Source organism: Kitasatospora sp. NPDC093806, assembly GCF_040683335.1.
GTDB lineage: Bacteria > Actinomycetota > Actinomycetes > Streptomycetales > Streptomycetaceae > Kitasatospora.
Map to the genome: position 1 here is coordinate 1 of NZ_JBFBDO010000026.1, position 56,091 is coordinate 56,091.

General features: G+C 73.3%; 53 protein-coding genes, 1 tRNA gene and 1 other RNA gene (1 of these 55 only partly in view). 30 read left to right on the forward strand and 25 right to left on the reverse strand.

Features of this window, described 5'->3' with window-relative positions; genetic code table 11:
- Positions 1–66: 66 nt before the first annotated feature.
- The gene (locus tag AB0N76_RS15660; RefSeq protein WP_363557281.1) at positions 67–270 is read right to left on the reverse strand and encodes a DUF397 domain-containing protein; all 204 of its coding nucleotides are present in this window, start codon (positions 268–270) and stop codon (positions 67–69) included.
- Positions 267–1,094, reverse strand: coding sequence for a helix-turn-helix transcriptional regulator (locus AB0N76_RS15665; protein ID WP_363557283.1), 828 nt, complete (start codon positions 1,092–1,094; stop codon positions 267–269). Before AB0N76_RS15665 ends, AB0N76_RS15660 begins: the two co-directional genes overlap by 4 nt.
- A 112-nt stretch (positions 1,095–1,206) precedes the next feature.
- Here AB0N76_RS15665 and AB0N76_RS15670 point away from each other — a divergent pair, with 112 nt between their 5' ends.
- The 3 genes from AB0N76_RS15670 (at position 1,207) to AB0N76_RS15680 (ending at position 2,232) form a co-directional block, all read left to right on the forward strand.
- Positions 1,207–1,461: a hypothetical protein gene (locus tag AB0N76_RS15670; protein WP_363557285.1), complete on the forward strand. Its 255-nt coding sequence runs from the start codon at positions 1,207–1,209 to the stop codon at positions 1,459–1,461.
- Positions 1,458–1,673: a hypothetical protein gene (locus tag AB0N76_RS15675; RefSeq protein ID WP_363557287.1), complete on the forward strand. Its 216-nt coding sequence runs from the start codon at positions 1,458–1,460 to the stop codon at positions 1,671–1,673. Before AB0N76_RS15670 ends, AB0N76_RS15675 begins: the two co-directional genes overlap by 4 nt.
- Before the next feature lie 70 nt (positions 1,674–1,743).
- Positions 1,744–2,232 (forward strand): NUDIX domain-containing protein, encoded by a 489-nt coding sequence (locus AB0N76_RS15680; protein WP_363557289.1) that lies wholly within the window; start codon positions 1,744–1,746, stop codon positions 2,230–2,232.
- A 13-nt stretch (positions 2,233–2,245) separates the two neighbouring features.
- On the opposite strand, the gene AB0N76_RS15685 is transcribed toward AB0N76_RS15680, so the two are convergent.
- Positions 2,246–4,984 (reverse strand): AAA family ATPase, encoded by a 2,739-nt coding sequence (locus AB0N76_RS15685; protein WP_363557291.1) that lies wholly within the window; start codon positions 4,982–4,984, stop codon positions 2,246–2,248.
- Between the two features lie 135 nt (positions 4,985–5,119).
- Here AB0N76_RS15685 and AB0N76_RS15690 point away from each other — a divergent pair, with 135 nt between their 5' ends.
- From AB0N76_RS15690 to AB0N76_RS15700, 3 genes are all read left to right on the forward strand, one after another.
- Positions 5,120–5,488 carry a nuclear transport factor 2 family protein gene (locus tag AB0N76_RS15690; RefSeq protein ID WP_363557293.1) on the forward strand — a complete coding sequence of 123 codons (369 nt, stop codon included), beginning with the start codon at positions 5,120–5,122 and terminating at the stop codon, positions 5,486–5,488.
- 77 nt (positions 5,489–5,565) lie between these two features.
- Positions 5,566–7,038 (forward strand): MFS transporter, encoded by a 1,473-nt coding sequence (locus AB0N76_RS15695; RefSeq protein ID WP_363557295.1) that lies wholly within the window; start codon positions 5,566–5,568, stop codon positions 7,036–7,038.
- A gap of 131 nt (positions 7,039–7,169) precedes the next feature.
- Positions 7,170–9,089, forward strand: coding sequence for a prolyl oligopeptidase family serine peptidase (locus AB0N76_RS15700; RefSeq protein ID WP_363557297.1), 1,920 nt, complete (start codon positions 7,170–7,172; stop codon positions 9,087–9,089).
- A 143-nt stretch (positions 9,090–9,232) separates the two neighbouring features.
- Here the strand turns inward: AB0N76_RS15700 and AB0N76_RS15705 are convergent, their stop codons facing one another.
- Positions 9,233–9,469, reverse strand: a complete 237-nt coding sequence (locus AB0N76_RS15705) for a hypothetical protein (RefSeq protein WP_363557299.1) — start codon at positions 9,467–9,469, stop codon at positions 9,233–9,235.
- A 13-nt stretch (positions 9,470–9,482) separates the two neighbouring features.
- Between AB0N76_RS15705 and AB0N76_RS15710 the strand changes: the two genes are divergently transcribed.
- A complete protein-coding gene (locus AB0N76_RS15710; protein WP_363557301.1) occupies positions 9,483–9,794 on the forward strand; it encodes a hypothetical protein in 312 nt (103 codons plus the stop codon).
- Between the two features lie 12 nt (positions 9,795–9,806).
- On the opposite strand, the gene AB0N76_RS15715 is transcribed toward AB0N76_RS15710, so the two are convergent.
- The 10 genes from AB0N76_RS15715 to ffs all read right to left on the reverse strand — a co-directional run bounded on the left by AB0N76_RS15715 (position 9,807) and on the right by ffs (position 20,579).
- The gene (locus AB0N76_RS15715) at positions 9,807–10,616 is read right to left on the reverse strand and encodes an SURF1 family protein (protein WP_363557303.1); all 810 of its coding nucleotides are present in this window, start codon (positions 10,614–10,616) and stop codon (positions 9,807–9,809) included.
- Positions 10,617–11,044: 428 nt separating this feature from the next.
- Positions 11,045–12,601 carry a hypothetical protein gene (locus AB0N76_RS15720; protein ID WP_363557305.1) on the reverse strand — a complete coding sequence of 519 codons (1,557 nt, stop codon included), beginning with the start codon at positions 12,599–12,601 and terminating at the stop codon, positions 11,045–11,047.
- Between the two features lie 160 nt (positions 12,602–12,761).
- A complete protein-coding gene (locus AB0N76_RS15725; protein WP_363557428.1) occupies positions 12,762–13,319 on the reverse strand; it encodes a SigE family RNA polymerase sigma factor in 558 nt (185 codons plus the stop codon).
- 310 nt (positions 13,320–13,629) lie between these two features.
- Positions 13,630–14,685, reverse strand: a complete 1,056-nt coding sequence (locus tag AB0N76_RS15730) for an aspartate-semialdehyde dehydrogenase (protein WP_363557307.1) — start codon at positions 14,683–14,685, stop codon at positions 13,630–13,632.
- Positions 14,682–15,962 carry an aspartate kinase gene (locus AB0N76_RS15735; RefSeq protein ID WP_363557309.1) on the reverse strand — a complete coding sequence of 427 codons (1,281 nt, stop codon included), beginning with the start codon at positions 15,960–15,962 and terminating at the stop codon, positions 14,682–14,684. Before AB0N76_RS15735 ends, AB0N76_RS15730 begins: the two co-directional genes overlap by 4 nt.
- A gap of 332 nt (positions 15,963–16,294) precedes the next feature.
- Positions 16,295–16,987, reverse strand: a complete 693-nt coding sequence (locus AB0N76_RS15740; RefSeq protein WP_363557311.1) for a DUF5063 domain-containing protein — start codon at positions 16,985–16,987, stop codon at positions 16,295–16,297.
- A complete protein-coding gene (gene recR / locus AB0N76_RS15745) occupies positions 16,980–17,579 on the reverse strand; it encodes a recombination mediator RecR (RefSeq protein ID WP_030392621.1) in 600 nt (199 codons plus the stop codon). Before recR ends, AB0N76_RS15740 begins: the two co-directional genes overlap by 8 nt.
- A 209-nt stretch (positions 17,580–17,788) precedes the next feature.
- Complete coding sequence (locus AB0N76_RS15750; protein WP_363557313.1) at positions 17,789–18,127, reverse strand: YbaB/EbfC family nucleoid-associated protein; 339 nt, start codon at positions 18,125–18,127, stop codon at positions 17,789–17,791.
- Between the two features lie 99 nt (positions 18,128–18,226).
- Positions 18,227–20,413 carry a DNA polymerase III subunit gamma and tau gene (locus tag AB0N76_RS15755; RefSeq protein WP_363557315.1) on the reverse strand — a complete coding sequence of 729 codons (2,187 nt, stop codon included), beginning with the start codon at positions 20,411–20,413 and terminating at the stop codon, positions 18,227–18,229.
- Between the two features lie 75 nt (positions 20,414–20,488).
- Positions 20,489–20,579: signal recognition particle sRNA small type (gene ffs, locus AB0N76_RS15760), an RNA gene on the reverse strand.
- 133 nt (positions 20,580–20,712) lie between these two features.
- Here ffs and AB0N76_RS15765 point away from each other — a divergent pair.
- The 8 genes from AB0N76_RS15765 (at position 20,713) to AB0N76_RS15800 (ending at position 29,481) form a co-directional block, all read left to right on the forward strand.
- Positions 20,713–20,797: transfer RNA gene (locus AB0N76_RS15765), tRNA-Ser, on the forward strand.
- A 149-nt stretch (positions 20,798–20,946) separates the two neighbouring features.
- On the forward strand, positions 20,947–22,188 hold the full coding sequence (locus tag AB0N76_RS15770; protein ID WP_363557317.1) for a DUF4365 domain-containing protein: 1,242 nt from the start codon (positions 20,947–20,949) through the stop codon (positions 22,186–22,188).
- 78 nt (positions 22,189–22,266) lie between these two features.
- Positions 22,267–23,430, forward strand: a complete 1,164-nt coding sequence (locus AB0N76_RS15775) for a hypothetical protein (protein WP_363557319.1) — start codon at positions 22,267–22,269, stop codon at positions 23,428–23,430.
- Between the two features lie 952 nt (positions 23,431–24,382).
- On the forward strand, positions 24,383–25,420 hold the full coding sequence (locus tag AB0N76_RS15780) for a hypothetical protein (RefSeq protein WP_363557321.1): 1,038 nt from the start codon (positions 24,383–24,385) through the stop codon (positions 25,418–25,420).
- A gap of 363 nt (positions 25,421–25,783) precedes the next feature.
- Positions 25,784–26,455, forward strand: a complete 672-nt coding sequence (locus AB0N76_RS15785; RefSeq protein WP_363557323.1) for a DUF6009 family protein — start codon at positions 25,784–25,786, stop codon at positions 26,453–26,455.
- Positions 26,456–26,831: 376 nt separating this feature from the next.
- Complete coding sequence (locus AB0N76_RS15790) at positions 26,832–27,617, forward strand: hypothetical protein (RefSeq protein ID WP_363557325.1); 786 nt, start codon at positions 26,832–26,834, stop codon at positions 27,615–27,617.
- A gap of 17 nt (positions 27,618–27,634) precedes the next feature.
- The gene (locus AB0N76_RS15795; protein ID WP_363557327.1) at positions 27,635–28,804 is read left to right on the forward strand and encodes a histidine kinase; all 1,170 of its coding nucleotides are present in this window, start codon (positions 27,635–27,637) and stop codon (positions 28,802–28,804) included.
- Entirely contained in the window at positions 28,801–29,481 is a 681-nt protein-coding gene (locus tag AB0N76_RS15800; protein ID WP_363557329.1) for a response regulator transcription factor, read from the forward strand. The genes AB0N76_RS15795 and AB0N76_RS15800 overlap by 4 nt, the downstream gene beginning before the upstream one ends.
- A gap of 82 nt (positions 29,482–29,563) precedes the next feature.
- Here the strand turns inward: AB0N76_RS15800 and AB0N76_RS15805 are convergent, their stop codons facing one another.
- Complete coding sequence (locus tag AB0N76_RS15805; protein ID WP_363557331.1) at positions 29,564–30,541, reverse strand: helix-turn-helix domain-containing protein; 978 nt, start codon at positions 30,539–30,541, stop codon at positions 29,564–29,566.
- 103 nt (positions 30,542–30,644) lie between these two features.
- Here AB0N76_RS15805 and AB0N76_RS15810 point away from each other — a divergent pair, with 103 nt between their 5' ends.
- The 6 genes from AB0N76_RS15810 to AB0N76_RS15835 all read left to right on the forward strand — a co-directional run bounded on the left by AB0N76_RS15810 (position 30,645) and on the right by AB0N76_RS15835 (position 36,285).
- The gene (locus tag AB0N76_RS15810; RefSeq protein WP_363557333.1) at positions 30,645–31,895 is read left to right on the forward strand and encodes an alpha/beta hydrolase; all 1,251 of its coding nucleotides are present in this window, start codon (positions 30,645–30,647) and stop codon (positions 31,893–31,895) included.
- 80 nt (positions 31,896–31,975) lie between these two features.
- Positions 31,976–32,446, forward strand: coding sequence for a DUF6882 domain-containing protein (locus AB0N76_RS15815; protein ID WP_363557335.1), 471 nt, complete (start codon positions 31,976–31,978; stop codon positions 32,444–32,446).
- On the forward strand, positions 32,443–32,598 hold the full coding sequence (locus AB0N76_RS15820) for a hypothetical protein (protein ID WP_363557337.1): 156 nt from the start codon (positions 32,443–32,445) through the stop codon (positions 32,596–32,598). The genes AB0N76_RS15815 and AB0N76_RS15820 overlap by 4 nt, the downstream gene beginning before the upstream one ends.
- Positions 32,599–32,981: 383 nt before the next feature.
- On the forward strand, positions 32,982–34,817 hold the full coding sequence (locus AB0N76_RS15825; protein WP_363557339.1) for a protein kinase: 1,836 nt from the start codon (positions 32,982–32,984) through the stop codon (positions 34,815–34,817).
- Between the two features lie 158 nt (positions 34,818–34,975).
- Positions 34,976–35,815, forward strand: a complete 840-nt coding sequence (locus AB0N76_RS15830) for a hypothetical protein (RefSeq protein WP_363557341.1) — start codon at positions 34,976–34,978, stop codon at positions 35,813–35,815.
- 77 nt (positions 35,816–35,892) lie between these two features.
- Positions 35,893–36,285 carry a VOC family protein gene (locus AB0N76_RS15835; RefSeq protein WP_363557343.1) on the forward strand — a complete coding sequence of 131 codons (393 nt, stop codon included), beginning with the start codon at positions 35,893–35,895 and terminating at the stop codon, positions 36,283–36,285.
- On the opposite strand, the gene AB0N76_RS15840 is transcribed toward AB0N76_RS15835, so the two are convergent.
- Both AB0N76_RS15840 and sigJ read right to left on the reverse strand, forming a co-directional pair.
- Positions 36,269–36,949, reverse strand: a complete 681-nt coding sequence (locus AB0N76_RS15840) for a helix-turn-helix transcriptional regulator (protein ID WP_363557345.1) — start codon at positions 36,947–36,949, stop codon at positions 36,269–36,271. The genes AB0N76_RS15835 and AB0N76_RS15840 overlap by 17 nt on opposite strands.
- Positions 36,949–37,947: an RNA polymerase sigma factor SigJ gene (sigJ, locus tag AB0N76_RS15845; RefSeq protein ID WP_363557347.1), complete on the reverse strand. Its 999-nt coding sequence runs from the start codon at positions 37,945–37,947 to the stop codon at positions 36,949–36,951. The genes AB0N76_RS15840 and sigJ overlap by 1 nt, the downstream gene beginning before the upstream one ends.
- Before the next feature lie 138 nt (positions 37,948–38,085).
- Between sigJ and AB0N76_RS15850 the strand changes: the two genes are divergently transcribed.
- Positions 38,086–38,466 carry a hypothetical protein gene (locus AB0N76_RS15850; RefSeq protein ID WP_363557349.1) on the forward strand — a complete coding sequence of 127 codons (381 nt, stop codon included), beginning with the start codon at positions 38,086–38,088 and terminating at the stop codon, positions 38,464–38,466.
- Positions 38,467–38,505: 39 nt separating this feature from the next.
- Here the strand turns inward: AB0N76_RS15850 and AB0N76_RS15855 are convergent, their stop codons facing one another.
- Positions 38,506–40,161: a histidine decarboxylase gene (locus tag AB0N76_RS15855; RefSeq protein ID WP_363557351.1), complete on the reverse strand. Its 1,656-nt coding sequence runs from the start codon at positions 40,159–40,161 to the stop codon at positions 38,506–38,508.
- A 110-nt stretch (positions 40,162–40,271) separates the two neighbouring features.
- Here AB0N76_RS15855 and AB0N76_RS15860 point away from each other — a divergent pair, with 110 nt between their 5' ends.
- Positions 40,272–40,763, forward strand: coding sequence for an Lrp/AsnC family transcriptional regulator (locus AB0N76_RS15860; RefSeq protein ID WP_363557353.1), 492 nt, complete (start codon positions 40,272–40,274; stop codon positions 40,761–40,763).
- Between the two features lie 237 nt (positions 40,764–41,000).
- On the opposite strand, the gene AB0N76_RS15865 is transcribed toward AB0N76_RS15860, so the two are convergent.
- Positions 41,001–43,217 (reverse strand): BTAD domain-containing putative transcriptional regulator, encoded by a 2,217-nt coding sequence (locus AB0N76_RS15865; RefSeq protein WP_363557355.1) that lies wholly within the window; start codon positions 43,215–43,217, stop codon positions 41,001–41,003.
- 175 nt (positions 43,218–43,392) lie between these two features.
- On the opposite strand from AB0N76_RS15865, the gene AB0N76_RS15870 reads away from it, so the two are divergent.
- Entirely contained in the window at positions 43,393–44,331 is a 939-nt protein-coding gene (locus AB0N76_RS15870; protein ID WP_363557357.1) for an alpha/beta hydrolase, read from the forward strand.
- Positions 44,332–44,513: 182 nt separating this feature from the next.
- On the opposite strand, the gene AB0N76_RS15875 is transcribed toward AB0N76_RS15870, so the two are convergent.
- Together AB0N76_RS15875 and AB0N76_RS15880 are read right to left on the reverse strand one after the other, a co-directional pair.
- Positions 44,514–45,347: an isocitrate lyase/phosphoenolpyruvate mutase family protein gene (locus tag AB0N76_RS15875; RefSeq protein WP_363557359.1), complete on the reverse strand. Its 834-nt coding sequence runs from the start codon at positions 45,345–45,347 to the stop codon at positions 44,514–44,516.
- The gene (locus tag AB0N76_RS15880; RefSeq protein WP_363557361.1) at positions 45,344–46,846 is read right to left on the reverse strand and encodes a hypothetical protein; all 1,503 of its coding nucleotides are present in this window, start codon (positions 46,844–46,846) and stop codon (positions 45,344–45,346) included. Before AB0N76_RS15880 ends, AB0N76_RS15875 begins: the two co-directional genes overlap by 4 nt.
- Before the next feature lie 65 nt (positions 46,847–46,911).
- Here AB0N76_RS15880 and AB0N76_RS15885 point away from each other — a divergent pair, with 65 nt between their 5' ends.
- Positions 46,912–47,724: a winged helix-turn-helix domain-containing protein gene (locus AB0N76_RS15885; RefSeq protein ID WP_363557363.1), complete on the forward strand. Its 813-nt coding sequence runs from the start codon at positions 46,912–46,914 to the stop codon at positions 47,722–47,724.
- Between the two features lie 35 nt (positions 47,725–47,759).
- On the opposite strand, the gene AB0N76_RS15890 is transcribed toward AB0N76_RS15885, so the two are convergent.
- The 3 genes from AB0N76_RS15890 to AB0N76_RS15900 form a co-directional block, all read right to left on the reverse strand.
- Positions 47,760–48,566 (reverse strand): VOC family protein, encoded by an 807-nt coding sequence (locus AB0N76_RS15890; RefSeq protein WP_363557365.1) that lies wholly within the window; start codon positions 48,564–48,566, stop codon positions 47,760–47,762.
- Between the two features lie 160 nt (positions 48,567–48,726).
- Positions 48,727–51,273, reverse strand: a complete 2,547-nt coding sequence (locus AB0N76_RS15895; protein ID WP_363557367.1) for a terpene synthase family protein — start codon at positions 51,271–51,273, stop codon at positions 48,727–48,729.
- Positions 51,274–51,422: 149 nt separating this feature from the next.
- Complete coding sequence (locus AB0N76_RS15900; RefSeq protein WP_363557369.1) at positions 51,423–51,986, reverse strand: TIR domain-containing protein; 564 nt, start codon at positions 51,984–51,986, stop codon at positions 51,423–51,425.
- Positions 51,987–52,679: 693 nt separating this feature from the next.
- On the opposite strand from AB0N76_RS15900, the gene AB0N76_RS15905 reads away from it, so the two are divergent.
- The 5 genes from AB0N76_RS15905 (at position 52,680) to AB0N76_RS15925 (ending at position 55,551) form a co-directional block, all read left to right on the forward strand.
- Positions 52,680–53,615 (forward strand): helix-turn-helix transcriptional regulator, encoded by a 936-nt coding sequence (locus tag AB0N76_RS15905; RefSeq protein ID WP_363557371.1) that lies wholly within the window; start codon positions 52,680–52,682, stop codon positions 53,613–53,615.
- Positions 53,578–53,709: a DUF397 domain-containing protein gene (locus AB0N76_RS15910; protein WP_363557373.1), complete on the forward strand. Its 132-nt coding sequence runs from the start codon at positions 53,578–53,580 to the stop codon at positions 53,707–53,709. The genes AB0N76_RS15905 and AB0N76_RS15910 overlap by 38 nt, the downstream gene beginning before the upstream one ends.
- A 105-nt stretch (positions 53,710–53,814) precedes the next feature.
- Positions 53,815–54,369, forward strand: coding sequence for a class IV adenylate cyclase (gene cyaB, locus AB0N76_RS15915; protein ID WP_363557375.1), 555 nt, complete (start codon positions 53,815–53,817; stop codon positions 54,367–54,369).
- Positions 54,370–54,554: 185 nt separating this feature from the next.
- Positions 54,555–55,175, forward strand: a complete 621-nt coding sequence (locus tag AB0N76_RS15920; protein ID WP_363557377.1) for an HhH-GPD-type base excision DNA repair protein — start codon at positions 54,555–54,557, stop codon at positions 55,173–55,175.
- A 100-nt stretch (positions 55,176–55,275) separates the two neighbouring features.
- On the forward strand, positions 55,276–55,551 hold the full coding sequence (locus AB0N76_RS15925) for a DUF2087 domain-containing protein (RefSeq protein WP_363557379.1): 276 nt from the start codon (positions 55,276–55,278) through the stop codon (positions 55,549–55,551).
- Between the two features lie 163 nt (positions 55,552–55,714).
- On the opposite strand, the gene AB0N76_RS15930 is transcribed toward AB0N76_RS15925, so the two are convergent.
- Positions 55,715–56,091, reverse strand: the 3' portion of a protein-coding gene (locus AB0N76_RS15930; RefSeq protein WP_363557381.1) for an MFS transporter. The gene runs 1,135 nt beyond the window's last position; the window shows 377 of its 1,512 coding nt (coding positions 1,136–1,512); the start codon falls outside the window, past its right edge — the gene reads right to left on this strand; it ends in the stop codon at positions 55,715–55,717.

Consider the following 56,091-nt stretch of genomic DNA (forward strand, 5'->3'; position numbering starts at 1 on the left):
CGGGCGGGGGTGTGGCACGGGGGCCGGCCCCCCGTCCCACTCCGCGGGCTCATGGGCGGGGTGCGGTCAGACGGTGTCGAACTCGCCGGCCTGGACGGCGGTGATGAAGGAGGCGAAGGCGGCGGCCGGGAAGGCGAGCGCGGGCCCGTGGGGGTCCTTGGAGTCACGGACGGGGACGAGGCCAGCGGCGACGAGGTTCCGCGCGACCTCGACGCAGTCGCCGCCGTTGCTGCTGTACGAGGACTTGAACCACTGGGGCTCGGCGATCACGGCAGTTCCTTTCTCAGCTGGCGAATCACGGCCACGGACTCCGCCTGGGAGAGCGCGAGGGCCTGCATCTGATAGTAGGCCGTCAACACCGGCAGCACCGCGTCGTTGTCCCGCTCCAGGTGCCCCTGCTGGGCGGATTCCGCATAGGACATGAGGGAGCGGTCGGGAAGCGTCAACACGTTCACCGGCAGGTCGAACGCGCGGTCCTCCCCTATGGCGTACGGGGCCAGCTGAAGCACGGTGTGCGGCAGTTCGGCGAAGGCGATCAGGTGGTCCAACTGCCCGGCCATGACCGACGGACCTCCGACCGGCCTTCGGATGCAGCTCTCGTCCATGACCACGTGGACCAGCGGCGAGGGCTCGCGGCGCAGTTGCTTCTGCCGACTGGCGAGCACCTTCACCCGCTCCTCGGCCTGCTCCGGCGTGATACTCCCTCGGCGCACCGCCCCGGTGGCGATGGCCGCCGCGTACTCCTTGGTCTGGAGCAGGCCCGGCACGATCCCAAGCACGAAGAGCCTGAGCTCGACGGCGCGGCGCTCGTGGAAGACGTACTCCGGGAAACCTTCCAACAGCGCCGTGTACTTCACCTCGCCGGCCCGGCGCTTGAACACGCCATCGGTTCCGAAGACCACGTCAAGTTTCAGGGCAAACGGGCGCGTTGGCGGGCGTCGACCAGTTTCCACGGCCGACACGTGCGTCGCCGAGTAGCCCACTGCCTTCGAGAGATCGTCCTGAGTCCACCCTCGGGCCTCGCGCGAGGTGCGGAGAAAGGCACCGAACGCAGCTGCGGGCGACGAATCCGGGTCCAGCTCAACCTTGTTCACGGACCAGCGTCCTTACTCTCCGAGCACGCCTGACACGTTGAGGGCGGCTTCGACTGTACGCCACAGTGGGTTGCCCCGGGTAGTGAACCGACTACACAAGGGAGCGATCGCCATGGTGCGAAAGAACCCCACCCCCACCCATCGGCCCCAGGTCGGCGAGGTCGTCCGCGACCTCGCGCACCGCAACCCCTCCGGCCAGCCCACCGAGGCCGTCTTCATGGACAACCTCGCCGGGCTCGCCTACCTCCGCCACGAGAACGGCGGCTGCGAGTGGACGACCAAGCCCGAGCACGTCCAGCCCCTGCCCCAGCCCCGCTTCGTCACCGTCCAGAAGCCCAGCCGGCCGCGCGCCGGCGACGCGGCGTGAGCCGTCCGCTCTCGCTCGTCATCACGGCGCTCGCCGTCCCGGCACTCAGTGCTCTCGCCGCCGGCCTCGTCTGCTGGCCGATCCACGACGGACCACTCGGGCCCCAACTCCTCATCTTCGGCCTCATCCTGGCCGCCGGAATCTCGGCCGGGCTCCCGGCCTGCTTCGCCCGGCTCTCGCCGCCTCATGACCCCGGCGGCGAGAACCACTGACTCCTCCCTGCCCGGCTCGCGACCCCCGCGCGAGCCGGGCAGGGACCACCTCCTCGACCTTGGAGCCTCCATGCTGCACAACCTGCCGTCGATCCTCACCAACCCGCCCGGCCGCCGCCTCGGCCACCAGGCCCTCATCCTCAACCGCGACGGCGCGATCCTGCTCGTCGGGACCGCGTACAAGTCGGGGCTGATGATGCCCGGCGGCAGCGCCGAGCAGAACGAACTCCCCCACCTCGCCGCGCGCCGGCACATCGAGACCGAGACGGGCCTCGTCCTCCCGCTCCGCAGAATCCTCGCGACGGACTACGTCGACGCCCAACTCCTCCCGGAAGGAGTCAACTTCGTCTACTGGGGAGGACGACTCACCCCCGCCCAGGAGACCACCGTCGCGCGCCATCGCCCGCCGCACACCATCACCGGCGTCCACTGGCTCCACCAGGCCCAACTGCGCGACGCCATGGACACCGAGCAGCACCGCCGCACCGTCGAGGCCCTGGACGCCCTCGCCCGCGGCGCCCACCTGCCCTTCCTCCTCCGCGGCATCCCCGCCGAGTAGGGGCCCGCCGCCGTCAGAACAGCGCTGCCAGCTCCGTCCGTGAGGCGATCCCGAGCTTCGGATAGGCCTTGTAGAGATGGTGGCCCACCGTCCTCGGGCTGAGGAACAGCTGAGCCGCGATATCCCGGTTGGTCAGGCCCTGGGCGGCCAACCGGGCGATCTGCAGCTCCTGTGGGGTCAGTGAGGTGAGCGCGCCCGGTGGGGTGTCCGCCGGGGCTGCGGTGCCGGTGGCGGTGAGCTCCGTCCGTGCCCGGTCCGCCCAGGGGCGGGCGCCCACCCGTTCGAAGGTCTCCAAGGCGGCGCTCAGGTGCGGACGGGCGTCCGTTCGCCGCCGTTCGCGGCGCAGCCACTCGCCGTACAGCAGCGCCGTACGGGCCTGTTCGAACGGGCGGTGGGTGCCTTCGTGCAGGTCCAGTGCACCTCGGTACGCGGACTCCGCCAGCTCGTCCGGACCGAGCAGCGCCTGGCAGCGCAGCCGCAGCGCCTCCGCCCACGGCGTCCCCGCCGCGCCCGCCCAGCGGGCGAACCGCTCGTACGGTTCCGCCGCCCGCCCCGGCTCACCGACCCGCACGGCCGCCTCGACCAGGTCCGGCACCGCCCGCGTCGCGCCGACGTGGTGCCGGTACGGCCCGGTGGTGAGCGTGTGCAACCGGTCGGCGGCCGCCCCGGCCCGGCCCCGCCCCAGGTCCAGCAGCCCGAGCGCCCACTGCGCCCAGGGCTCGCCCGCCGCCGGGGCGGAGGAGCCGGACGCGAGCGCCTCGGCGGCCAGCTCGACGCACCGCTCGTCCGACCCGCCCAGTGCTGCCGAGCAGGCCAGGATCGCCGCGAGTTGGCTGGTCCACTGGCCCTGCCCGGTGTCCCGGGCGAGCGCGTACGCCTCGCTCGCGGTGACCTCGGCGTCCCGGTGCCGCCCGTGGAAGAGTTCGGCCTCGGCGAGGAAGAACTGGAGGGTCGGCAGCACCCCGACGGCCCCCTTGGCCCGGGCCTCGGCGACGAGTTCACCGGCCAGCTCCAGCGTCTCGGCGTCCCGCCCGAGGACGAGCGTCGCCCCGCACAGCTGCACCAGGTCGACCGGGCTCTCCGCACCCGCCTTCCGCGCCGCCTCGACGGTGGCGCGGACGTCCGGCGCCGGTTCGGCCGTCCGCCCCAGCGCGGGCAGCACGGCCGCCGGCAGGTGCCGGGCCAACGGGGCGAGCGGCCCCCGCGGCCCGAGCGGCAGCGCCGCCAGCCGGTCCAGCACGGTCGCCACCGCGTCCTCGCCGACGTACCAGGCGGCGTGGAAGGCCTGGAGCAGCATCCGGGCGGCGTGCGCGGGCTCGATGTCGGTCCCGGCCGCGTCCAGCAGCAGCCGGTAGGCGGCCGGGTACGCGCCGCGCCAGAAGTGCGCGACCGCCCGGACCTGGTCGAGCAGGGCGTGCACGAAGACGTCGTCGGTCCGCGCTCCGGCCCGTTCGGCCAGCGCCTCCGCCTGCGCCAACTTCCCCTCCTCGGTGGCCGCTTCGGCGGCGAGCACCAGCCGCCGGGTCGCGCCGTCGCGGTCCGGGGTGAGCCCGGCGGCGCGCTCGTACGCGGCCGCGGCGCCGCCGTGGGCGCCGCGCGACTCGGCCCGCAGGGCTGCTCGCTCCAGCGCGTCGGCCAGCTCGGCGTCCGGTGCGGTCGCGGCCAGTGCCAGGTGCCAGGTGCGCCGGTCGCCGTCCTCCAGCGCCTCGCCGATCGCCCGGTGGGCCGCCAACCGCTGCTGGAGCGGCGCCCGTTGGAGCACGGCGGCGCGCAGCAGCGGGTGGCGGAAGGCGAGCCGGCGGTCGGTGCCGACGGTGACCAGGCCAGCCTGCTCGGCGGGCGTCAGGGCCTCCGCGCCGGGCGCCCCGAGGTGGGCGGCGGCCGCCAGGACGACGTCCAGTTCGCCGTTCTCCTCGGCGGCGGCGAGCAGCAGCAGCGTCTGGGTGGCCGGGGGCAGGCCGGTGACCTGGCCGTGGAAGGCGATCTGCAGCCGGCTGGTGAGGGCCAGCCCGCCGGGGGTGGATTCCCCTTCAGGGATGGGGAGTTCGACGAGCGCCAGCGGGTTGCCGGCGGCTTCGGCGAGCAGTCGGCGGCGAGTGGGTTCGGCCAAACCCGCGCCGGAACGGGCGTCGAGCAGGCGGGCGTCGAGCAGGCGGGTCGCGTCCGATTCGGCGAGCCCGGACAGCCGGAGCTCGGGCAGCCCGGCGAGCGGCAACCCGTCCGCGCCCGCCGGACCGCCGTCCCGGGCGGCGAGCAGCAGGGCGACGCCCTCCACCTGGAGCCGCCGGGCCGCGATCAGCAGGGCGTCCAGCGAGGAACGGTCCAGCCACTGCACGTCGTCGACGACGCACAACAGTGGCCGCTCGGCTGCCAGTTCGGCGAGCAGTCCGAGCGTGGCCAGCCCGGTGAGCAGCCGGTCGCCGGGCCCGCCGCCCCCCTCTCCGAGTCCGAACGCGCCCTCCAGCGACCGCCGTTGCGGCCCCGGCAGCGCCGCCAACCCGTCCAGTCCGGGTGCCAGCAGCAAACTCAGCCCCGCGAAAGGGAGTTCGGCCTCGTACTCGACCCCCGCCGCCCGCACCACCCGGAACGCCCCGGCGGCCGCCGCCACCGCGTACTCCAGCAGCGCCGTCTTCCCGATGCCCGGCTCACCGCGCAGCACCAGCACCCCGCTGCGGCCGTCCCGCGCCCCGTCGAGCAGCGCGTCGACGGCGGCCTGCTCCCGCTCCCGCCCGTACAGCGTCCCCGTCCCCATGCTCCCGACCCTACTGGCGGGACCTACGTACACCCCTACCTATCCATGACGGATTCGCCCGCCGCCCGCCGTCCGTACCTTCATGACCAGCGGAAACGAACCGCCCAACGAACCTTCGGGACAAGGGAGAAGACCATGGCCGACAACCTCCGGCACCTCGTCGAGCGCTACCTCGCCGCCTGGAACGAGACCGACCCGGCCGCCCGCCGGAAGCTGATCGACGAGGCGTGGGCCGAGGACGGCCGCTACACCGACCCGCTGGCCTCGGTCACCGGCCGGGCGGGCGTCGACGCGCTGATCGGCGCGGCCCAGGCGCAGTTCGCCGGGATGGAGTTCACCCTCGGACCGGTCGACGCGCACCACGACATCGCCCGGTTCACCTGGCACCTGGGCCCGGCCGGGGCGCCCGAGCCGCTGGTGATCGGGTTCGACGTGCTGGTCGCCGACGCGGACGGCCGGATCGCCTCGGTGTTCGGCTTCCTGGACCGCGTCCCCGGCGCCTGAACCCCACCCGGACCGGGCGGGCGTCACCCCCTCGGCGCCCGCCCGGCCGTCCTCAACTCATCGAAGGAGACGCAGAGTTGTCCACCATCCTGCGCCGACCCGCCCTGACCCCGACCACGACCCCGGCCGCGGCACCCGTCGCCCCCGCTCCCCGGGGCCTGCTGGCGGTCGTGCTGACCGCCACCTTCATGACCGCCCTCGACGTCTTCGTCGTCAACGTCGCCATTCCCTCCCTCCAGACCGACCTGAGAGCCGGACCGGCCGCCGTCCAATGGGTGGTCGCCGGCTTCGGCCTGGCCCTCGCCGTCGGGCTGATCACCGCCGGACGCCTCGGCGACCGGTACGGCCGGCGCCGGGTGTTCGGGCTCGGCCTGGCCCTGTTCACGCTGGCCTCGGCGGCCTGCGGGCTGGCCCCGACGGCGGGCGCGCTGGTCGGCGCCCGGGTCGCGCAGGGGCTGGCGGCGGCGCTGATGGGCCCGCAGGTGCTGGCGATCCTGCGGACCGCGTTCGCCGGCGCGGCGCAGGCCCGGGCGTTCGCGATGTACGGGCTGACCATGGGCCTCGGCGCGGTGTTCGGCCAGCTGATCGGCGGGGTGCTGATCCGCGCCGACCTGTTCGGCCTGGAGTGGCGCAGCTGCTTCCTGCTCAACCTGCCGGTCGGCCTGGCCGCGCTCGCCCTGGTCCGCCGCTGCCTGCCGGAGTCGCGCGCGCCGCGGCGGCCCGGGCTGGACCCGGTGGGCGTCGGCCTGGTCACCCTCGCGCTGACCGGCCTCGTCCTGCCGCTGATCCAGGGCCGGGAGGCGGGCTGGCCGCTGTGGACGTGGCTCTGCCTGGGCGGCTCGGCCGCGCTGCTCGCGCTCTTCGCCGTCCACCAGCGCCGCGCCGCCCGGGCGGGCGGTTCGCCGCTGGTCGACACCCGGCTGTTCGGCAGCCGCGCGTTCACCGCCGGTCTGGTCGCCCAGCTGGCCTTCTGGCTCGGCCAGGCCTCGTTCTTCCTGGTCCTCGCGCTCTACCTGCAGCCCGGCCGCGGCCTGGACGCGCTCGGCGCCGGCCTGGTGTTCACCGCGATCGGCCTCGGCTACCTCGTCACCTCCACCACCGCGCACCGCGTCGCCGCCCGGCTCGGCCGGCAGGCGATCGCGCTGGGCGGGCTGCTGATGGCCGCCGGGCTGGGCCTGCTGGAACTCGCCGTGCACGCCGCCGGGCCGACCGGCAGCGTGTGGTGGCTGGCGCCCGGCCTGTTCGTGGACGGCCTCGGGATGGGGCTGGTGATCGCGCCGGTGACCTCGGTCGTCCTGGCCGGGGTCGAACCGCGGCTGGCCGGCTCGGCCGCAGGGGTGCTGGCCACCGTCCAGCAGGTGGCGGGGGCGCTCGGGGTCGCGCTGATCGGGCTCCTGTACTACGGCGCGGGCGGCGCCCAGGCCGTGGGCGCGACCGTCTCCCCGGCAGTCGACCCGGCGGCCGCGTTCGGGCGCTGCCTCGGGGCGCTGGCGGTGCTGGAACTGCTGCTGGCGGCGCTGGTACAGCTGCTGCCGCGCCGGACGACCTGAGCGGGACGCACCGGTCCGGGAGGACAGACGGGGCGGGCCGCCGGCGGACGGCCGGGCCACTTCGGCGGGGTCTCCCGCTCCGTTTCGCCCTTCCGTTCCGTTTCCTCCCCCCGATCGGGTTGGATGGGTGGATGAGCGAGGAGAAGAGCGCCGTACCGGCGTGGGAGCAGCGCTTCAGGGCGGCCCGGGTTTCCCTGCCGGACTGGGCGGACGACGCCCCCGACCGGGCGCTGTACGTGTCCAACGCGAGCGGCACCTACGAGATCTACGCCTGGGACCGCGCCACCGACACCCACCGGCGGGCCACCGACCGTCCGAACGGCACCACCGACGCCGAGCTGTCCCCCGACGGGGAGTGGATCTGGTGGTTCGACGACAGCGACGGCGACGAGTTCGGCATCTGGCGCCGCCAGCCGTTCGCCGGCCGTCCCGAGGGCGCCGAGGGCCCCGACGAGGAGGCCGTCCCCGGCCTCGCCCCCTCCTACGAGGCGGGCCTCGCGCTGGGCCGGGACGGCACCGTCGTGGTCGGCCGGTCCACCGACGAGGACGGCACCACCCTGCACCTGCGCCGCCCCGGCGCGCCCGAGGCCGTCGAGATCTACCGGCACGCCGAGTACGGCGGCGTCGGCGACCTCAGCCACGACAGCAGCCTGCTGGCCATCGACCACACCGAGCACGGCGACGCCATGCACGGCGCGATCCGGGTGATCCGCCTCGCCGACGGCGCGACCGTCGCCGAACTGGACGAGGTCACCGGCCACGACGAGCCGCGCGGCGTGTCCTGCCTCGGCTTCGCCCCGCTCGACGGCGACACCCGGCTGCTCGTCGCCCACCAGCGCACCGGCCGCTGGGAACCGGTGATCTGGGACGTCGCCGCCGGCACCGAGACCGCGCTGGAGCTCCGCGACGAACAGGGCCGCGAACTGCCCGGCGACCTCTCCGCGCAGTGGCGGCCCGACGGCCGTTCGCTGCTGATCGACCACGAGTACGAGGCGCGCAGCGAGCTGTTCTCGTACCGGCTGGACGACGCGGTGCTCACCCGCCTGGACACCCCGCGCGGCACCGTCGGCGGCGCGACCGCCCGCCCGGACGGTACCGTCGAGTTCCTCTGGTCCTCCGCCGCCGAGCCGTCCGCCGTCCGCTCCACCGCCGGCACCGTGGTGCTGCGCGCGCCCGGCGCCGTCCCGCCCGGCTCGGTGCCGGTCGAGGACGTCTGGGTGGACGGGCCCGGCGGCCGGGTGCACGCGCTGGTGCAGCGGCCGGCCGGGGCGGGGCTGGGCGACGGCCCGTTCCCGACCGTCTTCGAGATCCACGGCGGACCGACCCACCACGACAGCGACTCCTTCGCCGCCGGTCCGGCCGCCTGGCTGGACCACGGCTTCGCGGTGGTCCGGGTCAACTACCGCGGCTCCACCGGCTACGGCCAGGCCTGGACCGACGCGCTGCGCGAGCGGGTCGGCCTGATCGAGCTGGAGGACATCGCCGCCGTCCGCGCCTGGGCGGTCGACAGCGGGCTCGCCGACCCGGACCGGCTGGTGCTGTCCGGCGGCTCCTGGGGCGGCTACCTCACCCTGCTCGGCCTCGGCGCGCAGCCCGAACTGTGGAGCCTCGGCGTCGCCGCCGTCCCGGTCGCGGACTACCTGACCGCGTACGACGACGAGATGGAGGCGCTGAAGGCGATCGACCGCACGCTGTTCGGCGGCACGCCCGAGGAGGTGCCCGAGCGCTGGACGGCCTCCTCGCCGCTGACCTACGTCGAGCAGGTGCGGGTGCCGGTCTACATCAGCGCCGGGGTGAACGACCCGCGCTGCCCGATCCGGCAGATCGACAACTACGTGGAGCGGCTCGCGGCGCTCGGCAAGCCGCACGAGGTGTACCGGTACGACGCCGGGCACGGCTCGCTGGTCGTCGACGAGCGGATCAAGCAGCTGCGGCTGGAGATCGACTTCGTGCGGCGGCACCTCGGGGCGGGGGTGGCCGGGGCCGCTGAGGCTGCCGGGGCCGCAGGGGCTTCCGGGGCCGCAGGGGCTGCCGGGGCCGCTGGGCAGTAGGCGACAATCGGGCGGACACGGAAGCGTAGGGACACCGAAGCGCAGGGACACCGAGGCGCAGGGACTGGGGGACGCGTGAGACGCCTGCTGGCGATCATGGGGGCGGGGGTGGCCGGCGCGCTGCTGCTCACCGGCTGCTCGGGTCAGGACGGCGACGACGACGGCTGGGACGCGGCCTGCCCGCCGCCCGTGTCGTCGCCGTCGTCGCCGTCGTCGGTGCCTTCATCGGTGCCGTCGACGGTGCCCTCGCCGCCGGTGGCCTCCACCGCGGTGAAGGCGGCGTTCCGGACGTCGGCGGGCGTGACGTCGACCGGCGTTACCTCAGCGGGCGTGACTTCGGCGGGCGTGACTTCGGCGGGCGTGACTTCGGCGGGCAGCACTGCGGAACAGGGTGTGGTGCTGCTCGCCAAGTCCGGCTCGAAGGGATCCAGCGGCTCCAGCGGTTCCAAGGGTTCCAAGAGCTCGAAGAGCGGCCGCAAGACTCGCCACCACACCGACACCTACGACTCGGACAACAACGGCAGCGGGAACGGCAACGGCAACAACAGCAGCCGCCGGTGCGACAACCCGCCACCGACCGGCTCACCGTCCGCGACGGTCGCGCCTACGCCGCCACCGACGCCGTCCGCGTCCGCCCCGGCCGTGCCCGCCGTCCCGTCCAAGCCGGTCGTACCGGCCGTGCCGCCGGTGAAGCCGACCCGCTGATCAACCGGTCCGTCAGTCCAGGACCGGGTCGAGCCCGAGGGCCCGGTCCTGCTCCGCCTCCGACTCCCGGCGCAGCAGGCGGAACCACATGAAGACGACGAAGCCGCCGAAGACGAACCACTCCAACGTGTAGCCCAGGTTCTGGAACGCCCGCAGGGTGAGGCCGTTGCCGCCCTGCGGCTGGACGGTCGGCACCGGGGTCAGCCCGTCCGGCGCGCCGTCGGCGGACACCCAGCCGTCGTACCAGCCGTCGAGCGCGAGCTTGTTGAGCAGTGCGGCCTTGTTGATCGTGCCGAGCTGCCCGTCGGGGAGCCCGCCGGCCACCGCACCGCCGCTGCCACTGGTCTCGCCGGCCTGGAGGCGACCGGTCACCGTCACCTCGCCGACGGGCGCGGCGGCGGGCGCCGCAGCGGGCACCCCGGACGTGCCGGACGTACCGGGCTCGCCGGGTGCCCAGCCGCGGACCACGGCGACCGTCCGGCCGTCGGCGGTGCGCAGCGGGGTGAGTACGTAGTAGCCCTGCTTGCTGTCCAACGTCCGGTTGGGGACGAGCAGTTGGTGCTCCTGGTCGAAGCTGCCGGTCACCGTGACGGCGCGGCCCACGGTGTCCGTGGTGACCTGCGGCCGGTCGGCGCCGAGCAGCTCGTCGAGCGGTCGGGGCGCGCCGCCGTCGGCGGCCGTCCGGCTGATCTCCTGGTGCGAGGAGACCTTGTCCTCGAACCGGCCGAGCTGCCAGGAGCCGAGCCAGACGCACACCGCCACGGCCGCCATGGCCAGGGCGGTGCCGCTCAGCCAGCGCGGGGTGAGGAGGAACCGGTACACCCCCCCACGGTAACCACTCCTCACACCCCGCCCGACCCCAGGCCCCCGGCCCACCCCGAACACCACCCCCCGGAGCAGAAAGTCGGACCGGCCGACTTCCTGTGCGAGCCCCGGCGAATATGTAGACCGGTCACCATATTTCTTCCTCCAGAGCCTCGCCGCAGCGCATTTCTCTGTAGACCGGTCGACATATTCTGAGGCCCGGCTGCATAGGAAGTCGGCCGGTCCGACTTCCTATGCAGGCAGCGCGCAGCGCACAGCACGCAGCCCACCCACAAATAAGTAGACCGGTCGACATATTTTTTCCCCGGCCGACCACCCGCACTTCCTCCTCCACCGGTCGCCGCCGCGCATAGGAAGTCGGACCGGCCGACTTCCTGTGCTGGGCGCACACCCGAGCGCGCAGGTCAGCCGCCCGAGCGCGCGGGTCAGCCGCCCGAGGGCGCGGTGCTCGGGGTCGCGGTCGGGGACGGGGCCGGGGAAGCCGGCGGGGCGGGGGCCGTCGTGGTCGAGCCCGAGCCCGGGGTCGGTGCCGGGGACGGGGTGGCGGCGGGGAGGGGCTGCGGGACGGTCCGGTAGACCGTGCCCGCGCAGGCGCCCGGCAGGACGGCGCTCGCGGCGGCCGGATTCCCCGGCGCCGGGGTGTACGCGATGGTGACGCTCGGCGAGGGCTTGCCGGGTCCGGGCGTCGGGGTCGCCGTCGGGCTCGGGGCCGAGGTGGGCTTGGCCGTCGGCGAGCCGGACGTCTGGGGCGCCGTGCTCGGTGCCCCGGTCGGTCCCGCCACCGGAGCCGCCGCGGTCGCGGGGCCCACACTGCCGCCGCCGGCACCACCGCTGCCGCCACTGCCACTGCCACTGCCACCCGTCGAGGTGGCCGGGCCGCCGGGCCGCGCCCCGGTCGCGGCGACGGCGCCCGTGGATCCGCCCCCCGTCGCTCCGCCGCCCGTGGACGTGCCGGTGCCGGCACCCGAGCCCGGCACCGCGCCGCCACTCGTCCCCGGTCCGGTGCCCGACCCCGCGCCGGAGGTACCGCCGCCGCCCCCGGCACCCGAGGTGCTCTGCCCCGAGCCCGTGGAGGCGCTCGGCGAGGCCGAACCGCCCGGAGCGGGGCAGCCGCCCGCGTCCGGGACCCAGCCGAAGTCCACCCGGTACCCGCCCCGGGGCGCCAGGACGAGTCCGCCGACCGCGTCGGCCCCCGCCTCACCACCCGCCGCCGATCCGGACCCGGACCCGGAACCGGAACCGGAACCGGACGAGCCCCCGGAACCGGCGCCGGGCGCCGGCAGGCCGGTGGCCGGGTCGTCCGCCGTGTGGTCGGCGATCCGGATCCGCCCGGCATCCGTCCCGCTGGTGCCGGTGACGGTGACCGACCCGGGCCCGCCGAGCCGGCAGCTGCGCGCGGAGACGTTGGTGACCGTGAAGTAGCCGTAGATCCGCCCGGCCGCGTCGGCCGGGCCGAGCCGCGCGGTGCCGTTGCCCAGGTCGGCCCGCGTGCAGAGGACCGGCGGCTCGCTGTCGCCGCCGCCGGTGCTGGCGGCGGGGGCCGGGGCGAAGGTGCCGGGGGCCGGGCGGGTGGTGTCGGCCCCGACGCTCGGTGAGGCGCCGGCGGTGCCGGACGGGCTGCCCGGGTCGGTCGGGGTGCCGGTGCCGACGGCGGGCGGCTGGCCGGGTCCGAGGGTGCCGCCGCCGATCGGGGCGCCGCTGCCGGCCGTGGCGCTGTTCCCACCGTGCGCGCTGGGCGAGCCGGGGCCGCCGGAGAGTCCGAGGTGGTCGTCGTCGTGCAGGGCCGGCAGCAGGACGGAGACGACGGCGGCCAGGGCGGCGGCGCCGGTCCAGGCGCCGCGCCGGACGGCCCGTCTGCGCGGCACCGCGCGGCGGATGCGGTGCAGGCCGCCGGGGTCGGGCTGGACCTCGGCGACCGCCCGTTGCATCAGCGCGCGGACCATCCGCTCTTCCGGATCGAGCGGGTCCGCGGCGTCATACACGTCGCCGGACACCCCCTCGGCCGCCCCACCGAAAGCCCCACCGGAAGTCCCGCCGAAAGCCCCACCGGGCAACCCCCCGGACAACCCGCCGGGCACTCCCCCCGGCACCCCAGGTGCCCCGGGCGCTCCCCGGAAGCCGTTGCCGCCCGTCCGTCCGTCCTCAGCCATGCCCGGCCTCCATCTGGACCCGCAGTGCCGCGAGCCCGCGTGAGCCGTACGCCTTCACCGAGCCGAGCGAGATGCCCAGGGCCTCCGCGACCTGCGCCTCCGTCATGTCCACGAAGTAGCGCAGCACCAGAACCTCCCGCTGACGGCGTTGCAGACCCCGTAGCGCGGCCTTCAACTGGTCGCGCTCCAGCGCATCGTAGGCCCCTTCTTCTGCACTGGCCATGTCAGGCATCGGCTTCTGCAGAAGTCGCAGTCCGAGGATCCTGCGCCGCAGTGTCGAGCGGGACAGGTTGACCACCGTCTGCCGCAGGTAGGCGAGGGTCTTCTCGGGTTCGCGCACCCGGCGGCGGGCCGCGTGCACTCGGATGAAGGCCTCCTGGACCACGTCCTCACAGCTCGACAGGTCGTCGAGGAGGAGCGCGGCCAGCCGCAACAGCGAGCGGTAGTGGGCCTGATAGGTCTCGGTGAGCAGATCCTCGCTGGTACCGGCGGCGGAACCCGCAGCGGTACCGGCGCCGGAGTCAGCGGCGCCTGGTGCGACTGCCGTCATCTTGCTGTCGTCCGGCCTATTCGCAGGCCGCTGGGCACGCGACGGGAACGTCACCGCGGCTGCCGCCGAGATGCCCGCCCCTGCCCCCACCATCACGTTCGCCACGCCCGTTGGACACTCGATCCCCTGTCATGGTTGCCCAGCCCGGCGGACATTCTCCCGCATGGGCCGGATACCCCTCCAGGGGATTCGGCGAGGATTCCTCAAGCGGTCCGCGAACAAACCGCGCAGACCCCGCCTGAGGCGGCAGGCGACCATGTCGGTGAACCACGTCAGACGACCGAGTCACCGGACGACCGAAGCCGCCACCTCAGCCGAGCGCGGCCTCGTCCGCCACCAGCTCGGCGATCTGAACCGCGTTCAGCGCCGCGCCCCTGCGCAGGTTGTCCCCACAGAGGAAGAGGTCCAGCGCGTTCGGGTCGTCCAGCGCCCGCCGCAGCCGCCCGACCCACACCGGGTCGGTCCCCACCACGTCGTTCGGCGTCGGGTACTCGCCCGCCGCCGGGTCGTCGTACAGCACCACTCCGGGGGCGTCCCGCAGGATCTCCCGGGCGTGCTCCTGGGTGACCTCGCGCTCGAACACCGCGTGCACGGCGACCGAGTGGGTGCGGATCACCGGGATCCGGACGCAGGTGGCGGAGACCTTGAGCCCGGGCAGGCCCAAGACCTTGCGGGACTCGTCCCGCACCGTGCGCTCCTCGGAGGACCAGCCGCCGTCGGTGAGCGTGCCCGCCCAGGGCACCGCGTTGAGCACGAGCGGGGCGGTGAACGGTCCGTGGTCGGCGATCGCCGCGCGCAGGTCGCCGGTCTGCTCGCCGACCTCGGTGCCGGCCACCTGGGCGAGCTGTCCGCGCAGCGCGTCGGTGCCGGCCCGGCCGAGCCCGGAGGCGGCCTGGTAGGAGGCGACGACCAGGGCCGCGAGCCCGTACTCGGCGTGCAGCGCGCCGAGCGCCGCGATCATCGTCAGCGTGGTGGAGTCGGGGCAGGCGACGATGCCGCGCGAGCGCATCCGCACCGCGGCCGCGTTGACCTCGGGCACCACCAGCGGGACGGCCTCGTCCAGCCGGAAGGCGTGCGAGGTGTCGACCGCCACGACGCCCTTGGCGGCCGCGATCGGCGCCCACCGGGCGGCGATCTCCGCGGGGACGGCGAACACCGCGACGTCGATCCCGTCGAAGAACTCCTCGGTGAGCGGCAGCACCTCGACGGGCTCCCCGCGCACGACCGACTTGCGGCCGGCCGTGCGCGGGGAGGCGGCGAGACGGATCTCGCCCCAGATGTCCCGGCGGAGGGAGAGCAGGCCGAGGAGCACCTCGCCGACCGCGCCGGTGGCGCCGACGACGGCGAGGTTCGGCCGCCGGGTCATCGCCCGGTGCCTCCGTAGACGACGGCCTCGTCCGTCTCGCTGTCCAGGCCGAACGCGGTGTGCACGGCCCGGACGGCCGCGTTGACGTCCTCGGCGCGGGTGACCACCGAGATGCGGATCTCCGAGGTGGAGATCAGCTCGATGTTGACGCCGGCCGCGGACAGCGCCTCGAAGAAGGTCGCGGTGACGCCCGGGTTGGAGCGCATGCCCGCGCCGACCAGCGAGATCTTGCCGATCGCGTCGTCGTAGCGGAGCGACTCGTAGCCGATGCCGTCCTTGACCCGGTCGAGCGCGTCGATGGCCTTCTGGCCCTCGGTCTTCGGCAGGGTGAACGAGATGTCGGTCAGCCCGGTCGACGCGGCGGAGACGTTCTGCACCACCATGTCGATGTTGACCTCGGCGTCGGCGATGGCGCGGAAGATGCGCGCCGCCTCGCCCGGCTTGTCCGGCACTCCGACGACCGTGACCTTGGCCTCGGAAGTGTCGTGGGCGACTCCGGAGATGATGGCCTGCTCCATCTCGCCCCCTTCGGGCTTGTGCGGGTTGTCGTTGCTGACGATCGTCCCGGGAAGGCCCGAGAAGGACGAGCGTACGTGAATCGGGATGTTGTAGCGCCGCGCGTACTCCACACAGCGGTCGAGCAGCACCTTGGAACCGGACGAGGCCAGCTCCAGCATGTCCTCGTACGCGATCCAGTCGATCTTGCGGGCCTTCTTGACCACACGCGGGTCGGCGGTGAACACGCCGTCCACGTCGGTGTAGATCTCGCAGACCTCGGCCCGCAGCGCGGCGGCGAGGGCGACGGCGGTGGTGTCCGAGCCGCCGCGGCCGAGCGTGGTGATGTCCTTGCTGCTCTGCGAGACGCCCTGGAAACCGGCCACGATCGCGATGTTGCCCTCGTCCAGGGCGGTGCGGATGCGGCCCGGCGTCACGTCGATGATGCGCGCCTTGTTGTGGACGGAGTCGGTGATGACACCGGCCTGGCTGCCTGTGAAGGACTGCGCCTCGTGTCCCAGGGATTTGATCGCCATGGCCAGCAGAGCCATGGAGATGCGCTCTCCAGCGGTCAGCAGCATGTCGAACTCGCGGCCGGCGGGGAGAGGTGACACCTGCTCCGCGAGTTCGATGAGCTCGTCCGTCGTGTCGCCCATCGCGGACACCACGACGACGACCTCATGGCCGGCCTTCTTGGCGTCAACGATTCGACGGGCCACGCGCTTGATGCCCTCGGCATCCGCAACGGATGAGCCGCCGTACTTCTGCACGACAAGGCCCACGTGCGCTCCTCGACTTGTGTCGTTTCCGGGGGCGCTCGGCCCCCGCACCCCCGGGTGGCGGGGGTTGTGCGGTCCGCGTCAGTCTACCGAGCGAGGGTGCGCCGACCTCCGGTTTCCATATGATGAGACACACGTTTCGGCTGGTGAACGGGGGTGCGGACACCGCCACCGGCAGGTCTGCGGCGGATCCGGCGCGGATCCGGAGAATCGCCGGACGAACGGACGGTGCTCCCGGGGGTTTTCGCGTGGGCGAAAACCCCTGAGGCTTCCGTCACACCGGGCCGACCAGCCTGCGGATCACCGCGCCGCTCGCGGGCGGATGAGCGCTCGGCTCACCGGCCCAGGCCCAGCTCCGCCGCCATCAGGTCGCCGGCCTGCTGCTCCAGCTGCTCGTCGGTGAGCCCGTCGTTGTCGGTGTCCGCACCGTCCGGCGCCGCCCCGATCGGACTGTCCAGCCGGACGTGCGCGATCAGCGACTGCAGCGCCCGCAGGACGGCCGTGCAGGTCGTGCCCCAGTTCGACAGGTACGAGAACTGCCACCACCAGAGCGCCTCGCTGACCCGGCCCTCGCGGTAGTGGGTGAGCCCGTGCTGCAGCTCGCTCACCACCCCGGCCAGGTCGTCCGAGATCCGGAAGGCGTTCGGCTTCTCCGGCGGCCCGTACGGGTCGAAGACCTCGTGGTAGACGTCGATCGGCGCGAGCAGCTCGGCGAGGCGCTCGCGCAGCTGCTCGCCGTCCGGCTCCGGCCCGGCGTCGGGCTCGAAGCGGTCCTCCGGGACGACGTCCTCGATCGCGCCCAGCCGGCCGCCGGCCAGCAGCAGCTGCGAGACCTCCAGCAGGAGGAGGGACACGGCGCTGCCGGGCTCGTCGCCCTTGGCGACCTCGGTCACCGCGAGCACGAAGCTCTCCACCGAGTCCGCGATCTGCACCGCGAAGTCGTCCGGTTCCGAGCCGTGCGCGTGGGTGTGGCTGTCGGCGGGTGTTTCGGCCGCGTGGGGCTGCTGGTTGATCGTCCGGTCAGACATCGAGCAGTCGTCTCCCTTCGAAGGCGCGGCCGAGCGTGACCTCGTCCGCGTACTCCAGATCCCCGCCGACGGGCAGGCCGCTCGCCAGACGGGTCACCTTCAGGCCCATCGGCTTGCACAGCCGGGCCAGGTAGGTGGCGGTCGCCTCCCCCTCCAGATTGGGGTCGGTGGCCAGGATCAGCTCGGTGACCGTGCCGTCCGCGAGCCGCGCCAGCAGCTCCCGGATCCGCAGGTCGTCCGGCCCGACGCCCTCGATCGGGCTGATCGCGCCGCCCAGCACGTGGTAGCGGCCGCGGAACTCCCGGGTGCGCTCGATGGCGACGACGTCCTTGGGCTCCTCGACCACGCAGATGACGGCCAGGTCGCGGCGCGGGTCGAGGCAGACCCGGCACTGCTCGGCCTCCGCGACGTTGCCGCAGACGGCGCAGAACCGGACCTTGTCCTTGACCTCCAGCAGCGCGTGCGCCAGCCGGCGGACGTCGACCGGGTCGGCCTGCAGGACGTGGAAGGCGATCCGCTGCGCGCTCTTGGGCCCGACGCCGGGCAGCCTGCCCAGTTCGTCGATCAGGTCCTGAACCACGCCCTCGTACAACGTCGCGCCTTCCCTCGGGTGGACCGGGTGGCACCCGCGCGGGGTGCTCCGGTGCCATCATCCAACGAATCGGGCGTCGGGCACACCGCCCGACGCCCGACTCCCGCATAAATCACACAGGTCCGCCGTCTGAACTCCAGACCGTCACGGCCACACGTGCGGCTCGTCCGGCCGTCCGTTCGCCTGCCCGCCCGACCGTGCGTGCGACCTCAGAACGGCAGGCCGGGGATGCCGCCGCCGAGGCCCTGGGTCAGCGGGCCCATCCGCTCGGCCTGCATCTTCTGCGCGGCCTGGTTGGCGTCCCGGACCGCCGCCAGGACCAGGTCGGCCAGCGTCTCGGTGTCCTCCGGGTCCACGGCGGCCGGGGCAATGGTCAGCGTCACCAGCTCACCGGCGCCCGTCACCGTCGCCTCGACCAGGCCGCCGCCCGCCGAACCGGTCACCTTCGTCTCGGCCAGCTCCTGCTGGGCCTTGGCGAGGTCCTGCTGCATCTTCTGGGCCTGCTTGAGCAGCGCCTGCATGTTGGGCTGGCCACCACCGGGAAACACGGCTCACTCCTAGCGTCGGTACTTCTGGCACTTCGGTACTTCGGTACTTCAGTACGTCGGTTCTACGGCTCTTCCCGAGCCTACGTTCCGGCCGGGGGCTCAGTTCCCGCCGTGCCGGATCTCCTCCAGCACCGTGGCCCCGAGCTCGCGGATGATCAGCTCCTGGCCGGAGAACGTGTCCTCGTTGAGGTCGGGGTCGTCCTCCTCCGGGATGTCGTCCTCGGGCGCCACCGCCTGCACCGGCCGCGCGGGGGCGGCCTGCGGCGGAGCCTGGACGGGCGGGGGCACCGGCGCGACCGGCGCCGGCTGCGGCGCGGGGACGGGCCCGGGCGCCGGAGCGGGCACGGCCGCGGGCGCCGGAGCGGCGTACGTCGCAGCCGGCGCGGGCGCGGCCGGACGCGCCGGCGCGGCACCCCAGCCGCCACCACCGCCACCGGTGCCGCCACCACCACCGCCGAAGCCCCCGGTACCGCCACCGGCCCCGGCCCCGGACGCGCCGGCCGGACCGCCCGCACCGCCGGACGGGTCGACGATGCACTCGATCCGCCAGTCCACGCCGAGCGCGTCCGACAGGGCCTGCCGCAGCACGTCGTCGCTGTTGCTGCTGACGAAGCTGTCGCGCGCCCCCGCGTTGATGAACGAGACCTGGAGCACACTGCCGTCGAACCCGGCCACCTGGCCGTTCTGGCTCAGCAGGATCCAGGTGAACCGGCGGCGGTTCTTCACCGCCTCCAGGATCTGCGGCCACAGCTGCCGGACCTGCCCGGCACCCTGCTGCGCCGCCGCCGACGGCTGCCCACCGGACGCCGGGGCGGGGGCGGCCGGGGCGGCGGGTGCCGCGACCGGGGCCGCCTGCTGGACGGGCGCGGGCGCCGCCGCGGGTGCGGGCGCGGGCGCCTCCCCGGCCGGCGGGAAGCTCCGCTTGATCGGCCACGCCCCGGGCGCCGGCCCGGCCGGAGCCGCGGGGGCCGCGGGGGCGGCCGGCTGCACCGGCGTGGGCTGCACGGGCGCCGCCGCCACCGTCTCCACCTGCACCGGAACCACCGGAGCCACCGGAACGGCCGCAACCTCCACCGGCACCACCTGCGGCATTCCCTGCGGCATTCCCTGCGTCGCGAAGCCGCCCGTCGCCGCCCGCCGCTCCAGCTTGTCCAACCGCGCCTGCAACGACAGCTCGTCGCTGTACGCCCCCGGCAGCATCACCCGGGCGCAGATCAGCTCCAGCTGGAGCCGGGGCGCCGCGTTCCCGCGCATCTCCGTCAGCCCGGTGTTGACGATGTCCGCCGCCCGGCTCAGCTCGGCCGCCCCGAACGCGTCCGCCTGGGCCTGCATCACCGCGACCCGGTCCGCCGGGGCGTCGATCAGCCCCTTCTCCCCCGCGTCCGGCACCGTGGCGAGGATCACCAGGTCGCGCAGCCGCTCCAGCAGGTCCGTGACGAACCGGCGCGGGTCGTGCCCGCCCTCGACCACCCGGTCGATCACCTGGAAGACCGTCGCCCCGTCCTGCGCGGCGAACGCGTCCACCACCTCGTCCAGCAGCGCCGAGTCCGTGTACCCGAGCAGCGCGGTGGCCATCTGGTACGTCACGCCGCCCTCGGTGGCGCCGGCCAGCAGCTGGTCCATCACCGACATCGAGTCACGCACCGACCCGGCACCGGCCCGCACCACCAGCGGGAACACGGAGTCCTCGACCTGGATCGCCTCCCGGCCGCACACCTCCGCCAGGTAGTCGCGCAGCGTGCCGGGCGGCACCAGCCGGAACGGGTAGTGGTGGGTGCGGGACCGGATCGTCCCGATCACCTTCTCCGGCTCGGTGGTCGCGAAGATGAACTTGAGGTGCTCCGGCGGCTCCTCCACCACCTTCAGCAGCGCGTTGAAGCCGGCCGAGGTCACCATGTGCGCCTCGTCCAGGATGAAGATCTTGTACCGGCTGTGCACCGGCGCGAAGAACGCCCGCTCGCGCAGCTCGCGCGCGTCGTCCACACCACCGTGCGAGGCGGCGTCGATCTCGATCACGTCGATCGACCCGGGCCCGCCCGTGGCGAGGTCCCGGCAGGACTGGCACTCGCCGCACGGCGTCGGCGTCGGCCCCTGCTCACAGTTCAGGCAGCGGGCCAGGATGCGCGCACTCGTCGTCTTTCCGCAGCCGCGCGGGCCGCTGAAGAGGTACGCGTGATTGACCCTGTTGTTGCGCAGGGCCTGCTGGAGCGGAGCGGTCACGTGCTCCTGCCCGATGACCTCCGCGAAGGTCTCGGGGCGGTAGCGGCGGTACAGGGCTAGGGACACACCACCGACGATATCGGGACGGACGGACAAACGCGTCGCCCCTCGACCCCGGCCCCGCTCCGGCCCCGGAAACGCAAAGACCCCTCGCGCACCCGCCAGAGCCCTCCTACCCTTGCTGCCTTCCGGCCCTGGGGGAGTTCAGAGAGTTAGCGCCACACGAGGGGCTGACCCCCACACTACCGGATCCGGGCCCCACCCCTCCACCACCACCCCCTCCCCCGATCCGCAGGCACCCCCCTCCCCCCACCTGCGAGATACGTGGTCGCGAGCACCCCTGAACATGTACTAAGCTCTCCCACGGAGGATTCGCCTAGAGGCCTAGGGCGCACGCTTGGAAAGCGTGTTGGGGGCAACCCCTCACGAGTTCGAATCTCGTATCCTCCGCCGGCAGAAGGCCCGGACCGTTTCGACGGTCCGGGCCTTCGTCGTTCCCGGCTCCGGGTGCCATGTCGGAGGCACGGGGCAGAATCGCGAGGGCAACAACCGCCCCGAGCCCAGACGAGGCGGACGGGGAACGTCCGGGGGGAGACAACATGCCGAAGATCCCAAAGGGCCGGCGCGTGGGCCAGGCCGCCGTGAACGCGGTGCGCGCGCTCCTTGAGGAGCACAATCACGTCGTCCAGGAGATCTCCGGGCAGAACGACTTCGGCGAGGACCTCTACGTCACCTTCGTCGAGGACGAGCACGTGACGAGCGACGTGATCAGAGTGCAGGTCAAGGGCGGGGAGAAGTGGCGCCGGGCCAACGGCTACGCGGTACCCGTCGGCCACCACGGCAGTACCTGGGCTGACGGGAACATCCCCGTCTACTGCGTGGTGTACGACCCGGACAGCAAGCGACTCTTCTGGGCGAACGCAACACAGCAGCTCCGACGGTCCGGCCCGTTCAACCGCCCGAAGGTCATCGGGGTCAGCCCCAACGCGGTGCTGACCGACGCAACGATGGAGTCGTTCGTCGCTCAAGCCCGGCGCTATGTCGGGCGCTACCGAGGCAGGCAGGCCGTTCTCACTCACCTGGGAGAGATGTCCGGGGTCGAATTCGACTCGACGGACCACGTCCTGCACTTCGTCAACGGTGACGACGAGGACCTCATATTCTGGAAGCGCCCCGGCGCCGATGCCGCCACCCTTCTGCACAGCGCGCTCGACTGGGAGCCCTATCTCGTCAGTCTGGCATCCCTGATGCGCTCCGAAATCCCGCCTCCGGATCTCGGGACGGACGACGAGAGCATGGATCGCCTCTGGCACGACCCCGACCTGTCGACCGCCGAGGACCTGGAGCTGAGTCAGCCGGAGATCATGTGGGTGGCCTCCTGCTTCATGTCCACCCGGCAGGCGGACGAGGAGTCGGCGGATCTCTACGGCCTGGACGAATGCGCCGGGTGCCCGGAGTGCACGGGCGAGGAGCCCGTTGAGCACGGCAAGATCGCGGCGGACGTACTCCACGAGTTCGTCATCGACTGTGTCCTCACCCGGATCGAAGCCGAGCCGGACCTCCTTCGCCGCTCCATATCGGCCATGCGCGAGGACGGCCGGATTACTCCGGAGATCGTGGCGGAACTCGGTCCCCTCGAGGCCGATCCACGTATCGTCCGGCAGGTGATGAAGCTGAGCCGCGCCACCGTGACGAACCTCGAACCGGACGCGTTCCGACTGGCGATGCTCTACCTGATCCACCGTATCTACATCGGCGGCCCCTCGCTGCCCCTCAACCAGCAGGTCCGAATCGACTGGCGCATTCCCGAGCCCGGGCCGGAGGCATTCGCCGCGGGTTGACGGCCGACTCCACGAACAACACACCTGTCCTCGTGCAAGGGCCCGTCACCTGAGCGATGAGACGCCCGTTGTAGGGGCGTGAACCCCTACGCCGTGACGCACCCCTTCCCGGCTCACCAGGAGCCGACGAGCATGCCACTCCTGTGTTCCGGATTCCGAATCCAGACGACGCTCCTGCACCGACTGGGCACCGAGCAGTGGGACGCCCGCGTACCAGCCGGCCAACTCGTCGGTCTCGCCGAGGCGCTCGACTCGGCAGAGCGGATGGGCACCAGGCGCGAGTTCCTCGTGGGTTCGGCCCAGAACCGGGAAATGGAGAAGGTGCTGCGCGAACGGCCGGATGCCTTCGGTGTCACAGGCCGAGTGGTCCTCGGCGCCGACAACGTCTTCTGGGTTCCGGATGGAACCCGGAGCAGCGGCACCCTCGATCTTCTCGGGCCGGAGTGCATCGACGGGTACCAGCGGATTGCCCTGGTCTCCCGTCTCGCCGCGGAGTTGTCCGTCGAGCACCTGGACCGGGCGGTGCTCGACGTCCGTATCGTCACTGGGTCGACCCGTGAACTCGCCCGGAGCGAGTATGACTGTGCTCACCTCTACTGCAATCCGACCGAGCCGCAGGACCTCCTCGTCCGTCATCCCGTCATGCTCAGGCTCGTCAGGCAGTTCAGTGACGACCAGTGCAACTTCAGGATTCGCCGCGGCGAGCAGCGCGGGCCGCGGCGGGAGGGGTACTCCATCGGAGAGGCGACCACGGCACTCGCACTGTTCTCGCACAAGGCCGGCCCCGACCTCGCCCACCGCACGCTTGAGGACGAGGGACGGCAGGAGATCTGGCGGAACCCGTCCAGCCAGGCGTTCCGCACTCTGTTCAACGACCACACCCAGGCGACCGGCGTCCGCATCGCCATCACGTTCCGACGGTCGATCCTCGGTGTCCTGGAACAGATGCTCCGGACCCGATCGGCCCATCACTGGCACCTGCTGGAGGACGCCCCTGACCTGATGGTCTGGGCGGTCGCCCGCCGGCTGCCGTTCGACCGGCTGCACTGCGACCAACGCGATCCAACGGCACCGGCGTGGGAGGAGATCCTCGACACCGAGGTGCCTGCGCTGACGCGGCGGACCGCCGAGCGGCTCGTCCGTGCGTACGAGAAGCTACGGCCGAACGGCGTCTACAAGAGGGCCGAGGTACGCGACCTCCCCTACTGGCACAGCCTGCTCAAAGCCGCTGGCATGAGCTGACGACGCGAACGCTCCCCGCCGACGCCGGGGGACCCCTGATCTCCGGAGTGGGCAGGCGCCCCATTCACTTGGTCTTGACTTCGACCAGCCCGGTGCTCATCCGGGCTCCTATGATGCTCCGTCCATGGTGGCGAGAATGACTCGATCATTCAGGAGAAGGACCAGCAAGATGGCGGCGCCCTGGCGCTCACCGGCCTCCCGCACCGGACAGCGCCGACGGTCGCCTCGTCTCGTTCACGCACGTCCGGCCCAACGAAGGCACCCCCACGTCTCCTTGGACAAGAACGCCATGGCGTCCACTCTTCTCCAGGTCCACCTGGACCGGGTCTCGGCAAAGGCCGCTGCGCGGCGTAGCACTACGGAGCGCGGGGCTTGTTCCGGATGATGGAGCCCGGATGCGGAGGGAACGACCCCGCACACAAGGGCTCCGGAAGCTCCTGCGGCTCGATGCGGCGATGTCCCTCAGCGCGTGCGTGATCGCTCTGATCACGCGATAGAAGGGCGAACTCGGGCGCGAGGAAGGATCGTTCTCCCCGCAGGACGAACCAGGCACCCAGGACGCGATGTCCAGGGCGTACCGGCTCGGCATCAATGAGCGCAGGGACGCAAGCAGCCGAGCCGACTGCAGATCCGACCCCTCGCAACGCAGAGTAGCCCGGAGCGCCGGCAACGAGCCGGTCACCCACTTGATCCGCCTCGGCCATCACAAACACTCGTTGACCTGGGGCAAGCTCGCGCCCGCCACAATCTGCCGAGGGCAGGTGCCGCACCGTCAGGCTGAGTGCAGAATCGACGCGTTCAACGATCCTCACTGGCCGCAATGAATGAAGGACCCCCAAGCAACCATGCACAGTTCACTCGATCGGGTTATATCTGAGCGATGAGAATCAAACGAGCGGATGCCACCCTCATGATCTCCCTGAGACCTGGTCCGACTCGGGGAGGGAGCGCCATGTCCGACGCCTTCACTGTCATTACCGATCACATTCTTCTCAGGTGCGGCAGGGGACCCATATGTGCACACGTGGGCGATGTTCAATCTTGCACAATGAAGAAACATTCAACCTACCAGGAGCTGCGCAGTCAGGTTCGCCTGGGGCGCTCAAAATCAACGGCGAGCCTACGCCTCTGGGAATCAGTAGTAACCCTGGCCAGGGAAGGGGAGATGCAACATCGGGAGAAATGGTTGATGATCGCATTGGATCTACTGACCCCATACTTCAAGGGATGGTCAAAAGAGCTGGCCCGAAATTGGAACTATGAAGTTTCCGACATCAGGTCTGCAATGATAGAAGGACTCCTGACAGCATGGTCATCCGCAGATGATGGAACACCACCCAAGAAGCTGCAAGAAATCATGATGAGCAATGCCTTTGCGAGCGCGCGAAGCCTAGTGAACTCGGGCTCATCGGAAACATGCACGGACAGCGTGGATATTTTCATTCCAGAGAGCGGCCATGAAAACATGCCTGCACTTCGACCGTCCACAATTATCGACGTCGGGACGGTAAGGGATCCGGACGCCAACGAGAGAATTCGCGGCGAGCGAATCGGATCCCTTTTGCAGCGGATGGGGGCCATGGACCACGCAACCGGCCTACACAGCATGCTCCGGGATGGGCGCCGCGACGAGACGTCCGCCCCACCCATTGCCCCGGCACAGGTCGGGCGGTCCTGGGTCGACGGCAGAAATCTCTACTATCGGATTTCCGATCTTCTGCCGCAGCACATAGGCTTCAGCAAGGCAGCCAGCACGCTTGGCCTCTCGGAAGCGCAGGCGTCAAGGAAGGCCAGGGATGGGTCCCTTTCCTTTCGGATCCTCTGGGCTGGCAACACCAGGGTAGTCTCGGTAAAATCTCTCATGCACACACTGGGAATCCAGGACTCTATTGTCCACCCGGACGACGTGGAGAATGGGGCTTCTCTCATTCGAGGCGGACAGGGATTCAACAACCTCGTTCATCGCGATCGGGATCGCGGTACCTCATAGATACAGGTGCTCAGCAGCACACCCACCACCGCCTGATCGCGATGCCCTATTGAGATCGAACTCCAGACCCCGCATAGGTAATCAATTCTAGCGAAAACTCGAACTGAATAATGATTTTCGACCTGCCCGCCGAGCGAGCGATTGAGGCGTCTTCTTCCGCTTCTCCGGCATGCAGCGGACGCTAACTGACCGCTCTGACAGCGTGGGGCGCATGGCCGAAGAGTCGCCTGGCCCTACCTCGTTGGCTCTCTCGCCGAACCCGTTCCGAGCACAGTCGACTTGGAAGCGAGATAGGAAGTCCGGACGGTTCACACTCGCGGACTGAGGGCAGGCTCTGCCACGGTCCACTCGGGAGGAGAGTACGTGAACAGGAACCCAGATCTCATCCGACACGAGGATGGCATTGTCTGGACCGAGAGCATCGGCAACTTCGACTACGTGCGCGAATATCTGGAGGTGGCGGCTGGCACCCGTCGCGGCCCTGTCCGTTGGAACGGGCATGGCCGGCGGGTGGGGTACTCGGTGCTCAAGCCGGACGCGCCGGCAGGCGAAGCGCCCTTTCGGTTCGCCCGTCGCGTCTTCTGGATCAAGGAGCATGACCGCTCAGAGCAGCCGGATGGCGTGTACCAGAACTGCGCCCCATCCGAAGGCGTGGATCCCCGCACCGTCGCCGCCGGCGTATGGGGTGAACTCACCGAGCGAGCTTGGGGAGGACCATTGCCAACCGCCAACACGCGATCGGCCGCCACCTTCAAGTCCGGACCTCAACAGAACTTGATCAAGGTCGGCGAGTCACTGACGAGCGGCACTGCGTTCATCGGGGTGGCGCCCACCAAGCGAGGGCTCGTCGACATCTACATCGACTGCGCAAGCGGGAGCCAACTCGGCGACGGCAGTCATGTGATCTCGGAGCTACTCCCGCCCGACCAGGCGCGCGAGTTCCTCACCACGGTCATCAAAACGACCCCCTGGCTCCAGGAAGCCCTTGCACTCTCAGTGGTGGACGGGTGGCTCGCGGGCGACCTTCCGAAGTAGGCCCCTCGGCCGCCATGGGCTGCCCCAGCCGGTCTCCTGGTCTCAGTTTTGGTCTCATTCACCCCCGTCCAGTCGGGTTCAGCCGCCGCCCAGCGGTTCGCTCCGCCGCAGGTCAGGACGGGCGTGAACCCCGGCGGACAGTGTTCGAGAGAATTGGAAAGTGTGTTGGGGGCAACCCCTCACGAGTTCGAATCTCGTATCCTCCGCCGGCAGGAGGCCCGGACCGTTTCGACGGTCCGGGCCTTCGTCGTTCCGTATTCCGGGTGGGGGCGGGAGGCGGGGCTCCGTTCTGGACCGGGTCGGACCTGGGGCCGATGGTGGGGAATGGACCGTGGTCCGACGCGACGGGGGTCTCCCGGGCGGCACCGTTCAGGGCATGACGACGACGCGGAGCGCACCCCCCGGCCACGAGACCCCCGCCCCGAGGAAGGCCCGGCTGCTGCCGGTGGAGTGGTCCGGCGATTCGCCCTTCCCCGGGCGGTGGGCCGGCGGGGTCTCGCTGGTGGCCGGCCCACTGCTCCTCGGGGCGGGAGTGCTGCTGCGGCTCCCCTTCCACTTCTTCTTCCCCGAACAGCTCGCCGCCCGCGCCGAGCACCCCCGCCTGATCGCGGCCTCCTACGGTGCGTTCGCCACCGGGACCGTCCTGCTGTGGCCGGCCGTGGCCGTGCTCGCGAGCCGGATCGGCCGCCGCCGCCCCGGGCTCGCTCTGTGGGGTGGGGTCTTCGCCGTCCTCGGGCTCTTCGCCCGGACCTTCCACGCCGGTGTCGACCATCTCGCCTTCCGGCTGGCCGACCGGCAGGGAGTGGAGGCCGCCACCCGGCTCATCGGCGAGACCTACGGCGCCTTCCACGTGTTCAGCGCCCTCAACCTCGCGATCATGGGAGGCTGGCTGATCCTCGCCGTGGGGGCCTGGCGGGCCCGCGTGCTCGGCCCCGTCCGCGCCGTCGCGCTCGCGGCGACCGCCGCGCTGCCGCTCGGTGTGCTGAAGGGCACCACCCCGCTGTCGGTCGTGGCCGTCGCCGGACTCTGCCTCGCCCTCGTCCCGCTGGGGGTCACCGTTCTGCGCGACGGCCCGGCACCGCGCCGCGCCACCGTCCTGCGCTGGACCGCCGCCGTCACCGCCACCGTGGTCCTCATGACCCTGATCGGACGGGCCGGTTGACGATATACGGTCGGGCCATGCGTCTCCCGAGGCGGCCGCCCGGCGGCCATCTGCTCGCACTCGACCTTGCGGGCGCGCTCCTGATCGCCACCGTGTACGCCGGTTTCGCCCGGATGTCCGGCGGCGGCACCCAGCCCGCCTTCACCGGCCCGGCGTGGGCGGGCGTGCTGGTGGCCGTCGCGGTCGGACTACCGGTCGCCTTCCGCCGACGGTGGCCTGTACCGGCCGCGACGGTGGCCCTGGCCGGAGCCGTCGTCGCCACCCTCCTGGACATCACCCGCGAGCCGTACCTCGCGGTCGGCCTCACCCTGTACCTGGTCGCCCTCGCCGAACCACCGCGCCGCTCCGCGCCCGCGCTCGCCGCCGCACTCGCCGCTTCGGCGGCCGCCGTCCTCACCGGGGAGGCGGTGGTCACCCCGGCCGAGACCTGGAGCGGGGCGGCCGGGGTCGCCGCGATGGTCTGGTGCGTCGTGGGCGGCGGCTGGGCGGCGGGTTTCGCGGTACGTGCGCGCCGGGCCAGGGAAGCGGACCATGCGGCCCGTCACACCGAACGCGCCATCGTCGACGAACGCCTGCGGATCGCCCGCGAGTTGCACGACATCGTGTCGCACAGCCTCAGCCTGATCGCCGTGAAGGCGGGCGTCACCGGGCACGTCGCCCGGCACCGCCCCGAGGAGGCCTTGGAAGCGCTGCGCGTCATCGAGCAGACCAGCCGGGACGCCATGACCGAGATGCGCCGCAGCCTCGGCGTGCTGCGCGCGGACACCGCCGACGCCCCACTGGGCCCGGCCCCCGGGATCGACGACCTCCCGCTTCTGGCCGAGCAGGCCCGACGAGCCGACGTGACGGTCGATCTGACGGTCCGGGTCCCCGATGAAGGCCTGCCCGCCGGGATCGCCCTGGCCGTCCACCGGATCGTCCAGGAGTCCCTCACCAATGTCGTGAAGCACGCGGCCCCCGCCCACTGCCGGGTGACGGTCGAGGCGGATCCCCGCGAGGTGCGGATCGATGTCACGGACGACGGCGGCCGGGGCGGCGACCGGGGTGTCCACGGGGGGCACGGCCTGGTCGGCATGCGGGAGCGGGTGATGATGTTCGGCGGGACGTTCAGCGCCGGCCCGCGCCCCGAGGGGGGCTTCGCGGTCTCCGCCCGCCTGCCGCAGGACGCCACGAGGAGGAGCGAATGACCGACGCGACCCGTGTGCTCGTCGTCGACGACCAGGTCTTGCTGCGGGGTTCCTTCCGGATCCTCGTCGAGAACGAGCCCGGTCTCACCGCCGTCGGAGAGGCGGGCGACGGAGCCGAAGCCGTCGAACTGGCCCGCCTGCACCGGCCGGACGTGGTGCTGATGGACGTCCGGATGCCCGTCATGGACGGCATCGAGGCCACCCGGCGGATCTGTGGATCCCCGGAGACCGCCGGGGCGCGGGTGCTGATCCTCACCACGTTCGACCTCGACGAGTACGTCTACGCGGCCCTGCGGGCGGGCGCGGCGGGTTTCCTCCTCAAGGACTCACCGCCCGCGGAGGTCCTGGCCGCGATCCGGGTCGTCGCCGCCGGCGACTCGCTGCTCGCTCCGTCGGTCACGCGTCGCCTGATCGCGGAGTTCACCCACCGCCCGGGCCCGGGCCCGGGTCGCGGCACGGCCGTGCTCGCCGGGGTGACGGAGCGGGAGCACGAGGTCCTGGAGCTGATCGCGAGGGGCCTGTCGAACCACGAGATCACGGCGCGCCTGCACCTCAGCATGGGCACGGTGAAGACCCACATCGGCCGCCTCCTCACCAAGCTGGCCGCCCGCGACCGCGCCCAACTGGTGATCGCCGCTTACGAGTCGGGAGTGGTGTCGGCCGCCGACCGCGGCTGAGCGCGGTCGCGGTCATCGAGCGCCCTCTGCGGGAAGCGGAGCGCCCCTCGCGTACTGGGCCGGGCACGGCCGGCGGGGGCGGTCAGGTGGGCGGGCCCAGGAGGAGGGTGGCCAGGGGGGTGCGGTGGTGGAGGACGGATTTGCCGGCGCGGGTGGTGGAGATCAGGCCGGCGGCGCGGAGGGCGGTGGTGTGGGCGGAGACCGTGGCGGGGCTGAGGTGGAGGCGGCGGGCGAGGTCGGTGGTGGTGTGCTCGTCGGCCAGGAGGCGCAGCAGTTCGGCGCGGGTGTCCCCGAGCACCCGGCCCAGCGTTCGCGGGTCGGTCGGGCCGGCCGGGCCGTCGGGGTGGGGTGGGAGGAGGCCGGGGGCGGCCGGGTAGGTGACCACGGCCGGGCGGTCGGGGCGGTCGGGGAGGTCGGACAGCAGCGGTCCGTCGAACCAGTGGAAGGTCGGCAGGAGGAGGAGCCCGCGCCCGCCGAGGTGGACGGTTCGCGGCGGGCCCGGGAGCTCCCAGACGCTGCCGTGCAGGCGGGCACCGGGCAGCAGTCCGGCCAGCACCGGGCCGACGCCTTCGGCAAGTTGCACCGCCCGGCGGACGAACTCGGCGTGGTGGAGGTCCTGCACCTGCCCCCAGACCGGCCCGAGCAGCGCCTCGAACGCCGAGCGCTGCGCACGGCCGACCAGCCGCCGGGCCTCGGCGTCGCCCCGGCCGAGGTCGTGGATCCACGGCGGCGCCGGCCTCCGGGCGGGCCGGTAGACGCGTTCCAGTTCGGCGCGGACGAAACCGGCGGGGGCGCTGACCGTCGTCTCCAGGGCTTCCGGCAGGGAGTCCGCCGGCACGTCCAGGAATCCCGGTGCCAGGCCGGCCGGGACGAGGTCGGCGAGTGGTCCGGCGGCCTTCGGGAGCGCCCGCAGCGCCCGGCGCCGCCACGGTCCGTGGAGCAGGTCGTCGCCCCGGCGGCACATCATCGTCAGCGCCGCGTTGAGTTCCTGGAGCGGCGCCGGACGGGGCGCGAGGCGGACCCTGGCGAAGTCCTCCGGCGTGAAGTGGATCCGAAGCACGAGGCCCCCCGCGTGTGGACACGGACGGCGCCCGGGGGGCCATCCTTGAGTCCTCAACCTAAACGTTCGCGCCGGCCCGGGCGGGCGGGGCAGCCTCTGGCGCATGACCCGAGACCTCACGGTGCGCCGACGTACCGTCACCACGTCCGTGTTGCTGGGCTCCGCCGCCCTCCTGTTCGGCGGCGTCGGCGGCGTCGGCGGAATCGGTGGCAGCGGCGGCAGCCGCGCCTACGCGGACTCCCGGGGCGGTTCCCCGGACGCCGTGCTCACCCTGCCCGCGCCGACCGGCCGCCACCCCGTGGGGTGCGTGTCGGTCCGCCTCGTCGACACCTCCCGCCGCGACCCGTGGGATCCCTCGATCCCGGTACGGGAGCTGATGCTGACCTTCCTCTACCCCGCCCGGTCCACCGCCGGCCTGTCCCCGGCCCCGCAGCTGCCTCCGCAGGCCGCGGCCTGGTTCGGGCAGATCGTCCCGCAGACGCCCCTGCGACTGCCCGGCTCGGGCGTGGACTGGGGTGCCACCATGTCCCACTCCTTCCCCGGCGCCCCCGTGCTGCCGGGCCGGCGCCCGGTGCTGGTGTTCAGCCCCGGCGGCGGCGACCCGCGCGGCCTGGGCACCTCCCTGGCGGAGGATCTGGCCGGTCACGGCGCCGTCGTCGTCCTCGTCGACCATCCCGGCGACCCGGCCGCGGTCGAGTTCCCGGACGTCACGCCGTTCCGGGCGGACCTGGTGCGCCCGACGGTCCTGCGCGGCGATCCGCGCGACCGGCCGTCCCTCTGGCGCACCTTGATCGACACCCGGATCGCCGACCTGCACTTCGTCGTCGACCGCCTCCGCCACCCGGCCGAGCTGCCGCTGCCGCCCGGGCTCGCCGACACGCTCGACCCGCGCCGGATCGGGCTGTACGGACACTCCGCCGGTGGGAGCGCCGTCACCGAGGTGCTGCACGAGAACCGGCAGGTCCGCGCCGGGATCAACCTGGAGGGCTACCTGGACCACCCGCCGGCCGCGCCCGGCGGCGCCGCCGAACCGTTCCCGGTCGTGACGGAAGGCGTGGCGAAGCCGCTCCTCCTGCTCGGCAGCGAGGGGTTCGCCCGACGGCCCGAACTCGACCGGTCCTGGTCCGCGCTGACCGCTCGGTCGAACCGGCGGACGTACACCGGCCGGATCGCCGACGCCAACCACTGGATCTTCACCGACTACGCCGCGATGGTCCCCCGGCTCCAGGCGGCGGGGCTCCTGACGGCGCAGGCGCGGGACGCCCTGGTCGGGACCGTGGACCCGGCCGTCGCGGTCCCGCGGATCCGGGGTGTCGTCCGCGGGTTCTTCGCCCGGCACCTGACCGACCGTTGATCGGGCGGGAGCCGACGCCGCCAGGCGGTGGGAGGGGGCCCGGGAATTCGGCGTCTTCCCAGGTCACTAGGGTGGGTCAGATGATGTCGACGACGTTCACCGATGCCTTCCTGCGCACCGCCGAGCAGCACGCCGCCTGGGGCGCCGAGCAGTTGGAGGCGCTCGAACGGGTGCTGCCGGCCGGCCCGTGGACGGCCGACCTGGACCAGTGCGTCTACCAGTCCGCCGGGCGCACCGTACGGGTCGGGCTGCTCGGCACCTACGACGAGTCCGAGCGGTCGTGGCTCTGGGCGTGGGCCAACCCCGGTCTGCAGGGCAGCGCGGTGGTCGCCGCCAGCGAGCGGATCGCCGGGTTCGGGCGCGCCGACGACGTCCCCGAACTGCGGGAGCCGGGCGTGGACCTGGCCGGGTTCGCCGATCCGCGCCGGGCCGCCGAGGCGCTCGCCTTCGTCGGCATGGGCGTGCTGGGCGCGCCGGGCTACATCGGCCAGTCGGCCGGGCCCGGCACCCGGGTGCCGGGCTGTTCGGGCACTCCCCGTACGAGGTGGTGACCGGCTACTTCGCGCACCACGGGGTGCCCGTCGAGCCGGGCGCCGACCGGATCGGGGTCCGGCTGCCCGACGGCAGCGCCGCCGAGGTGACCTTCGACGCGCTCGGCCGGATCGCGGCGGTCAACGGCAACGTGAGCGGGGCCGGGGCGTAGCGCGGGGACGGGGCAGGGCGTGGAGCGGCCCCGACGGCGGGAGGCCCGGACGGCGTGACGCGGTCCGGGCCTCCGTCCTGTCCCGCCCCGGTCAGGTGGGCAGGTACCAGGTCCGGCCGGGGCCGGGGGTGCAGTCCGCGAGCCGGAGTCGCACGCCTTCGGCCGTCGAGCCCTGCGGGTCGTCGAGGCAGCCCCCTTGTGATCGTGTCGGCGATCCTAGGATCGCCCTGACGTCGTGACATGAGCCGTTGCACTGTGATCATCTGATGGTGATTCTTTGGACTTGACCCCCGTTCCACGGGTGATCGCCGGCCGATAGCGTCTTTTCCGGATGTCCGGGGGGCAGCGGGACGACGGGGTCGGGCGGCGAGGGGAGTGTGGGCATGCAGCCGCTGGAAGCGGACGATCCGCGGCAGGTGGGCGAGTACCGGCTGCTGCGGCAGCTCGGCGCGGGCGGGATGGGCCGGGTCTACCTCGGCCGCAGCACCGGCGGGCGGACCGTCGCCGTCAAGCTGATCCGTCGCGACCTGGCCGGGGACCCGGAGTTCCGGGCCCGGTTCCGGCAGGAGGTGGCGGCCGCCCGGCGGGTCGGCGGCACCTGGACGGCGCCGGTCCTGGCCGCCGACACCGAGGGCGGACACCTCTGGGTGGCCACCGGCTACGTCGCCGGGCCCGCGCTCGCCACCGCCGTACGGGACTTCGGGCCCCTCCCCGAGCCGGCCGTCCGGGCCCTCGGCGTCGGCCTCGCCGAGGCGCTCGCCCAGGTGCACGGCCTCGGCCTGGTGCACCGGGACGTCAAGCCGTCGAACGTGCTGCTGACCCTGGACGGGCCGCGGCTGATCGACTTCGGCATCGCCCGCGCGCTGGACGCCACCAGCGGGCTCACCCAGTCCGGCCAGGTGTTCGGTTCGCCGGGCTTCATGTCGCCGGAGCAGGCGAACGGGCTGCCCGCCGGGCCGGCCAGCGACGTCTTCTCGCTCGGCGCGGTGCTCGCGTACGCGGCGACCGGCACGATGCCGTTCGGCTCCGGGCTGAGCGCGCCCGTCCTGCTCTACCGGGTGCTGCACGAGGAGCCCGACCTCTCCGGGCTCACCGGCCCGCTGCTCGACCTCGTCCGCGACTGCCTGGCCAAGGACCCGGCCGCCCGGCCAACGCCCGGACGGCTGCGGGAACTGCTGGACGGCGACGGCGCGGCGGCGGCCCGGCTGGGGCGCGGGGACTGGCTGCCGGCGACACTGGCGGCGGCGGTCGGGCGCAGCGCCGTGCAGTTGCTGGACCTGGAGGGGGAGCGGGAGGACGGGGCGGGGACGGCCGCGGGGGACTCCGGGACCTGGGCCGCCGATGGTGGCCGGACGGTTGCCGAGGTGGCGAGGGCGGCGCGAGCGGCCGAGGCGGCGGGGACGGTTCCCGGTGTGCCGGGGGTACCGGGGGTACCGGGGGCACCCGGGTTCGGGCCGCCGACGTACGGCCCGCCGACCATCGGACCGGGCGGGCCAGGCGCGCAGGCCCCGCTGCCCGGCTACGGCCCCTACCCGCCGCCGTCTCCCCCACCCCGCCGACGGGGGTACGCCGCGCCGGTGGCCGCGCTCCTCGCCGTCCTGCTGCTGGTCGGCGGCGGCTACCTGCTGATCGACCAGCTGCGGAAGAACGACCACCGGACCGCCGCCGCCCCCTCCACCCCCGGGCAGACCGTCCCGTCCGGCGGGGACGCGGCGCCCGCCGCCCCGACCCCGGGCTCGAAGGGCTTCGAGTCCCCCGAGCCCTCCGAACCGGCCTCCCGGAGCCCCGAGCCGACCGACGACGCCACCGATCCCGCCGAGGAGAGCCCCGCGCCCGGCGCGTCCCCCACCGACCCGGGGCCGGGCATCATCCCCGCGAAGTTCCTCGGGACGTGGGTCGGTGAGCGCAAGGCCGCCAACGGGGACGTCACCATCCTCACCCTCACCATCGTCCAGTCGGCGCCGAGCCAGGAGAAGAGCAAGATCCGCGCCGAGACGCCGAACAGCGGCACCTGGTGCGAAGGCGCGTGGACGCTCACCGACGCCAGCGAGAGCCGGGTCTCCTACGCGTCCCGGGTGACCGGCTCCTCGCCCAACGACAACTGCACCGCCGACCGGTCGATCTACCGCCTGATCACGATGTCTCCGGACGGCGAACTCCACTACAGCCCCGACCTGCTGAAGCCGAGCCAGTACATGGTGCTGCGGAAGAAGGGCTGAGGCACGCGCCGGTGTCCGCTTCCGGACACCGGCGGCCGCGCACGAGCAGGAACCGCGCCCTCCCGATCACCCGTCACCTCCACGGGGACACCACAGCAGCGACACCGTCCCTTAACGCTTCCCCCTTCACGCTCCACCACCGAGGTCCGAGGAGATCCATGGTCGACACCGTCAACTCACTGGCCACCCGCGTTCACGACCTGCTGGTGGCGCACCTGACCGACGGCGCCGCCCAGGCGCTGGCGGCGCTGGACGCCCTCCCCTCGTTCGCGCGTCAGTTCCTCGGCGCCCCGAAGCCCGTCGACGTCGCGGCGGGCTTCCACGACGTCATCGCGCGCGCCACGGCACTCGGCCCGGACGGCAGCTGGCTCGTCGCCGCCGGCCACGCGGGCCTCGGCGGCCTGGCCCTCGCGCGCGGCCGGGCGGACCAGGTGATCTTCCACCTCGACGCCGCGGTGACGGCCGGCTACAACGACTGCGTCGCGTTCCACCTGCCGCCCCTGCGTCCGCTGCACCACGACCCCCGCTTCCGGGCCGCGTACGAGCGCATCCGCATCACCCAGGCCGACCTCGACGAACTCCTCTGGCTGCACCGCGAGATGCACATCGCGGCGCGGGAGGCCCAGGACGCGACCGTCGACAACATCGGCCGCCTCGACACCGGCGTCTCCCCGCTCCCGCAGGCCCCGATGCCCACCCGCGTGCCGGACACCCGCGGCGTCCTGATCACTCGCATCGACCTCGCCGCGACCCAGAGCGCGCTCCAACAGGCCGCCGTGAAGGCGGAGTTCCAGCGCAGCGCGGGCAACACCAGCCTCAGCCTGATCGACGACTCGTGGGACTACCCGCAGGCCCGGCGCGACGCCTGGCACGCCGACGAGCTGGACACCCGGCGCCGGCAGGCCGCCGCGGCCCGCGCCTTCGTCGAACGCCCCGGCGCCGGGAACACCCTCCTCCCCGGCCCGCCGCTGGGCACCATCCCCTACCCGGCCGCCTGAGCCCGGCCGCCCCGGGACGCGTCCGGAGGTCCGATTTCTTCAAGAGTCCCGGCCCCGGGCGGCCGTAGGTTCGGGGCATGGGTATTCGCATCGACTTCTTCGGGCTGGTCGTCGCCGACATGGGGCGTTCGCTGGCCTTCTACCGTGACCTGGGCCTCGACATCCCCGCCGAGGCCGACCACGAGCCGCACGTCGAGGTGTCGCTGCCCGGCGGCATGCGGCTGGGCTGGGACCGCGTCGACGTGATCCGGAGCTTCGAGCCGGACTGGGCGCCGCCGTCCGGGGGCCACCGCATCGCCGTCGGGTTCCACTGCGACGACCCCGCCGAGGTCGACGCGACCTACGCGCGGATGGTCGGGCTCGGCCACCGGGGCCACAAGGAGCCGTGGGACGCTTTCTGGGGCCAGCGCTATGCCCAGCTCCAGGACCCGGACGGCAACCCGGTCGACCTGTTCAGCGCCCTGGCCTGAACGCCCCCAGCGGCACGCCGGCCAGCGCCCGCACCTCCCGGCTGAGGTGCGCCTGGTCGGCGTAGCCCTGCGCGGACGCGATCTCGGCGAACGGCGTGCCGCGCCGCGCCAGCGCGACGGCCCGGTTCATCCGCAGCACCCGGTCGAGCGTCTTCAGCCCGTACCCGAACGCCTCCCGGCAGCGGCGGTGCAGCTGCCGCTCGCTGTACCCGGCGCGCACGGCGCAGGCGGCGACGGAGTCGCCCGCCGCGAGCCCGGCGAGCACCTCGCGGACCATCGGGTCGGGCTCGCGGGTCCTGGCCGCGGCCAGCCCGGCGAGGAACCGGCCGGGCGTCGCCGTCTCCGCGAGCCGCTCGGTCAGCCGCCGGACGAGCGCGCCGTCCCAGAGCCGGTCCAGCGGCACCCGGCGGTCGCGCAGCTCGTGCGCCGGGACGCCCAGCACCAGCGGCCCGTTCCCCGGCGCGAACCGCAGCCCGACCGCGGTGTCCCCCGGCCGCGCCGCCAGCACCACCGCCCCGGTGTCCGGGCCGGCGACGACCAGTTCGCCCGCCATCCAGATCAGGTCGAGGCAGCCGTCCGGGAGGATCCGGTGCGGCCCCGCCACGGCGGCGGCGCTCGTCCAGAGCACCCCGCCGGCCTCCGGCACCTCCCGCTCGCGGTACATCACAGCCCTCCCGCGGCCGACGGGCCTTCTGCCGACGGGCCCGCTGCCGGCAAGCCCGCCGCCGACGGGCCCACCGCCGACGGGCCCGGGCTCCACGGGCGGAGCTTCTCGGGGTTGCGGACGGCCCAGATGCGGGTGACGCGGGCGTCGGCGAGGTCGAAGGCCGCCACCGTGACGGTGACGCCGGCGTGCTGGGCGACCAGGCCGGGGCGGCCGTTGACGGTGCGTTCCAGGAGCGTCAACCCGGGGGCCTTGTCGGCGATGTGGACCAGGTACCGGGCGATCCGCCCGCCGCCCCCGACCGGACGGAGCACGGCGCCGACCAGTCCGCCGCCGTCGGCGGTCATCGTGGCCCCGGGGTCGAGGAGGCCGACGAGGGCACCGATGTCCTTGGCCTCCCAGGCCTCCTTGAACTGCCGCACCACGGCCGCCTGCGCCGCGGCCGGGACCGCGGCCGCCGGGGCGTGCGCGGTCCGGAGCCGCCGGCGGGCGGAGGACGCCAGCTGGCGGCAGGCCGCCGGGGTCCGGCCGACCATCCCGGCGACCTCGGCGAAGGGGTACCGGAAGACGTCGTGCAGGACGAACGCCACCCGCTCGGCCGGCGTCATCGACTCCAGGACGACCAGGAAGGCCATGTCCACCGACTCGTCCAGGGTGATCCGGTCGGCCGGGTCGACCGGCCCGCCCGCCCACTCCGCGCGATCGGGCAGCGGCTCGGGCAGCCACTCGCCGACGTAGCGCTCGCGCCGGACCCGCGCCGACCCGAGCAGGTCCAGACAGACCCGGCCGGCCACCGTCGTCAGCCAGGCACCCGGCGACTCGACGGCCTCCCGCCGCTGCCGGGGCATCGCGTACCAGCGGGCGTAGGTCTCCTGCACGGCGTCCTCGGCCTCGGTCAGCGAACCGAGCAGCCGGTAGGCCAGGTTGATCAGGTGCCGCCGCTCACCGACCACCGCGCTCACGCCGTGGTCCCGGCCCGGCCCGGACGGGCTGCTCATCCGACCGCTCCCTGCTTCGCCGACCTGACCTACCGCCCTGCTTCACCGACCGTGCCGCCTCACATTCCGCGGGCCCACGTCGTCGGACTACCGGGACACTACCGATCACTGCCGCGAGGCAGAAGAAGGGACCGCGCCATGGCCACCACCACCGCCGCCTCGACAACCACGCCGCACCGCCGCCTCACCCTCCTTCAGATCACGGTCGCACTCCAGACCCTGGCCATCCTCTTCCAGGCCTCCACCGCCGGCCTGCTGCTCTCCTCAGCCCACGGCGAGGTGCTGCACAGCGTCGGCGCCCGCGTGATGTACGGCGCCTCGATGCTCTACCTGCTCGCCGCGATCCTCGCCTGGCGCCCGGCCGGCGGCTCCCCCCGCCCCATCCTGTACGCCACCGGCTTCCTCACCCTCGCCTCGGCCCAAGTCCTCCTGGGCATCGCCCACATCCCGTCCCTCCACGTCCCCCTGGGCGTCCTGATGTTCGCCCTGAGCCTCCTGACCCTGGTACGGGGCCGGTGAACGGTCAGCGGTCAGCGGTCAGCGGTCAGCGATGAGCCGTCAGCCGTCGGCGCGGGTGGGGTGCGGGGTGCGGATGGTGGGGTCCTGGGCGAGGTCGGTGAGGAGGGCGTCCAGCTTGGCGCGGTCGACCGAGGGCATCAGGAAGACGTGCGCGTAGCCGCGGCAGGTGGTCGGGTCGCCGGGGGTGGTGAGGACGTTCTCGCAGGACAGCGACCACTTGGCGACCAGTTCGGCGCTGGGCTTGCGGAAGCGGACGGTGATGGCGCCCGGGGTGCGGGCCGGCCAGAGTTCGAGGCCGTGCTCGTCCTCCAGGGCCCGGAGGCCGTGCTCCAGGTAGCCGGCCAGGTCCTGGGCCCGGCGGATCCGGTCGACCTGGTCCCGGTAGGAGTGCCGGGAGAGGTGGTCCCACAGGACCAGCGGCGAGAAGCCGTTGCGGGAGCCGGCGAAGGTGCTGTCGGGCGCGCCGATGTACTCGGGCTGGGACGGCGGTTCGAGCTGGTACTTGGTCTTCGTCAGGAAGACGCCGCACGGCCACGGCACGCCCGGCCACTTGTGCCCGCTCATGGCGATCGACGAGACCATGTCGACGTCCCCGGACTCGCGGGTGGGGAGGGTGATGCCGAAGTCGAACTCCGGCAGGTCCGCCTCGGGCGTCCAGCCGTACGCGGCCGGGTCCTCGGCGGCCATCCGCTGGAACGGCACGTAGCCCGCGCCGAGCGCGCCGTCGACGTGGATCCAGAAACCGCGGCGCGGCGCCGCCCCCGGGCCGCCGGCGGCGGGCTCGCAGCGGAGCAGGCCGTGCCGTTCGAAGACCGGCAGCAGCCGTTCGCAGGCCTGCCGGACGTCGTCGTGGGCGCCCTTGAACGTGCTGCCGAGGTTGAGGTTGACGAAGATCGGGTGGCCCTTGGCCGCGAAGAACTCCACCAGCACCGCCAGAGCGTCCACGTCTATCGCGCCGGGGCCGTCCCACGAGGTGCCCGACGGGCCGGCCAGCGAGGGCACCTCGGCCGGCCAGTCCCCGCCCAGCGGGCACTCGTCCGGGTACTCCGCCGCGCCGACCGCGTGGAAGGTGTCGACGCCCAGCACCCGGACCGCCTTGGCGAAGGAGTAGTGGGTGTCCTCCGAGTAGAAGGCGACCGGCCGGAGCGCGCCGGGGCGGGTGAGGTAGTCCCGGGCGTTCCAGAGCGCGTACATGTTGCCCTCGGTCGACCCCATGGACAGCATGTAGCCCCAGTAGGACTCGGGGTCGGCCGGGTCGTACGGCCGTCCGGCGTGCCAGAGCCGGGCGTAGTAGTCGAGCACCGCGCGCTCGACCACCTTGGTGTTCGGCTTGTAGCCGCCGCTCTCGAACGGGTCGCCGAGGTTGTTGATGTTGCTGAGCATGAACCGGGCGAGGTCGAGGGCGCTGCCCGCCAGCTCCTGGGTGGCCTGGTAGCCGACCAGGTGCCGGCGCTTGCGGGTCAGGTACCCGTCCATCCGGTCGAGCGCGCTCAGCCGGGCGCCGTCGGTCAGCCCCTCGGCGGGGATCGCGAAGTCCCGGCCCGTCGGCTCCCCGTCGCTGTCACCGGCGGTGCGGCCGTCGGTGTGGACGTCGACGTGGCCGTCGACGTGGCCGTCGGTGCGGACGTCGGTGCGGACGCCCGTCTGGACGGTGTCGTCGGTGGCGCGGGTGGCGTGGACGGCGGCGGGGATCATGGCGTCAGGATGGAACTTTCCGACGCGCGCGCGAAAGTGTTCCGAACGACATTCGGAATGTCCCACCGATCCCTTGCGGATCTGCGGCCCGGGCGGGGACGCTGGTCGGCGTGCCGAATTATCCGCAGCCCCGGCAGGCGCCCATCGACGACACCGACCAGGCGATCCTGCGCGTCCTCGCCGAGAACGCCCGGACGCCGAACAACGCGCTCGCCGAGGCCGTCGGCATCGCCCCGTCGACCTGCCTGGCCCGGGTCCGCGCGCTGCGCGAACGCGGGATCATCCGCGCCTTCCGGACCGAGATCGACCCGGCCGCCATCGGGCTGCCGCTCCAGGCGATGATCTCGGTCCGGCTGCGGGCGCACACCCGGGAGCAGAACGAGAGCTTCCGCGGCACCGCCCCCGACCTGCCCGGCGTGCTGGCGGTGTTCCACATGGCCGGGTCCGACGACTACCTCCTGCACGTCGGCGTGGCCGGGCCGGAGGGGCTGCGCGACTTCGTCGTGGACCACCTCACCACCCACCCGGCGGTGGCGCAGACCCGGACCAACCTGATCTTCGAGCAGATACCCGGCCGCCGGTACCTGGGCGCGACCGTCTGACGGCCCGGTCGGCGGGACGGCGGACCGGCTCGGTGTCCCGGGGCGGCCTGGAAGCGCAGGTGCCGGGTCCGGCCGTCCAGCGGGTCGGGGTAGAGCGCGCCGACCGGGTGGCCGGCCGTCGTGAACAGGACGCCCTGCTCGCCGTTGATGTGGGCCGGTACCCAAGGCCATGCCCCGGTGACGCTCATGGGGCGGGCGGGGCCGTCCGGACGTGACACCCGGCCGCTGCGACCCGCGTCATGCCACCGGCGGGCGGTGCGGCGCGAGCGCTTCCTCGACGCCGGCCAGGTGGTCGGCGACCGGGCCGAAGGAGAGGAACCCCGTTGCGCCGCCCGCGAGTTCGGCGGCGGCCGGGAGCAGCCGGGCCCGCGCCCGGCGGAGGGCCGGACCGTCGCCGAGGAGGCGGGCGGCGGCCGCCTCCAGGCAGTGGCAGACCTCGATGAGCGGGTCGGCCGGGGGTTCGGGGAGGGCCCGCAGCGCGACGCGGGCCTCCGCCTCGCGGCCCACGCGGAGGAGGGCGAGCGGCTCGATCCAGGGACGGTAGGGGCCCCAGTCCTGCTCCGGGTCGACGGCGTCCGCCGGGATGGGGTGCGGCGGGACGGCGTGCGACGGGGCTGCGTCCGGCGGGGCTGTGTCCGGCGGGACGGTGTGCAGGGACAGCAGGGCGAGCGCGCGCAGGCCCGGCGCCATGCCCGGCATGCCGGCCGCGTCCAGGCGGTCGGCGAAGGCCAGGTACGCGGCCCGGACCCGTTCTTCTGAGCGCCCGGCGCCTCCGGTCTCCCCGGTCTCCCCGGTGTCACCGGTGACATCGCCCACCGCCGCCCGCAGCGCGCGGTACCCGTCCGTGAACACGCCCACCAGCGGCAGCTCGTGGCGTTCGGCGAGCGCGTCCGCGGCCCGCGCGTGCCCGTCGGCGGCCGACCAGTCGGCGACGGCGCCGCACGACTGCAACCGGATCAGGTGGCCCAGCACCTCGTACGTCGCCAGGCCGTGCCGGGCGCCGAGCGCGACCAGTTCCGCCCCGACCGCGTCCCGCCGGGCGGCGAGCCCGGCCCGGTCGAAGGACTGCATGAAGACGCCGTTGAGCGCGAAGGCCAGCAGCGCCGGGTCGTCCAGTCGACGGGCGATCGCCTCCGCCTCGCGCGCCGCCGACCGCGCCCGGGCGGACCGGGTGCCGCGCGTCTCGACGGCGACCGTCGCCAGCAGCCGGCAGCGCGCCGAGTCGTGGGCGGGCCCGTCCGACAGCGCGGCCAGGGTGCGTTCGGCGGCGGCGACCAGCCGGGCCGCGAGCGCCGGATCGTCACTGCGCGGCCAGATCGCCGGGACGTCGAACGCGCCCAGCACCCGGGCGGTCAGCTCGGGGTCGCCGAACTCCTCCGCCGCCTCGACCGCGGCCCACCGGTGCTGCCGGGCCGCCGCCAGACCGTCGGGGCCGGTGACCGCGAGGCTGCGGAGCAGGCCGACGGTGGACTCCAGCCGGACGCGGGCGCCGCGGGCGACGCTCCGGTCGTACGCCGCGGCGGCGGCCGACCAGAGCCGCGCGGCCGCCTCGGGCCGGCCGGCGGGGGCGGCAGGTGCGGCGGGGGCCGCCGGATCGGGGGCACCGGGCGCCCTTCCGGAGCCGTTCGGGTCCAGCGTCGGCGCCTGCGCGAGGATGTCCGCCTCCAGCGCGCGCAGCCGTGGCGTCGGGTCCAGTCCCAGCTGTTCGACCAGCATGGCCCGGGCCCGGCGCAGCACGGCGAGCGCCTCGCCCTGGCGGCCCTGCCGGTAGAGCGCGAGGGCGAGCAGCCGCCAGGAGTCCTCGCGCCAGGGGTGATCGGTGAGGTGCGCGTCGAGGTCCGGCACGGCGTCGGCGGCCCGGCCGAGCGCCAGCAGGGCCTCGGCGCGACGCTCCACCGCCAGCAGCCGCAGTTCCGCGAGCCGGGACCGCTCGGCCCGGGCCCAGTCCTCGGCGGCGTACTCGGCGTAGGCGGGACCGCGCCAGAGCGCGAGCGCCTCGTCCAGCCGTCGCAGCGACGCCGCCGGGTCCGTCACGCTCCCGTCGACCGCTGCCTCGGCGACCGCCGCTTCACCGACCGCCGCGTCCGCAACCGCCGCCTCGAAACGCCAGGCGTCCACCGCGTCCGGCTCGGCCCTCAGGGTGTACCCCGGCCCCTCGGTGACCAGCAGCCGGGCGGGGGTCCGGGGCGGACGGTCCGGCTCCAGGACGCGGCGCAGCGCGGCGACGAAGGTCTGCACGGCGCCCACCGCGCCCGGCGGCGGCTCCGTCCAGAGGTCCTCCACCAGCCGGGCGACCGGTACGACCCGGCGGCGGGCGACCACCAGCCGCGCCAGCACCGCCCGGTGCCGGGGCCCCTTCAGCGCCAGCGGACCGCCGCCCGCCCGCTCGGCCACCACCGGCCCGAGCACGCCGAACGCCACCCGCGCCTGTTCCCGCTCCACCTCTCCGGACACCCTCGCCACCGTACCGGCGCCCGCCCGCCCCGGTTCGCCCGCGCACGCCGTCCGCGTGGTGTCCGGGCGGCGTCCGCGTGGCTCCCGCGTGCCTTCCGGCGCGCTGATCGAATGCTGATCGACGTCGGTGAGGCTGGACGTACCCACCCACCGCCCGCCCTCGAAAGGCCCTCCGATGCCCACGCCCACACCCGCCCCCGCTCCCCTGCCGCTGCCCGACGCCGCCGTCCCCGGCCCCGGCCCCGTCATCCCCGGCTTCGAGTACCTGCGCGTCCCGGTGGCGGACGGCGTCGCGCTGCACACCGCCGTGGCCGGCACCGGCAGCCCGATCGTCCTCCTGCACGGCCTCCCGCAGACCCACCTGATGTGGCGGCATGTGGCCGCCGAACTCGCCGCCGACCACACCGTCATCTGCCCCGACCTGCGCGGCTACGGCGCCAGCGACAAGCCCGCCGACCCCGACGGCACCGCGTACAGCAAGCGCATCATGGCCGCCGACATCGTGGCCCTCGCCCGCGCCCTGGGCCACGACCGGTTCGCGCTGGCCGGACACGACCGGGGCGCGCTGGTCGCGATCCGCGCCGGACTCGACCACCCGGACGCCGTCACCCACCTCGCCTCGCTGGACGTCCTCCCGACCCTCGACATGTGGGAGGTCATGCACGGCGTGACCGCCGCCGTCGGCTTCCACCTCTACCTGATGGCCCAGCCGCCGGGGCTGCCCGAGACCATGATCGAGGCGAGCGCCGACGCCTTCTTCGGCCACTTCCTCGACGTCTGGGCCCGCGACCCGCAGGCCATCCCGGACGACGTCCGCGCCGCCTACCTGGCCGCCAGCCGCGCGGCCGTGCCCTCGATCGTCGCCGACTGCCGCGCCTCGGCCGGCCCCGACCTCGAACACGACCGCGCCGACCGCGCGGCCGGCCGCCAGCTGCGCATGCCGGTCACGGTCCTCCAGCAGGACTGGGGTGCCGCCCTCGGCTTCGACGCCGCCGCCCGCTGGCGCGCCTGGGCCCCCGACCTCCACCACAGCACCGTCCCCTACGGCCACTTCATGGCCGAGGAGGCCCCCACCGAGGTCACCACCGCCCTCCGCACCCTCCTGACCCGCTGAGCCGCTGAGCCGCCGAACCACTGAGCCGAGCGGGGGCGCGTCAGGGGGTGGGGCATCGGGGGCGGGGCGTCGAGGACGGGGGCGCGACCCGAAAATTATGTAGACCGGTCTACAGATAACGGCGCGAATATGTCGACCGGTCTACATGTTTCTGTAGACCGGTCGACATATTTTTCCCCGGGCTAGCCCTCGGTGCCCCCGTCGGCATGGAGGCTCTGGATGGCGGCGAAGCCCAGGGCGTCCGCGCCGGAGGCGGGGGTGCCGGACTGGATGGCGAGGGCGGTGGAGACGGCGGCGGCGAGGCCGACGCGGTAGAGGAGGGAGCCGAGGCTGACGCGGGCGACGCCGAGGGCGGCGAGTTCGGGGAGGGTGGGGCCGGTCGGGGAGTAGAGGACGTTCAGCGGGACGGCGAGGGTCCCGCAGAGCCGCTCGATGGCGGCCGGGTCCGTGAGGAAGGGGACGAACACACCGTCCGCGCCGGCCAGTTGGTAGGCGTCGAGCCGACGGTCGGCCTCCGGGCGCGGGTCGGCGAGGGCGTGCCAGTAGGCGTCGGTGCGGGCGTTGACGAAGAGGTCGGGGGCGGCGGCCTTGATCGCGGTGATCTTGGCGGCGTGCAGCTCGACCGGCGCGAGGCTGCCGTCCGGTCGGCCGTCCTCCAGGTTGATGCCGGCGACCCCGGCCTCGGCCAACTCAACTGCGAGGGCGGCGACTTCGCCAGGGTCGTCGCTGAAGCCGTTCTCCAGGTCGACGGAGAGCAGGTAGCGCCCGGTGCGGCCGAGGCGCCGGGCCAGCCGGAGGGTCTCCTCCCGGGTGGCGGCGGCCCCGTCGGGCAGTCCGGCGGAGGCCGCGAGGCCCAGGCTGGTGGTGCCGATCGCGGGGAAGCCCTGGTCGGCGAGGACGGCGGCGGAGGCGTGGTCCCAGGCGTTGGGGAGCAGCAGCGGCTCGCCCGGGCGGTGGTGGAGGGCGCCGAACGGGGTGCGCGCGGCGGCGGTCGAGGCGTTCGTCGGGTGGTTCATCGGGCGGTCCTCTCGTGCGGGCGAAGGTCGCCGAGCGCGTCGGCGTAGTAGCCGGACTCGGCCACGTGGAAGGCGAGTCGGCGGAACGACCAGCCGCTGCCCGGGGAACGGTCGAGCTGGTCGGGGGTGAGCGCGGCGAGGCGGGCGGACCAGATCCGGGCCAGCCGGGTGAGTCGGCTGCGGGCCTCGTCGAGGTCGGCCGTGGTGAACGGCGCGAGGTCGGCAGGGGTGGTGGCGGCGGAGGCGTGCCAGTGGTCGGGTTGGGTCGGTTCGCCGGCCAGCCGGGCCTCCAGCTCGGCCAGATGGTCGATGAGGTGGTCGGTGACCCGGCGGATCGCCTTGTGCGGCGTGTAGGTGCGGCCGTCGACGGTGGTCGGCTGCCCGTCCCAGTCGGTCCAGGTGGCGGCGAGGCCGAGGACGTGGTCGACCATGGCGGGGACCAGCCCGACGGGATCGCGGTCGTCGGTGATGGGGAGGTCGTCCGACGGCGGGGCGAAGGCGGCCGGGGCGCCGGGGGCGTCGACCCCGGGCGGGACCGCCGAGGCGCCGTCCAGGATGCCCGCCGCGATGGCCAGCGCGTGCGTCCGACCGGGACAGAGTCGGGGCGGGGCACCGAAGGTCAGCGGCGGCAGATCGGGGCGGTCCGCCTGAGCGGCGGCGACGTCGAGCAGCACGTCCGCCCCGGCCGGGACCGGAACCCCGCCGGCCCCGCCACCCCCGCCGATCTCGGTGGCCCGGACGGCGCGGCGGCGCATCGTCCGTACGGGTGGGTCGTGGCGCAGCGCGGCGGTGAGCGGCTCGGCCGCGCCGTCCCCGGCCGCCCGGCGGGCGTGTTCGACGAGCGTGGCGGTGGCGTCGCAGGCCTGGACGAGCAGCCCGATCCGGTTGGCGGCCCGCTCCTCCTCGACAGACCCGCCGAGCCCGGCGAGCCCGCCGAGCCCAGCGAGCCCGCCAAGCCCAGCCGGCCCGGCGGCCCCGGTCAGCGAACCCGGCAGCATCCGGGGCAGCAGCCAGGCCACCGCCGCGTCGGCCTCCGGGTCGTCGGGCCGGTCGACGAAGTACGACCGCGCGACCACGGTGACCGCCCGGGCGACCGCCTCCGGTTCGGCCAGGCCGAGCGCCCGGGCGAGGACCCGGACCGTCCGCAGCCGGGCGTCCGGTTCGTAGCCGGCGGCGGCCGCCACCCGGAGGGCGTCCGGGTCGAGGCCGGCCAGGTCCGCCTCGACGAACGCCCGGCGGACGGCGTGGCGTTCACCCGCGGTGAACCGGGCGACGGCGGCGCGCAGCCAGGCCATGCCGCCGACCGGCCCGGCCGGAACCGGGGCGGGCACCGGCACCAGAGCGGGATCGGCGAGCGCGGCGACGACGTCCTCGTACCGGTCGAGGGAGACGACGACGGTGGCGGCGGCCTCGGAGCCGGATGGGGCGGCAGGAGCAGACGGGGCGGAAAGGGTGGAAGGGGCGGCAGCGGAGAGGGCGGGAGCAACGGGGTTGCGCATGGGTCCCACGCTAGGGGCGGAACGTTTCGGTGCGCGCCGAAACAACCACCGGCACCATGGGACGCATGTCGCTCACTCACATCGCCGGTCTGCTCGCCGATCCGACCCGCGCCGCGTTCTGCATGGCCCTGCTCGACGGCCGGGCCTGGACCGCCGGCGAACTGGCCCGGCACGCCCGGGTGGCGCCGTCCACGGCGAGCGAGCACCTGTCCCGGCTGATCGCCGGCGGCCTGCTGGCCGAAGAGCGGCAGGGCCGGCACCGGTACGTCCGGCTGGCCGGGCCGGAGGTCGCGACGCTGATCGAGGACCTGGCGACCTTCGCCCCCGCCGCCGAGCCGTCCACTGCCGAGCCGTCCACCGCCGACCCGTCCGGCATCGACCCGTCCAGCGACCGGTCCAGCGACCCGTCCGACACCGAGGAGCCGCCCGCCGCCCGGAAACCGGCCGCCCGAACGACCCCCGCCACCCCACCCCGCACACTGCGCGAGGCCACCCGGCTGAGCGCCGAGGCCCGCGCCCGCACCTGCTACGACCACCTGGCCGGCCGCCTGGGCGTGACGGTCAGCGACGCCGTGCTGGCGCGCGGGCTGGTCGCGGACGAGGCCGGGCTGGCACTCACCGAGCGCGGTCGCGCCTGGCTGGCCGAGCTGGGCGTGGAGCTGCCGGCCCGGGCCGGGCGGGCCGGCGGGCGGCCGCTGGTCCGCAGCTGCCTGGACTGGACGGAGCGGCGCGGCCACCTGGGCGGCGCGTTCGGGGCCGCGCTCTGCCGGACGGCGCTGGACCGGGCCTGGGTGGAGCGGATCGGTTCCGGCCGGGCCCTGCGGGTGACGCCGGACGGCGCCCGCGCCCTGCACGACCTGCTCGGCGTCGAGCTCTGAGCCCACACGCCCGCACCTCGGAATCCGCCCCGAGGTCAGTCCGCGACCATCACCGGCATGTCACCGACCGCCGTCCCGAGGTCGATCACGCCGAACGCCGCGCCCTGCGGGTCGCCGACGGCCGCGAACCGTCCGAACGGGCTGTCCATCGGGCCGTAGTAGAGCTTCCCGCCGCGCTCGGTGACCTTGGCGACGGCGGCGTCGCAGTCGTCCACCGCGAAGTACACGCTGATGTAGTTCGGCGCCTGCGGCGGGAGCTCGTCCGGGCCCGCCTTCATCCGGCCGAGCACCGGCCGCTCGCGGACGTGGAAGATCTTGTAGTCGACCTGCCCGGTGTCCATCCGCTTCACGTCGTACGGGAAGACGGCGGGGAAGAACCCGTCCGCCGCCGCCGGCTCGCGGGTGATGACCTCGGCCCAGGTGTACGCGCCCGACGCGCCCTGCTTCTCGAAGCCCTCGTGGGTGCCGGCCTGCCAGACGCCGAAGACCACGCCGCCGGGGTCCTTGGCGATCACCATCGAACCGAACTCGCCGACCGCCATCGGGCCCATCATCACCTCGCCGCCGTTGCCGCGGATCTTCTCGGCGGTGGTGGCGGCGTCGGACGAGGCGAGGTAGAGGCACCAGGCCGAGTGCACCTCCTCGCCCGGCTGGCCGGGCATCGGCGGGACGATCGCGGCGACCGCCTTGCCGTCGGAGTAGGCCTGGGTGTAGTTGCCGTACTCGGAGGAGGACTCGCCGAAGGTCCAGCCGAGCACGTCGCCGTAGAACGCCTTGGCGCCCGCCATGTCGGCGAACATCGCGTCGGCCCAGCAGGGCGTTCCGTCCGGAAGCACAGCCATGGCACAGCCCTCTCGTGTGACGTTTTGTCCCGGTTCGCCACCCTAGCCAGTCCCCCGCCGACCCGCGCGTCCAAACCCTGGCCTCACCCCTGCGCCCCCGGACAGGCCGGCGGCCCGCCGGGAGCACCCCCGACGGGCCGCCGCACCACCCACCCCGCCGCTACCCCACCGGCAGCGGCCGCACCGCCGACGTCCCCAGCCCGGTCGGACCGAACGCCGCCCGCTCTCCCACCAGGCCGGCACCCGGCCCGGCGGCCGCAACGTCCGACACCTCTGCCGCCTCCGAGGCCGAAGCCACAGCCTCCGCCGGCGCCCGCCCGAAGTGCCGCAGCAGGTCCTCCTCCCGGTACCGGCGGCAGTCCCGGTGCCAGATCAGGATCCCGGCGAGCCAGTTCTCCAGTTCCTTGACGTACCCGGCGAGCGTCGCCCGCGCCGTCGCGTCCAGCTCGAAGTCGTCCTCCAAGACCGGGAGTTCGTTCGCGACCACGTGCTGGAACTGGCCGAGCCGCGAGTGCATGAGGTCGTCGACGATCCGGACGGCGGCCGGGTAGTCGCAGTTGAAGAAGTTCTGCACCACCAGGACGGCGTTGTGCACCTCGCCCTCGAACTCCACCTCCTTCTGGTACGAGTGGAGGTCGTTCATCATGCAGGCGTAGTCGGCGGCCGAGTTCTCCAGCGAGCGCATCGGGCCGCTCGCGTAGACCTCGTCCGGCACGACCTGGCCGTGGCCGATCCGGCAGAGGCCCATGGTGAGGTCGGAGCCGAAGGTGGACCGGCGCATCTCCAGGTAGTCGACCGGGTCCGGGATCCGGTTCTGCACCTGGTTGTCGAGCTCCCAGAGCCAGCTCAGGGTCATCTTCTCGACGGCCCCGCGGAACGCCCGCCGGGCGTCGACGGTGAGCGGGCCGGCGGTCCGCTCCCAGAGGTCGGCCAGCCCGCGTTCGAGCGCGGTGAGCGGCTCGGCAGCGGGCTCGCCGTCGACCGGCATGAGGGTGGAGAGGCGGGCGTTGGCGGCCTTGGCGCCGACCAGGTCGCCGCTCCGGCCGAACACCGCCGGGAAGTAGTCGTCGGCGTAGGTGCCCCAGGTCAACCAGTCGGAGGTGAGGTCGAGTTGGTCGGCGCTGGCGTCCGGGTGGATGCCCGCCGAACAGAGCGGGAAGTCGTAGTCGGCGAGCTTCTCGGCGGTCCAGACGTCCGAACCCGGCACACCGGGCTGGGCCTCCAGCAGGCCCATCCGACCCGACCATTCGATGACGTGGAGCCGCGAGGCCTCCAGGTAGGGGCTGAGCTCGACGGTGAACGGCAGCCTGAACTCCGGGAGTTGCGACGGCCCGACGGCCTGGAACGGCACGTGCGCGTGCGACCGCGCCCGCCGCAGCCCCGGGTCGACGTCCCCGCGCGAGCCACCGATCAGCCCGGTCCCGGGCGACTCCAGCGACGCACCCGACGCCCCCGGCGCGCTCAACCCACCCAGCGCCCCCAGCAACCCACCCAGACCACCCAGACCACCCAGACCACCCAGGCCATCAGCCAACGCCCCGCCCGGCGTCGGCGCCCACCCCTGCGACACCGACCCGCTACGGCTCAACGAGCCCAGCTCGTCGGCCAGATCACTCAGCCCCTCGCCCGACCCCGACCGCAGCACGTCCAGCGCCGACGTCCCGACCCCGCCGATCGCGAACGGGTCCCACCAGGTGGCCGCCGACGCCGCCGCCCCGCCGCCGTTCATGTACCGGCTGGACCGCATGTGCCACTCGTGCCCGCCCGACTGCCAGTCCTGCAGCCCCTTGACGTAGGCCAGCACCCGGGCCCGGTCCTCCGCCTCCAGCCCGGATTCCGCGAACAGCTGCGGGAGTTCGGTGACCACGGTGTTCTCGAACTGCTGGAGCCGCGAGGTGAGCAGGTCGTTGACGGCGTCCGCCGCCGCCTGCGTGTCGCACCCCAGGAAGGTCTCCAGCACCAGCACGCCGTTGCTGAGTTCGCCCTCGTCCTCGACCTCGCGCTGGTACGAGAACAGGTCGTTGCGCAGGTGGACCGCGTCCGAGAAGGCGTCCATCAGCACCCGCAGCGGACGTGCGCCCGAAACCGCCTGCGGCACCTCGGCGTCGGCCGCGTACTCGATCAGCCCGGCGGACCAGGGCGCGCCGCCGACCTTGCGCCGCATCTCGATGTACTCGACGGGGTTGGCGATCCGGCCCGCGTCGATGTTGGCGAGCTCCCAGAGCGACTCGTTGAGCAGGTTGCGGGTGCTCTCGGCGAACCGGATCCGCCAGTCCTCGCCCATCGCCGGCACGGTGCGCCGCCAGAGGTCGGCCAGACCGGCCTCGACCGGGTTGGTGGGCTCGGGCACCGGGGTGGCCGGGTCGGCCGGCATGAACAGCGGCAGCCGGTCCAGGTACGCCTTGCCGCTCACCCGGTCGTTGGTCCGCTTGAACATCTCCAGGAAGTGGTCGTCGAAGAAGAAGACCCAGACGTACCAGTCGGTGACCAGCGCCAGCACCTCGGCGGACGCGTCCGGATGGGTGTAGGCGCAGAGCAGCCCGTAGTCGTGGGCGTCCAGGTCGGCCTGGGTCCAGACGCCCGAGCCCTCCAGCATCCCCATCTCCCGGGCCCACTCGGTGGAATGGGCCCGGGCCTCGTCGAGATGCGGGTTGAGACGTGCCGGGTGCGGCACGTAGAAGGACGGCAGTTCGAACGGCTGGGACACCGGGCGAGCCTTTCTGGGCGCGTCGACAAGGCCGACTCAGCATTACCCGACATCAACGATCCCGACCGCCGAACCGGAACAGTCATATGAGTTGGACCAGTTCCCTCGAACACCTGCCCAAGTCGGGACACCCGGTTGGATCACCTGTACTACTGATCGGCCCCACCCCACCCTTCGAAACGGTCGGCCCGGTGGGACACGTTGCCCGCCGCCGCCTCCTCGCACGCGATCTGCCGCTCCGCCTCCGCGAGCCGGGGCAGCGCCTCGGCGAGGTCGTCCCCGATCCTGGCGAGGTCGGCGTCCGCGTTGCGGGTGTCCAGCCGGCGGTACTGGCAGTCCGCCAACTCGGCCAGCTCGGGCGGCAGGTCGCGCCGGTTCAGCCGGGTGGCGCGGCCGATCAGCACCGGGACGACCAGGGCGCCGCTCTCGAAGGCCTCGACGATCTCCCGCCGGGTCCAGTCCTCCGGGTCGTCCAGCGCCCGGCGGCCGTCGGGGGTGCGGGCGTCGGCCCAGCGCTCGCCGATCACGGCGACCAGCACGCTGCTGCGGCGCACGGCGGTGAGCAGTTCCTGCGGGAAGCGGCGGCCCACCTTGATCGACTTGCTGGCGCGGAACACCCGCTCGCTGCCGAACCGCCGGGACAGCTCGCGCTCGATCAGGGCGGCGCCGGTGTCCTCGTCGGTGGTGCGGTAGTTCACGAAGATGTCGGGCATGGCGGTTCACCTCTCCGGTGCGGGACGGCCGGGACGGCCCGGGACATCGAGGACGCTCAGAGCATTCCGGACGCGCTCATGCCAACCCCCCATTCGGGAACCGTCCGCCCGGGCGTGCGCGTCCGTCTGGCCGGAAGCGGACTCTCCGCCGCCTCCGCCATGAATGGTGACACGCAAACCCGGGGGTCAAACGGGGAATGGCGGCGTTTCCCGTTTCCTCTTTTCCGGAGTGCCGACAAATTGGCTACTCGCCTTGCTGACAAACCGGCCGGCGGTCGCTCTCCGGGCCGGTGCAGCCCTTTTCGGTCATCCGTCCCAAACTGCCCACGCGTCCGCCCGCTCCCCTGCGTCCCGCCGGTCCGTCGACCCGCGCGAGCCAACGGGGGCACCGGGGAGGGCGCCGCCGCGCCGGGCGTGCCGGCCGCCCGGGAAGGCCCGCCCGACGGTCGGCGAAGGGGGCCGGCGATTGTTCACCATGTGAAATCCGCCGGGATTGTTCGGGGGCGATCCAGAAGACCCCGGGAAGCCCCGCGAAGCTCCCGCGAAGACACGGCGACAACCCTGCCAGGAATGGGAACCGGCAGTTTTCCCCAAATCCCTTGCGGAGGGAGTGTCGACCTGTGACCGTTGGATAACCAAGGGTTTCCGCAAGACGCTGCAGGTTTTCTTGGCGACGGGGAGAGGTGGGGGACGATGGCCCGACGGAAGACCGACCCGGCAGGGCGTCCCAGGCAGTGGGGGGACGAGCTGGCGCACTGGCGACAGGCGGCCGGGCTACGGCAGGAGGAGCTCGGAAGAATGGTGAACATTCATCAAACTCGGGTCTCCCAGTTCGAGTTGAGCAAGTCGTTCCCGATCCTGAAGGACGTCGTCCGGTTCGACCGGGCGCTCAACGCGGGGGGCCAACTCGTCCGCAGCTTCGAACTCGTCGCACCCTACGTGAGCGAGTATCACCCCGACTGGTTCCAGGACTTCGCCCGCTCGGAAGCGAAGGCCCGGGCGATTCGCGAACTGCACACCGGCCGAATATCGGGCCTGTTGCAAACCGAGGGCTACATGCGCGCCCTGTTCGAGGCGCACAACCCGGACCTGGCCCCCGAGGAGCTCGACGACCTCGTACGCGGCCGCCTGGCCCGGCAGCAGCGCCTGCTCCGGCCCGACGGCCCGCCCCGGCTGATCGTCCTCCAGGAGCAGGCCACCCTGGAGCGCGCGGTCGGCGGCGACGGGGTGATGCGCGGTCAGTTGCGCCACCTGCTCGCCGTGATGCGCCGCCCCAACGTGATCCTCCAGGTGCTGCCGTACGAGGAGGCGGCCCGGGTCCGGATGTCCGGGTTCGTCCTCCTGGAGTTGGCGGACGGCGGCGACCGCGCCTACTCCGAGAGCCTCGACCGCGGCCACTTCATCGACGAACCGGAGCAGGTCGAAAGTTGGGCCGCTGACTATGATCGGATCCGGGCGGCGGCCCTGTCGGAGGCGCAGTCCGCGCACATGATCCGCCGCATCATGAGAGGACTCGGCAGCCATGTCCCACCCGGTCGGCCCGTGGCGCAAGAGCAGCTACTCGGACGGCAACGGCGGCAACTGCATCGAGGTGGCCCCCGGCTCGCCCCACAGCGTCCCCGTCCGTGACAGCAAGGACCCCGACGGCCCCGCCCTCGCCTTCACCCCGACCGCCTGGGCCGCCTTCCTCACCGCCGTCACCGCCGGCCACTTCGACACCTGACGGGTGGCCGGCGGACGGCGGCGGCACCACCGGCGTCGCGGGCGGCGCGCCCCGACCGGGTAGCGTCGGCCTCCGCGCGATCCCGTCCGCAGAGGAGCACCCGCCATGGAGTACACCGAGGTCGAGCAGAAGTACCGACTCCTGAGCCCGCCACAGGAGTTGAAGGCGAAGCTGACCGCCCGCGGCGCGGCCGCCGGCCGCCCCACCCGCCAGGTCGACACGTACTACAACGCGCCGCACCGGGACTTCCTCGGCCAGGAGGTGGTCTCCGAGTGGCTGCGGGTCCGCGTCGAGGACGGCGCCGCCTCGCTCAACTTCAAGCGCTTCCACCCGCTCGCCGCCCCGGTCAAGACCCACTGCGACGAGTACGAGAGCACCGTCGCCGACCCCGAGGCCGTCCGCCGGCTGCTCTCCTCCCTGGACTTCGCCGAGCTGACCGTCGTCGACAAGACCCGGGAGGAGTGGCACGTCGACGGGATCGCCGTCGCCTTCGACACCGTCGCGGACCTCGGCGACTTCGTCGAGTTCGAGTTCAAGGGCGAGGCCGACACCGTCGACCAGGCCACCGCCCGGCTGGACGCCTTCATCGCCGCCCTGGAGATCGGGCTCGGCCCCCGCATCCACCTCGGCTACCCGCACCTGACCCTCGGTCTGGAGTAGCCCGCCGACAACCACGCCGTTCAACAACCACGCCGTTCAACAACTACGCCGTTCAACAACTACGCCGACGAACCATCCGGGCGTTCCATGGAATCCGCGCGTCATGGCGTGTTGACGCCGCCCCCTCCTCGCCCGTCCAGCAGACTGGGCGGCGGCCCGAGTCCACGCTCCGAGGAGGTCCTCCCATGAACGTCACCGTGCGGCTCGCTCAGCAGCCGGAGGCCGACGAACTGCTCGGACGGAGCCCGCTCGCCGCGCTCGTCGGGATGCTGCTGGACCAGCAGGTGCCGATGGAGTGGGCGTTCGCCGGACCGCTCACCATCGCCCAACGGCTGGGGCACGAGGACCTGGACGCGCACGAGATCGCCGCGTACAGCCCGGAGGCGTTCGTCGCGCTGCTCTGCGAGAAACCGGCCGTGCACCGCTATCCGGCGGCGATGGCGAAGCGGGTGCAGCAGCTCTGCCAGTTCCTGGTGGCGCAGTACGACGGGGACGCGGCCGCGCTCTGGCGGGACGTCCGGACCGGCCGGGAGCTGCTCAGCCGGCTCAACGCGCTGCCGGGCTTCGGGAAGCAGAAGTCGCAGATCTTCCTCGCCCTGCTGGGCAAGCAGTACGGCGTCCGGCCGGAGGGCTGGCGCGAGGCGGCCGGGGCGTACGGCGAGGAGGGGTCGTTCCGGTCGGTCGCGGACATCACCGGACCGGAGTCGCTGGAGCAGGTGCGCGCCCACAAGCAGGAGGTGAAGCGCGCCGCCAAGGAGGAGAAGGCGGCGAAGGAGGCCCAGGCGAAGATCAAGGTCCGGGCCTGATCCCGACGCCCGTGTGACAGCCCCGCCGGAAAGACTTTTCGGCTCATCGGAGGACTAAATTCCATTGCCGGGCCACCGCTCCGCGTACGACGCTCGACGCATGACCGAATCCCCGACCGTCCAGGCCGTGTCCGCGCTGTTCTCCCCCGAGGGCCGGCTGATCGCCGTCCCGCGCAAGACGGCCCGCCGCGAGCAGCTGCTCGACCACCTCGCCCGCACCCTGTTCGAGCCGGACCGCCCCTACTCCGAGCGCGAGGTCAACGAGGTGCTGCGGACGGTCCACGACGACTTCCCGGCCCTGCGCCGCTACCTGATCGAGGCCCGCCACCTGCTCCGGACCAAGGACGGCGGCAGCTACCGCCGCGCCGCCGGCTGAACCGACGACACCACCCGCACCGCCCAAGCCACCCGCACCGCCCGCCACGCCCGAGCGACCCGCCACGGCAGCGGCCACGCGCGAGCCCCGGCCGCGCACACGCCGCGACCGGGGCCCACCGTCAAACCACTCGAACCACTCGAACCATCAAACGATCAGCCGATCAGACCAGCACGGGCTCCCGCTCGCCCTCCCTGACAGCGCCCCCCGCACTGCCCGCGCCAGCCGCCGCCACCGTCGCCGGCCGCCGGCCCGGCAGCGCGAACATCAGCAGGAACACCACCACCAGCACCCCCATCACCCACCACATCGAGCGCGTGAACGCCGCCACCACCAGCGCGCCGGACAGCGCCTCCCCCGCCGGCAGCGCGCCGAAGAACGCCACCGAGACCAGCCCGAGGCCCAGCGCCAGGCCCACCTGGTTCACCGTGTTGATCAGCCCGGACGCCGACCCGGCGTGCTCCCGCGGCACCTCCGCCAGCACCGCGTCGGTGATCGGCGCGACGATCAGCCCCATCCCGACGCCCATCACCACCAGCG

Excerpts from the sequence above, each read along its gene's own strand:
- AB0N76_RS15670 (WP_363557285.1), top strand. The coding sequence starts at position 1,207 with ATGGTGCGAAAGAACCCCACCCCCACCCATCGGCCCCAGGTCGGCGAG.
- AB0N76_RS15680 (WP_363557289.1), top strand. The coding sequence starts at position 1,744 with ATGCTGCACAACCTGCCGTCGATCCTCACCAACCCGCCCGGCCGCCGC.
- AB0N76_RS15685 (WP_363557291.1), bottom strand. The coding sequence starts at position 4,984 with ATGGGGACGGGGACGCTGTACGGGCGGGAGCGGGAGCAGGCCGCCGTC.
- AB0N76_RS15690 (WP_363557293.1), top strand. The coding sequence starts at position 5,120 with ATGGCCGACAACCTCCGGCACCTCGTCGAGCGCTACCTCGCCGCCTGG.
- AB0N76_RS15700 (WP_363557297.1), top strand. The coding sequence starts at position 7,170 with ATGAGCGAGGAGAAGAGCGCCGTACCGGCGTGGGAGCAGCGCTTCAGG.
- AB0N76_RS15725 (WP_363557428.1), bottom strand. The coding sequence starts at position 13,319 with ATGACGGCAGTCGCACCAGGCGCCGCTGACTCCGGCGCCGGTACCGCT.
- AB0N76_RS15730 (WP_363557307.1), bottom strand. The coding sequence starts at position 14,685 with ATGACCCGGCGGCCGAACCTCGCCGTCGTCGGCGCCACCGGCGCGGTC.
- AB0N76_RS15740 (WP_363557311.1), bottom strand. The coding sequence starts at position 16,987 with ATGTCTGACCGGACGATCAACCAGCAGCCCCACGCGGCCGAAACACCC.
- AB0N76_RS15770 (WP_363557317.1), top strand. The coding sequence starts at position 20,947 with ATGCCGAAGATCCCAAAGGGCCGGCGCGTGGGCCAGGCCGCCGTGAAC.
- AB0N76_RS15780 (WP_363557321.1), top strand. The coding sequence starts at position 24,383 with ATGTCCGACGCCTTCACTGTCATTACCGATCACATTCTTCTCAGGTGC.
- AB0N76_RS15790 (WP_363557325.1), top strand. The coding sequence starts at position 26,832 with ATGACGACGACGCGGAGCGCACCCCCCGGCCACGAGACCCCCGCCCCG.
- AB0N76_RS15795 (WP_363557327.1), top strand. The coding sequence starts at position 27,635 with ATGCGTCTCCCGAGGCGGCCGCCCGGCGGCCATCTGCTCGCACTCGAC.
- AB0N76_RS15800 (WP_363557329.1), top strand. The coding sequence starts at position 28,801 with ATGACCGACGCGACCCGTGTGCTCGTCGTCGACGACCAGGTCTTGCTG.
- AB0N76_RS15810 (WP_363557333.1), top strand. The coding sequence starts at position 30,645 with ATGACCCGAGACCTCACGGTGCGCCGACGTACCGTCACCACGTCCGTG.
- AB0N76_RS15815 (WP_363557335.1), top strand. The coding sequence starts at position 31,976 with ATGATGTCGACGACGTTCACCGATGCCTTCCTGCGCACCGCCGAGCAG.
- AB0N76_RS15825 (WP_363557339.1), top strand. The coding sequence starts at position 32,982 with ATGCAGCCGCTGGAAGCGGACGATCCGCGGCAGGTGGGCGAGTACCGG.
- AB0N76_RS15830 (WP_363557341.1), top strand. The coding sequence starts at position 34,976 with ATGGTCGACACCGTCAACTCACTGGCCACCCGCGTTCACGACCTGCTG.
- AB0N76_RS15835 (WP_363557343.1), top strand. The coding sequence starts at position 35,893 with ATGGGTATTCGCATCGACTTCTTCGGGCTGGTCGTCGCCGACATGGGG.
- AB0N76_RS15840 (WP_363557345.1), bottom strand. The coding sequence starts at position 36,949 with ATGTACCGCGAGCGGGAGGTGCCGGAGGCCGGCGGGGTGCTCTGGACG.
- sigJ (WP_363557347.1), bottom strand. The coding sequence starts at position 37,947 with ATGAGCAGCCCGTCCGGGCCGGGCCGGGACCACGGCGTGAGCGCGGTG.
- AB0N76_RS15850 (WP_363557349.1), top strand. The coding sequence starts at position 38,086 with ATGGCCACCACCACCGCCGCCTCGACAACCACGCCGCACCGCCGCCTC.
- AB0N76_RS15855 (WP_363557351.1), bottom strand. The coding sequence starts at position 40,161 with ATGATCCCCGCCGCCGTCCACGCCACCCGCGCCACCGACGACACCGTC.
- AB0N76_RS15870 (WP_363557357.1), top strand. The coding sequence starts at position 43,393 with ATGCCCACGCCCACACCCGCCCCCGCTCCCCTGCCGCTGCCCGACGCC.
- AB0N76_RS15875 (WP_363557359.1), bottom strand. The coding sequence starts at position 45,347 with ATGAACCACCCGACGAACGCCTCGACCGCCGCCGCGCGCACCCCGTTC.
- AB0N76_RS15880 (WP_363557361.1), bottom strand. The coding sequence starts at position 46,846 with ATGCGCAACCCCGTTGCTCCCGCCCTCTCCGCTGCCGCCCCTTCCACC.
- AB0N76_RS15885 (WP_363557363.1), top strand. The coding sequence starts at position 46,912 with ATGTCGCTCACTCACATCGCCGGTCTGCTCGCCGATCCGACCCGCGCC.
- AB0N76_RS15890 (WP_363557365.1), bottom strand. The coding sequence starts at position 48,566 with ATGGCTGTGCTTCCGGACGGAACGCCCTGCTGGGCCGACGCGATGTTC.
- AB0N76_RS15900 (WP_363557369.1), bottom strand. The coding sequence starts at position 51,986 with ATGCCCGACATCTTCGTGAACTACCGCACCACCGACGAGGACACCGGC.
- AB0N76_RS15905 (WP_363557371.1), top strand. The coding sequence starts at position 52,680 with ATGGCCCGACGGAAGACCGACCCGGCAGGGCGTCCCAGGCAGTGGGGG.
- cyaB (WP_363557375.1), top strand. The coding sequence starts at position 53,815 with ATGGAGTACACCGAGGTCGAGCAGAAGTACCGACTCCTGAGCCCGCCA.
- AB0N76_RS15920 (WP_363557377.1), top strand. The coding sequence starts at position 54,555 with ATGAACGTCACCGTGCGGCTCGCTCAGCAGCCGGAGGCCGACGAACTG.
- AB0N76_RS15925 (WP_363557379.1), top strand. The coding sequence starts at position 55,276 with ATGACCGAATCCCCGACCGTCCAGGCCGTGTCCGCGCTGTTCTCCCCC.